We start from the raw sequence: 57,671 nt of genomic DNA, 5'->3' as shown, positions 1-57,671 counted from the left end.
AGCTCATCGTGGGCGCCTCCGCCGAAAACGACCTGCAAATCATCAGCCTCACCGACTCGCTCTACAAAGGCTACGGCCTGAAGCGCGTGTACTACTCCGGCTACATTCCCATCACCGACGACGCTCGCCTGCCCCAGGTGACGCAGCCGCCTCTGATTCGGGAGCACCGCCTCTACCAAACTGACTGGCTGATGCGCTTCTACGGTTTCCAGGCCGACGAAATTCTGGACCCGGCGCACCCGTTCCTCGACCTGGAAGTGGACCCCAAGCTGGCTTGGGCCCTGCGCAACCGCCACGTATTCCCGATTGACGTGAATACCGCTGACTTTGAAATGATTCTGCGCATTCCCGGTGTGGGCGCGCGTTCAGCCAAACGCATTGTGGCCGCCCGCCGGTTTGCCCCCATTACCCTCGACCACCTGCACAAGTTTGGGGTGGTACTGAAGCGCGCCAAGTTTTTCTTGACCTGCCGCGGCCAGGCCCTTTCCACCCGCGACTACGACGAGCAGACTATTCGCCGCCAGATTCTATTTGGGGCTGGTTCGGTACGCTCGGCACTGGTCACGCAGCAACTCGACCTGTTCGCGCAGGCTTCGTGAGGATGCTAGCGGTAGCGGTGGGTTTCGGAAGTGCTGACAAGAACAACAACTAGATTTTCCTTGCCTGAAATACCTGAAAACAAACCATCTGAAACCACTTCTACCATGACCATCTCTCATCGCGCTGCCGACGCGTCGGCCGCTAACCTCGAAGCCAATCAGCCCAACAAAGTAGCTCGCATTGCTTGCTGCTGTAAGTTATCGGACTTGCTACCGCTGGTGCAGGAGTTACACCGCGAGGCTGCTCGTACCAACGCCGCCCAGGCTTCGCAACGCTCCGAGGCCGCCTGAAAGTCGGTAGCTCCACCGCAACTTTGCGAGCTGCAAGCGGGTACGCGGTGGTATGGACTTCGAACTTGAGCACCACTACGTTGCTACCAACGGCATCACGCTGCACGTGGTTGAATGCGGTCCGGCTGACGGGCCGCTGGTAGTTCTGCTGCACGGTTTCCCGGAGTTTTGGTACGGCTGGCGCCAGCAGATTCCGGCGCTGGCCGCGGCGGGTTACCGCGTGTGGGTGCCCGACCAGCGCGGCTACAACCTCAGCGACAAGCCTAGGGGCGTGGCTGCTTACCGCATCAACCAGCTAGGCGCCGACATCCTCGGGCTGCTGGATGCGGCCGGCCATACTACGGCAGCTGTGGTGGGGCATGATTGGGGTGCGGCCGTGGCGTGGTGGCTGGCTGCTAACCATCCGGAGCGGTTGAAGCAGGTGGCCATCCTGAACGTGCCGCACCCGGCTGTGCTGGGCCGAGCCCTGCGTCGTGCGCCCCGGCAGCTACTAAAGAGTTGGTACATATTCTTCTTTCAGCTGCCTTGGTTGCCTGAGAAGATGATTCGGCGGCGGCAGTACCGGTTCGGGCGAGGGGCCTTGCGGGGTACCAGCCGGCCCGGCACGTTCTCCTCCGACGACCTGCGGGAGTACATCAATGCCTGGTCGCGCCCTGGAGCCCTAACCGGCATGATTAATTGGTACCGAGCCGCCTTTCGGAGCCCGCGCCGGGCGGGCAGTACGGGCCGGATAACGGTGCCGGTGCGGTTGTTGTGGGGCAAGCAGGATGGTTTTCTGGAGCCTGTTTTGGCTGAATTAAGCGCAAAGATGTGCGACAACGCCGAGCTTACGTATTTCGACAAGGCCACGCACTGGCTGCACCACGAAGAACCTGAAGCCGTAAACAAGCTGCTACTGGAGTTCCTGAACAGCTAACCTGTGGCTGCTTCAGCCTCGTTTCTGGTGCCAAGCAACCATCAACCTGACCCAATGAGCCGTTCCCTGACGCCCAATAACCGCCGTGCCACTACCGCCGTTGCAACCAATGCGTCCAGTTCGCGGCGGATAGCACCGGAGCTAAGTAATGCGGCGCTGGATTATGCTTACGACGGCTCGTTTGAAGGCTTGCTGACCGTGTTATTCACCGTCTACGACCGGAAATCGGCTCCGAATAGTATTCAGCCGTTGGGGGCAGTGCAAGGCGGCCTGTTTGCTATGCCAGTGCAGATTGATACTGACGATGCCACCGCTGCCCGCGTGTGGGAAGGCCTGCTGCGCTACATGGATAAAGAAGCGCGCACTCGGCTATTCCACACATTTCTGAGTGAGCAGTCCGACCGAGAACTACTGATTTTCCGGTACGCCGATTTAGCCATGCGCGCCGGCCGCGACATCTCCGACAATTATGCCGACGATAATGTGCGCCGCGTAGCCAGCATCGCGCAGCAGATGTACCGCGAGAAACACCGTATGGAGGCCTTCGTGCGCTTCGAGAAGACTTCAGACGGTCTGTTTCACGCCACCATCGACCCGGACTTCGATGTGCTGCCACTGATTGCGCCCCATTTCACCAAGCGCTATGCCGACCAGCGTTGGCTGATTTTCGATAAGCGCCGCCGCTATGGGCTGTACTATGACCTTCAGCGTACCGATATAGTGGAGTTTGAAAGCACCGGCCCACAGCGCAACACTGCTATTTCGGCCACGGTGCTGGATGAGCGGGAGCCGTTGTTCAAGCTACTCTGGCAGTCGTACTTCGACCATGTGAACATTCCGGAGCGCAAGAACATCAAGCTGCACCGCCGCCACATGCCGCTGCGCTACTGGCGTTACCTCAGCGAAAAGCAACCCCGCGAGCAACGCTTCGAGCCTATCAAAAACAAGCGGCCAATAGGATAGGGTTTTTGGCGGGGCGCCAAAAGCGGTAATTTGCACCGTCGATACGGCGCGCCGGTGGTGGCGGGCCGCAACCCAACCTATTGTTATGAGTAGCACACTCGTTTTCGGGGCCTCGGGCCAGCTTGGTCAGTGTTTGAAGCACGTTGCAACGGAGAGAAACAACGCTGGCCTGATTTTCCTGCCGGAAGAAGAAGCCAACATCCTGGATTTAGGGATGCTGCAAAAGGCCTTCGAGCAGTATAAACCCGCGTACTGCATTAACTGCGCCGCCTATACCGCTGTGGATAAAGCCGAAGACGATGTGGACATTGCTCGCAAAGTCAACAAGGATGGCGCCGAGAACTTAGCCAAAATGTGTGGCCAGTACGGCACCACGCTTATTCATATTTCCACTGACTTCGTGTTTGCCGGCACCGGCAACCAACCGCTAGTGGAAACCGACGAAGCCGCGCCCATCAGCGTGTACGGCCTCACCAAGCTGGAAGGCGAGCAAGTAATTCCACCGCACACCAACCAGCATTTCATTCTGCGGACCAGCTGGCTGTACTCGGAATACGCCAACAACTTCGTGAAAACCATGCTTCGCTTTGGACGGGAGCGGGAGGAAATGCGCGTTATCTGGGACCAAGCTGGCACGCCTACCTACGCCATTGACCTGGCCGGCTGCATCCTCACCATCATCGAAACCCAAAATCAGCAGTACGGCATCTACCACTACAGCAACGAAGGCGTTACGTCGTGGTATGATTTCGCGCATACCATCTTCGAGTTGGGCAACTTGACTGTGCGCACCGTGCCCATCCGCACCGCCGAGTACCCTACCAAGGCCACCCGCCCCGCTTACTCCGTGATGGACAAGACCAAGGCCAAAACTCAGCTCGGCGTGGCTATTCCACACTGGCGTGACAGTTTGAAGGTGTGTATCGGGCGGCTGTAGAACTGTTTTGACGTGAAAACGCCCGTGCTTTTTCAGAAGTACGGGCGTTTTCTATTTTCGAGTAGGATGTTGAAGCCACACTCCGGCTTACTGCGTTACTGCTACATCCTTGCTGCGCCCGTAAAACCGGTTCACTAAGTACGCCAAGCCAACAAATCCTAAGCCTACACCACATACGCCGGGCCACTGAAAATGGTCCCAGGCGAGGCCACCGAGGAAGGAGCCAAGCGAGGCCCCCATGAAGCTGGCAGTCATGTACACGGTGTTGAGGCGGCTGCGGGCTTCGGGTAGCAACGTGAAAATGCGGGTCTGGTTGGAAATGTGGGTTATTTGCTGGCCGACGTCCAGGATAATAACGCCTACCACTAAGCCTGCCAGGTAGTATCCGCCAAACCCGAGCAGCACATACGCCCCCAGAAACAACAGAATCCCGAGCGTAATGCCGTAGTCGGGGCCTTTGCGGTCAGCGGATTTGCCGGCGAAAGAGGCGGCAAACGCTCCACTGGCTCCAATTAGGCCGAAGAGGCCGGCTACATCAGCGTGGTAATGATAGGCGTCGCTTTCTAGGAAGAACACTAGCGTGGTCCAGAAGGCGCTGAAACCGCCAAACATGCACAACCCTACTAGGGCCGAGCGGCGCAACGTAGGCAGCGTGCTGGTAAGCGTGCCTAACGACCGTAGCAAGCTGCCGTAGCTACCCGCGAAGCTGGGTTGGTTGCGTGGCAGCATGCGGTACAGCGTAGCAGTAAGTAGCACCATGATACCAGCGCCCACCCAAAACATAGTACGCCACCCAAGGTGCAGGCCCACGTAGCCACTGATGGTGCGGGAAAGTAGAATCCCAATTAGCAAGCCACTCATCACCTTGCCCACCACGCGGCCCCGCTCTTCGTCACTGGCCAACGAAGCGGCCATCGGAATCAGGAGCTGCGGCACGGCCGAGAAGATACCGATAAGCAAGCTAGCTACTGCCAGCAGCGCAAAGCTAGGCGCCGCTGCCGCTCCCGCCATACAAACGGCCGCTGCCATGATAAGCGCCAGAATCAGGCTTTTCCGCTCCCGTTTGTCGCCGAGTGGTACCACAAACAGTAGCCCTATCGTGTAACCAACCTGCGTAATGGTGGCAATTAGGCTCACCCCGCTTTCAGAGAGCCCAAACGTGCGGCCGATTTCGGCGAGCAGCGGCTGGTTGTAGTAGATATTAGCGACTACCAGCCCGCAGGTAATAGCCATTAGCCACACCAGGGCCGGAGCGAGTGGTGCAGTTGGGGTAGTAGCAGTCTGGGTGGTTTGGGGGGGCTGCGGTGCAGCTAGTACTGGTTCTTGCATGAGGTACACGGCCGCCGGATACGTCAGCAGCTTTTTAGCCTCACATAACCCGCATCAGGGGTGGAAGGTTGCGGCGGAGCTACTAGAAGCTGGCCGCTCAGTGGTTACGCCCCGTTAGGCACCGCCCGTGGCGTGCTGCTTCCGGTACAGGCCCGGTGTCATGCCTTCGTATTGCTTGAACAGCTTCTGAAAGTATGCTGTGTTGTTGAAGCCAGCTCGGAAACACACATCAGCCACCGAGTTGAGCGGGTTGCGCAACAGGCGCTTGGCTTCGGCAATGCGCTCCTGAATGATGTACTCGATGGGAGTGAAGCCCAACTCGCGCTTGAACACCCGGAAGAATGTGGCCTTGCTCATGCACGCCAGCTCGCTGAGCTTTTCCACCGTAATCTGCTCGGTGAGGTGCTGCTTGATGTACTGCACCACGGCCGCAAATCGGTGGGAGGTGAGGTGTTGAGCGTAGTTATGAAATATCAATTGGCGGGCCTGGGTCTGCATCAGGCGCACCAGCATTTCCTGAATGGTGAAGGTGGCCAGCACGTCTTTGATGCGGCCACTGTCGCGGGAGAGCTGCACCAGGCGCTCCAAGGTGCCGGTTAGCTCGGGTGTGTTTTGGAAGTGGGCGTGGTCAAGGGTGTCGAGCTGCCAGGCCATGTGCTCCTCGGCGCGCGGGTGCTTCTCGTTGAGCAAATCCACGGTCTGCCGGATGGTATCTGTTGGGATGGCGACGGCCAGGCACTGGGTGGGATTGTTTTCGTCGGCTTCGGGGAAGTCGATAACCATTGTTTCGTCTTCGCCCACAATCACCGACTCGCCGGGCAGATACTCGAAGGCCGGCCGGCCCGCCAAGTGCATTACCTTCTTGCCTTGCAGCATGGTAGTCAGCACCACGTGGCCCATGCTCAGCGGGACCTGATGCGCCGTTTGGTGGGTTTCAAACACGTTCAGCTCGAAGGCATTTAGCGAATACACCGTACGATTCTCAACCAGCGTGGAAAGCTGGCTGGCTTTGCTTAAGGCAATAGGGGCAGGCAGGTGAGACTGGGGCATAAGAACAAATACACTAGCGTGAAACCGACAAAGCAGAACGAGCAGCAGTTGTAAGCCCAAGATAGTGAGTCATTACTTACATGCTACGAGGTCGTAACAACTCAACGGCAAAAATGAGTTGCAACTTGCGACAATAGGCGGCTTTTGTGAGAGAATATTACAGCTAAACTAGCAGGTTAGGTGGCTAGCTTGGGATAGTCAAACTAACCTCGTTCTACCTAATGGAAACCCTCGAAAAACCCACCACCCTCACGGCACGCCCGCAGTTCAAATCGCACTACGACAACTTCATTGGCGGCAAATGGGTGGCCCCAGTGAAAGGGCAGTACTTCGAAAATCCTTCGCCGATTGATGGCAAGGCGTTTTGCAAGGTAGCCCGCAGCACCAAAGAAGATATTGAGCTGGCCCTCGACGCCGCCCACGAGGCGTTCAAGAGCTATAGCAAAACGTCGGCTACGGAGCGCAGCAACATGCTCAACAAGATTGCCAACGTCATCGAGGAAAACTTGCAGCACTTAGCCGCCGTGGAAACCGTGGAAAACGGCAAAGCCATCCGCGAAACGCTGAACGCCGACTTGCCGCTGGTAGTGGACCACTTTCGTTACTTTGCCAGCGTCATTCGGGCCGAGGAAGGCAGCGCCACCGAGCTGAATTCCACCACCTTGTCGATGAACATTCAGGAGCCGCTAGGCGTGGTGGGCCAGATTATCCCTTGGAACTTCCCGCTGCTGATGGCCACCTGGAAGCTGGCTCCGGCGCTGGCCGCTGGTTGCTGCGTGGTGATGAAACCCGCCGAGCAGACGCCCGCTTCCATTATGGTGCTCATGGAGCTAATTCAGGATCTGCTACCCGCGGGCGTGGTGAACGTAGTGAACGGCTTTGGGCTGGAAGCTGGCAAGCCGCTGGCCTCGTCGCCGCGGGTGCAGAAAGTGTCGTTTACCGGCGAAACCACTACCGGCCGCCTGATTCTGCAATACGCTGCCGAAAACATCATTCCCGTAACGATGGAGCTAGGTGGCAAGTCGCCGAACATCTTCTTTAGCAGCGTAATGGCCGCCAATGACGACTTCCTCGACAAAGCCATTGAAGGCGCGGTAATGTTTGCGCTCAACCAGGGCGAAATCTGCACTTGCCCCTCCCGCATGCTGGTGCAGGAAGACATCTACGACGAGTTCATTGCCCGCGTGATTGAGCGCGTAAAAGCCATCAAGCTCGGCAACCCGCTCGACACCGATACTATGATGGGCGCCCAAGCCAGCAACGACCAGTTCGAGAAAATCCTGAGCTACCTGGAAATCGGGAAAGCCGAAGGAGCAGAGGTGCTGACCGGCGGCGACGCGTATCAGCAGGAAGACGGTGCGCTGGCTGAAGGCTACTACATCCAGCCTACGGTGTTCCGCGGCCACAACAAGATGCGCATCTTCCAGGAGGAAATCTTCGGCCCGGTACTGTCGGTAACCACCTTCAAAACGGTGGAAGAAGCCATTGAACTCGCCAACGACACGCTCTACGGCCTCGGGGCTGGCGTCTGGACCCGCGATGCGCACGAGCTGTACGAGGTGCCCCGCGCCATTCAGGCCGGCCGCGTGTGGGTGAACTGCTACCACGATTACCCAGCGGGTGCGCCGTTTGGTGGTTACAAGGCCTCCGGCTACGGCCGCGAGAATCACAAGATGATGCTCAGCCACTACCGCCAGACTAAGAACATGCTCATCAGCTACAGCCAGCAGAAGCTCGGCTTCTTTTAAGCAAAGGCGGTGAATAAGTGAAACCGTGAGTTGCTGTTCCGGCAAGGCTTTTAGTCGGAACAGCAACTCACGGTTTTGTTCTTCGCTACTATAGCTGAAGCCACGCAACGCAGGTAGAGTGTTGTGCGTCAATAAGAAAACGTACACCTAACCGACCGGACTTATGCCTGCTGTTGCGAAGTGCTCGATTGTAGCAGTGTTGATGCTGGCTGGCAGCATGCATGCGCAGGCGCAGCTCTTGCCAATTCCTGGTGCGAAAAATCCAAACTGGTCGTTGCTAAGAAAAAGGACCCTAGAACCAACACAAATCCGGAGCAACGACCGGATGCCTAATTCCACATTCTTGGGCCCGAGTGGTGCCGGGAATCATCGTTACTACTGGGATGCTCGTCGGCAATTGCGGTACGAGTGGGAAACCCGGTCCGGCAGCGAGGCACCGGATGATTCCGTAACGGTGCACGACGATGGTACGGGTACGGTGTATACCTATCGTCAACTTTCGCTGCCAGCTGCGCCTCGCCAATGGCGCCGTATTCCTGGCAAGTAAGCCGGACAATCTAATTTCACTGATTTGCTTCTTTTATGCCCACCCAACCCACCGCCCGCGTCCTCGTAACCCAAGCCGCCGAAGCTACTATTGACGTGTTGCGCGACGAGCACGGACCGCTGATGTTCCACCAAAGTGGCGGCTGCTGCGACGGTTCCTCGCCGATGTGCTTCACCAAAGGCGAGTTCCGGGTGGGAACCAACGACGTGTGGCTGGGCCAGATTCATGGCTGCGACTTTTTCATGAGTGCCAGCCAGTTCGAGTACTGGAAACACACCCAACTCACGGTAGACGTAGTGAAGGGCCGTGGCGCCAGCTTCTCGTTAGAAATTCCGCTCGGCGTCCGGTTCCTGATTCGCTCCCGCCTGTTCACCCAGGAGGAAGAGCAGAATATGGCCCTAGTGTATGACGGCGAAGAATACCTCACGCGGCCAACGGAAGCGTAGCAGACGTGACTATAAGCAACGCTAAAAAGCCCCCGACAACCTAGTTGCCAGGGGCTTTTTAGCGTATAGAGCACATGCCCGAAAACCTTTTAATGCAAGTAGATACAAGCGTTAGCCTAACTGGCCTAGGCGTATTACTGCTAGCAAAACATGGTTCGCCACTCCTGGAGAGCCTGGATATACATACGCGGTGGCAAGTACAACTCGTGCTTCCAGATGGGAGTAGTATCGAAACAACGGCCAGTATCGAAGGGATATCACGTCCAATCGAAAATGGAGAAGTTGCTGCTGTCGAAACGCGAGCTTTGCTGATAGCCGAAGCCAGTATAACAACGGTGCCGACCGGCACTAGTGTTATGCTGCGAGAGCTTAACAGCTAGTTTCTAACGCGTACCGGCAGGCCTTCGAGCTGCACGTAGCTGAGCTTCCAGGCGTTTTTGGCGTTTTTCTTCCAGAGCAGAATGAAGTTGCCTTCGCCCTCGCCACGCGGCATGTTCGGGCCTTCGGGTACTACTTCGGTGGAGAAGGTACCGGCCTCGTAGGCGGTTTGGGTGTCGGTACCGGAGCTGGTGGCGTAAGTTTTCAGGTCGGTGATGGTGCCCAGCGTGGCGCGCACCCACTTATCGGATACTTCCGACTTGCCTTTGAAGTGCGTTTCGCCCTGCGAATACTGAATATCGTCGGCGAGGAGCGTATCGAGTTGGGCGGTGTTGCGGCTGTTCCAAGCCCCGATAAACTGCTGGTTGAGGGTTTGCACGTTGACAGCTTCGGCGGGCTTTTTATCCGTGGAGCAAGACGCCAGAGATACTGCCGCGAGCAGCAAGCTGAAATAGGTTTTCATGGGTTCAGGGTTTGGTAGGTAAGAGGTAAGCGGGATGAAAAACCCCAAGCGCTAGGGCTCGGGGTTTTTGAAAGAACGGAACGGATAGACTACCAGCTCTTGCGACGTACTTCCGAGCTAGGATACGCCGAGGCACGGTCGCCATACGAAGCGTTAGACAGATAAGCACCGCTAGCAGCAGTAGGCGCGTAGGCAGCCTGGCTGTTGCTGTTCAAGGTGTACATCACGCCAGCGGCGGGAGCAGCGGCCAAAGCAGCAGCTGCAGCGGGCGAAACCGAGGGAGCAGCCGAAGTTCTGGCTACTGCGTTGCCTTTCGCAACACCGGCACGGTACGCAGCCACGCGGCGGGCTTCAGCGCGGTTGGCGGCGGCTACCCGGGCGGCTTCAGCTTTGCGCTTGTTGTCGGCATTCTTCCCAATCACATAGCCGAGGCCAGCCCCAGCAGCACCACCCACGGCACCACCTACTACCCGGTTGCGCTTGTTGATGATGGCACCAGCGGCAGCACCACCCAAACCACCAATTACGGCACCCTTAGCGTGGGAACTGATGCGCTTTTGAGCTTGGGCATTGATGCTGAAAACCGAGGCGAAAATCATTACCAGAGCGAGAAGCAAACTGACCTTTTTCATGACAAAGAAATTTAGAGTTTCAAGAAACATTCACTCACTTGAGAGGGAAGTTTACAAGCACCGTGCCATTACGCTTGATGAGCTTGCAGGGTTGAGAAAAACTATACAATTTCCGGAATCAATAAATATAGTTAGAAAGCTGGTTTCAGCCTCTAAACAACAGAGCCCCTGAGAGTTTGTCTCAAGGGCTCTATGGCATAATAAAATTTTAGGCGGGCCGCTTATTTCGCGAGCCAGCCGTTGGCGTCCATCCAGTTTTGCAGCCGGTCTGTCCAGTTGTCTTTGGTGGTTTTGTTGTTCATGCCGAAGCCGTGGCCGCCCTGCGGGTAGAGGTGCATTTCGGCGGGTACTTTGTGGTACAGGCAGGCTTCGTAGAACCGCAAGCTGTTCTGCACCTTCACCGTTTTGTCGTCGGCGGCGTGCACCAGGAAGGTTGGTGGGGTTTGGGTGGTTACCTGTAGCTCGTTGGAATACAGCTTGATCTGGTCGGCAGATGGAGTGCTGCCGATGAGGTTGTTGCGTGAGCCGCCGTGCATCAGGCTATCGGAGAAGCTGATAACCGGATAGAGCAGCATCAGAAAATCGGGCCGGACGGAGGTGTTGGTTTTGTCGTCGCCTACGGGTTTGACGAAGTGCGTACCCGCCGTGGAAGCCAGGTGCCCACCCGCCGAAAAGCCCATTAGGCCAATGCGGGCCGGGTTTATGTTGAACTCGGTGGCCCGCTGCCGCACTAGCCGGATGGCCTGTTGCGCATCAAGCAGCGGCGTAATGCTTTTGTCGGGCTGGCTTTGGTCGTTGGGCAGGCGGTACTTCAGCACAAAAGCCGTAACGCCCATTTCGTTGAAACGTTTGGCTACGTCGTACCCCTCGTGGCCCATCGCAAGCATGGCGTAGCCACCGCCAGGGCAGATAATGACGGCCGTGCCATTCGCTTTTTCCTTGGGCGCCCGAAACACGGTTAGGGTAGGCTGCACCACATTGGACGCCCGGACTCTGCCATTTGCCTCGGTTACTACTTTCTCTTGCACCTCACTCGGCTTGGAGTTCGGGATAGTGATAGAGTAGATGGAAATAACCTGTTGGGCGTGCAGCAAAACGGACGAACAGCTAAGTAAGGCAATAAGGAAAAACGCTTTCATGCAAAAGATAAATGGAGAACGGGGGTGAGTTACAGCTTGAAATTGCTGGTTTGCCGAATGTCGCGTGAGGAACTGCCTACAAGCACTTCAAACTGACCGGGTTCCAGCACAAATTGCTTGGTCGCCTCGTCGTAATACTGAAACGACTCGGCGGGCAACTGCAAGGTTACAGTTTTTGCTTCACCAGGCTTCAGAAATACTTTCTCGAAAGCTTTCAACTCTTTCTCAGGCCGTTTCACGCGGGCCTGTGGGTCTTTTACGTACGCCTGCACCACCTCGGCTCCGGCAGTCTTGCCGGTGTTGCGCACTGTGAGCGTAACGGTGGCGCTTTGCGTGCCCGGTTTCACACTGAGCTTGCCGTACTCGAAGGTGGTATAGCTTAGCCCATGCCCGAAGGCGAATTGCGGAGCTACTTTATAGGTATCGAAGTAGCGGTAGCCTACAAAAATATCATCCTTATAGGTTTGCTTGAGAGGGTCGCCGGGGGTGCTGGGGTATTCGCCGAGCTTGAGGGCCGGCGAGTCTTCCAGCTTCACAGGGAAGGTGAACGGTAACTTACCCGAAGGATTTACATCCCCAAACAACACGTGCGCAATGGCGTTGCCGCCTTCCATGCCAGGGTACCAGGCTTCCACCAGCGCCTTGGTTTGCCCCACCCACGCCGACACGTCAATCGGGCCGCCACCCAGCAACACGACCACCGTATTGGAGTTGGCTTTAACCACGGCTTGCACTAGCTCGTCTTGCCCGAAAGGCATGTTCATGTCGGGCTTGTCGACGCCTTCGGCATCGTAGGCATTGTCGCTCCACTTGCTGTAATCGTAGCCGTGGGTGGAGCCGCCTACATACACCACTACGTCGGCAGCCTTGGCAGTGGCTATGGCCTGAGCAATCAGCTGCGGATCAGCTTTCTGGTCGCGGGCAATTTTGTAGCCGGGCGAATAGGTGATGGTGGCAGTATTACCCAAGGCGTTTTTGAGGCCTTGCAACGGCGTTATTTCGTACTTGGCTTTTACTTGCGCACTGCCGCCACCCATGGCGTTTTCACGGTCGGCATTGGCCCCAATAACGGCAATGGTTTTCACCGTTTTTTTCAGCGGTAGAAAGCCTGCCTCGTTTTTAAGCAGCACGATGCCTTCCTCGGCCACTTTGAGCGCGGTGGCTTGGTGCTCTTTGGTGTTGTAGGTGCCAGGCTGGCGCTTGGCCCCGTCCAGCATGTTGGTGGCGTACATTACCCGCAAAATGCGCCGCACTTTGTCGTCGAGTAGTGGCACCAGCTTCGGGTCTTTCTTGATGGCTTCAAGGGCAGCATCAGCCAAAAAAAACTGGTCGTAGAGGCTGCGGACGGCGGTAGGAGCGGTGCTGGCCGTGGCGGCGCTCTGGTCAACGCTCTTATACATCAGGGCCAGGTCGGTACCCATTTCCAGGTCGGTGCCGTTGCGTAGCGCCTTCTGAGTGTCGTGCACCGAGCCCCAGTCGCTTATCACCAAGCCTTTGAACCCCCATTCCCCTTTGAGAATGTCGTTCATGAGGTAGGCGTTTTCGGTGGCCCAGGTGCCCCGAAACTTGTTGTAGGAGCCCATCAAGGTGTAAGCACCGCCCTGCTGCACGGCAGCCTTGAAGCCAGGCAGGTAGATTTCGCGCAGGGCCCGCTCGCTCATCGTTACATCGACATCGTTGCGGTGCGCTTCCTGGTTGTTGGCCGCAAAGTGCTTCACCGAAGCCGCCACTCCCTGATCCTGCACACCTTTGATGTAGCCCACCACCATCTTCGATATCAGGAAGGGGTCTTCGCTGAGGTACTCGAAATTGCGCCCGTTCAGGGGCGTCCGGATGATGTTGATACCAGGACCCAGGATGATGTCTTTGCCCCGAAAATTAGCCTCGCTGCCCAATACGGACCCGTAAGCGTAGCCCAACGCCGGGTTCCAGGTGGAAGCCAACGTGTTGTTGGTGGGCATATAGGTACCGGCGTCATTGGCGTTTTTCACGCCTTTCCAGTCGCGGCCCTGTTCAGGACGCACCCCGTGCGGACCGTCGGACGTCATAATCTCAGGGATGCCCAACCGCTTGATGCCCCCAGCTGCAAAAGCCGAGTTAGCATGAAGCATCGATACTTTTTCTTCCAGCGTCATTTTCTGGATGAGGGCATTGATTTTGGCATCGTTTACCAGCAGGGCCGCTTGTTTGTTGGACGCAGCAGTGGTGGCTTTGGGCGTAGCAGTGGGTTTATTTTGAGCTAGACCAGCCGTGGCAGTAGCGCACACCAGCGCTGTGCCCAGCAAGGCCGTGAAAGGAAAGGGGTGGGACATGGAAATAGAGAAAAGTGAGAACGTAGCAGGCTGTTGGGTTGAGTGCAACCAGCCCTATGTAAAAGCCGCGGCCGGATTACCCGAGCCGCGGCGGTGGAAAGCTATTTGCTGGCTTGCTGGTCTAAGAACAGGTAGCGCGAGCGGTTGGCATCAGGCTCCACGCGGGTATTTACGTCCACTCGTAGCACCTGTGCCCCGTCGCCGGCTTTAGCGGCTGGCCAACTAGGCAGGCCTGCCCCGTTGGGGTTGCCGGTTTTAATGAAGTTGACGAAGTAGCTCTGGAGCGTGGCCGACACCTTGTAGTCGTCAGGGGTCCAGGCGTACACTTTGTTGCTGCCCAGGTTGCCCAGCGCGTACTCGATTTCAGCGGAGTGCACGGCTCCTTTGGCTGGTGGAGCTTTGGGGGCCCCGGCTTCCTGTTTCACCACGCCGCCGGCCAGCCCAGCGGTGGCGTTGCCCATTTCTGGGGTCATGGCAGGGCGGGGGCGGGCGTAGAGGTAGCGGTACACCGGCTGCCCACCGGTTTGCAGGTGCGCGTCGGCCCACTTCCAGGTGCTGTAGGCAATGAATCGGTCACTGGCTAGGTCAGTGGCGGCTTGCTCCACTTGGGTGTCGGTGGTGGCGGGGTAAAGCTTCTGGATTTCCGTGGCCTGCTCGCCGTACTGCTTTTGCAGCGCTTTGGTGTAGTTTTCTACGGTTGGTTTTTCCGGACCCAGCATGGCTTGATAGCCCATTTCCTGCGAGTTCCACCCCACGAGTAGCGGCACATGTGCCTGCTCGCCCGCTGCAAACGTAGCCGCGGGTTTCTTCACTAAAAAGTAGTTGTCGAGGATGGGGCCGAAGCGCGGGGCACCGGGTTTACCGGTGGCTTCCAGAACCTGTTGAGCCGGTAGGGCGCGCAGTGTCGCCAAGGAGCTAGCCCCGAGGCTAGTGGCAAAGGCCACCCCGTTTTTCTCGGCTTCCGTCAACGACAATGGACCAAAGCCGGTGTTCAGCATCGAGCCGCTTTCCCCAATGGCCCGCGCAAATAGCGTCTTCGACAACGGCGAAGCCATCTGCGCACTGACCGACATCGAGCCCGCCGATTCGCCGGCAATGGTTACCTGCTTGGGGTCGCCACCGAAGGCGGCAATGTTCTGCTGCACCCAGCGCAACGCGGCGGTTTGGTCTAGGAAGCCGTAGTTGCCGGAAGCCTGGTTCGGCGACTCTTTCGTTAGCTCAGGATGCGCAAAAAAGCCGAACACGCCCAGCCGGTAGTTCACGGTTACGGCCACAATACCGCGGCGGGCCATGCTGGCTCCGTCGTAGCGCGGCTCCGAGCCGTCGCCGGCCTGGAAGCCTCCACCGTAGAAGTACACCATTACCGGCAAGCCCTTCTGGCCAGCTTTGGCAGGCGTCCACACGTTCAGGTACAGGCAGTCTTCGCTCACGCCGTTGGAGCGGAAACTCATGTCGCCAAATAAGGGCAACTGCATGGCCCGCGGCCCAAATTGCTTGGCTGGGCGCACGTTGGTCCAGGCCTGTACAGGCTGAGGTATCTGCCACCGGAGTGGGCCTACGGGCGGCGCGGCAAAGGGTACGCCTTTGAACACACGGAGGCCGTTGTCGGTGGTGCCTTCCAACGTGCCCTGCGCTACTTTTACTTGCGTAGCGGCCGGAGCAGTGGCAGTAGTTTTAGAAGATTGTGCAAACACCAGAGTGGGAGTTGGGGCGAGCAGCAGCGGCAAAAGCCAGATCAGTTTCATAGGGGTAGGAAGTAGGATGAGGGCTATTTAGTGGAAGCTTTCATTTCAGAAATAGCTGCTTGAGGTGCTAGTAATTTGCGACTTTTTTCTACGATTAATTGCTTAGGCAACGCAAACGTGGCCGTTTGCCGCACGTTCCTGGAAGACGCTCCCGCTTTCACCGTGTATGTGCCCGCATCGGTTATCCAGGCTTCGGCCGCAGTATCGAACGAGGCAAGGTCGGAGGCGGTCAGCGTGAAGGTGAGTGTTTGGGACTGGCCGGGCTGGAGCAGCTGGGTTTTGGCAAAGGCCTTCAACTCGCTTTCCGGCTTAGCCAGCTTGCCCGCCGGGGCACTCACGTATAGCTGCACCACTTCCTTGCCCGCTACTCGGCCGTTGTTGGTAACGGCTATGGTAGCTGTTACCTGGCCCGTGGCCGTGGGCGCACTGAGCTTGAGTGGGCCATACCCGAAGCTGGTGTAGCTCAGGCCGTAGCCGAACTCGTAGGCTGGCTGAACCCGGAAGGTGTTGTAGTAGCGGTAGCCCACGTAGATACCTTCCTCATACGTGTTTTCGGAGGGGACACCCATCATGGGGTTACCTGATTTTTGGTTACTGCTGGGCAGTTCCTTGCCCGGAAAATCCTGGGCGTAGGGCACGTCGGAATAGGCTACGGGGAAGGTGGTGGCCAGCTTGCCTGAGGGGTTGACTTTGCCGCTGAGCACGTCGGCTACGGCGTGGCCGCCTTCCTGGCCGGGCTGCCAAGCCAGCAGAACGGCATCGGCCTGGTCGCGCCAGCTAGCCACTTCGGTTACGCCGCCCACGTTGAGCACTACCACCACCTTCTTGCCCTGCGCATGAAAGGCCGTGGCCACTTGCTTCAGCATAGCCTGTTCGGTGGCCGTCAGCGCGAAGTCGTCGATTACTTTTCGGTCGCCACCCTCGCCGGCACTGCGCCCGATGGTAACCAGGGCCACGTCGGCGGCTTGGGCTTGCTGCTGCACCAGGGCTGCATCCAGGGGCATTTCGGCAATGATGGGGGCGGGGTCGAGCAGGCCTTTGGTCTTGGGTAGTTTGGCTTTCTCGACTTTCAGATACTGGTTATAGGCTTGGCTAAGCGGCGCGTTCATCACTAAGCCAGCGGCGGTTAGGCCCTGCGCCACGGACACGGTGTAGGCTCGGTTCACGTCGCCGCTGCCGGTGCCGCCCGCAATCAGGTTGTAGGAGGTGTTGCCGAAAGCCGCCACCTGCCGGCCCGCTGCCAGCGGCAGCGTCTTATTTTCGTTGCGCAGCAGCACCATGCCCTCGGCGGCGGCCTGGCGGGCCACGGCGGCGTTGGCTTTCAGCGGCGGCTGGCTGTCGTATTTCACTCCTTTGAACGTCGGCGACTGAAGCACCATGTTCAATACCTTGGTCACGTTGGCGTCGAGTTGGGCAGTGGTCAGCTGGCCGCTTTTCACGGCGGCTAGCAGGGCCGCCGTTTGGGCGCTACTACCGGGCATAAGCAGGTCGTTGCCGGCTTGGAGCTGCGCCACCGGGTTTTTGCCGCCGTACCAGTCGGTCATCACCAAGCCCTTGAAACCCCATTCCTGCCGCAGCAGGGTGGTCAGCAGGTCGTGGCTTTCCGAGGTGTAGGTGCCGTTAAGCAGGTTATAGGACGACATTACCGTCCAGGGCTGTGACTTGCGCACCGCCAGCTGGAAGCCGCGCAGGTAGATTTCGCGCAGGGCCCGCTCACTCACTTTGGAGTTCAGGTTCATGCGGTTGAATTCCTGGTTGTTGACGGCGAAGTGCTTGATGGACGTACCTACGCCGTTGGCCTCCACGCCGTTCACGAAAGCTGCCGCCACGTTGCCCGTTACCACGGGGTCCTCGGAGTAATACTCGAAATTGCGGCCACCCAGCGGATTTCGGTGGATGTTCATGCCCGGGGCCAGCAGCACGTCAATCCCGAAAGCGCGCACCTCACGGCCAAACGCGTTGCCCACCTGGCGCACCAGCGTAGTATCCCAGGTGGAGGCCAGCAGCGTAGCCACCGGAAACGCGGTGGCGTAGTAGGTTTTGGTGCTGTCGCCGTTGCGGATGGCTTCAATACGCACCCCGGCGGGGCCGTCGGAAAGGGTCAGGGACGGAATGCCCAGCCGGGCAATGGCGTGGGTACGGCCCGCCGCGCCGGGCACTTTCTCGGGTGTTTTCCGGTCTTCGGGGTCACTGGGAGGCAATATGCCTTCGGGGAAACCCGCGGGGTAGAAGCCCATGCCCACCACCAGTTTGACTTTCTCTTCGGGCGTGAGAGCCGCCAGAATTTCTTTGAGGGGCGCTTTGCCGAGCTGCGGCGGCCGTTTGGTTTGTGCCACGGCGGCGAAGCTGCCCAGCAGCCCCAGCGCAGCCAGTGGCCAGAAACGAACGAGACGAGAACAAGTGGTAGTGGGCATGTGGGGGATGGGGAATTGTATGCGGTGAGAGGGAGTGAAAAGCCCGGCGTGCCGGATGTAGTATCGAATTGTAGAGTCAGTGAGAATTATATCAGCCCGTCGTGCAGAGGCGGAGCCGAAGCATCTCGCGTACTGATGTTGAGTTAGTAATCCAGTGTCAGCAGGCGAGATGCTTCGGCTGCGCCTCTGCATGACGTTCCTTAAGTTTGCCTTGATGTGACATTAGCCAGAGCCTTATTCCCCTCTCTATTCGATTGAGAAGGAATAAATTCTATTGCGTATAATTTACGTGATAAAGATAGTGTTTTTTGTCAATGTGTATATTTGACACAATAAGAGTTTGCTCAATGGATTCAGCTCAACAAACTGCCGACTTTGCGGCCAACGGCCACCAATTTTTCTTGCCGCATTTGTCAATCGACTGCGTAGTTTTTGGCTACCATGACCACCAGCTCAAAATATTTTTGGTGCGCTACCACGGGCACGAGGCATGGAGCCTGCCGGGCGGCTTCATCAAGCGCGATGAAACGCTCACGGACGCCGCCAACCGGATTCTGGCTGAGAAAACGCAAATCACCAATGTCTTTCTGCGCCAGTTCCACACCTTCGGCGACAGCCCAACCCGGCTGAACCGGATAGAAACCCAGCAGATTCACAATAAGATTTACGCCAAGGTCAACGTGGCTATTGGGGAGGACCACTGGCTGTCGGAGCGCACGTTGTCCATCGGCTATTACGCGCTGGTTGATTACCACACTCTCATCATCACGCCCGAGCACCTGATTGAAGAGTACGGCTGGTGCGACATCGACAAGATTCTGCCGTTGCTCTTCGACCACCACGAAATCATAGAAACGGCCCTGCTGACGCTCCGTAGCCAGATTTACCAGCTGCCCATCGGGTACAACCTGCTGCCGGCCAAGTTCACGCTGCCGGAAATCCACGCCCTCTACGAAGCCGTGCTAGGCAAAACCTTCGACCGCCGAAACTTCCGCAAAAAGCTGCTGACTCTGGGCCTCGTGCGCCAGCTCGACGAGCAACGCAAGATTGGAGCGCACCGCTCCCCGTTCCTCTACGAGTTCGACTTGCAGAACTACCATAAAGCGCTGGAGCAAGGAGCCCCGCTGGCGTATTAGAGATTGTGCTTAAGGGGTAAGCCTGAGCCAAAACAGTAATCGTTCCCTAAACTGAAAAGCCCTGCGTCGTTGACACGACGCAGGGCTTTTCAGTTTAGGGAACGATTACTGGCTAAGCCGGGTGCGGAGCCGCCGAATGGTCGCCTTCGCCGGGGCCTTCCTCTTTCGGGCCGCCGTGCTCTTCGTCGGGCTTGTAATTGGCTTCTAGCTCGGCCAGCTTCTCTTTGCCGTAGGCGAAGCGCGTAATCAGCACGTAGAGCACCGGCACGATGAAGATAGCCAGCAACGTAGCCGAGAGCATCCCGCCGAACACCGTCCAGCCGATGGTCTGGCGGCTTTGGGCACCAGCACCGGAGGCGAATACCAGCGGCAATACGCCGAGGATGAACGCCAGCGAGGTCATGACGATGGGGCGCAGGCGGAGGCGCACGGCTTCCAGCGTAGCATCCACCAGCGGCATGCCTTTATCCACCCGCTCTTTGGCGAATTCGATAATCAGAATGGCGTTTTTGGCCGACAAACCAATCAGCGTAATCAGACCAATCTGAGCGTACACGTTGTTGGTGAGCTTGGGCAGGAAAATCAGCGCCAGGATAGCCCCGAAGGCACCCAGCGGCACGGCCAGCAGCACCGAAAACGGCACCGACCAGCTTTCGTACAGCGCGGCCAGGAACAGGAACACGAACGTGAGCGACAGTGCGAAGATGTACACCGTCTGGCCACCGGCCAGCAATTCTTCGCGGCTCAAACCCGAGAATTCAAACCCGTAACCAGCGGGCAACGACTGCGCCGCGGTTTCCTGCAAGGCCTTGATGGCGTCGCCGGACGAGTAGCCGGGGGCTGGGTTACCGTTGATTTCGGCGGAGCGGAACAGGTTGTAGTGCGAGATGAGCGGCGCGCTTTCGGTGCGCTGGTAGCTGGTGAGCGTGCTCAGCGGCACCATGCCGCCCTGGTTGTTGCGCACGTAGTACTGGCCCAGGTTGCTGATGTCGGTGCGATACATGGAGTCGGCCTGGGTCACGACGCGGAAGTTGCGGCCGTATACCGTGAAGTCGTTCACGTAGGCCGAGCCCAGGTAGGTGCGCAGCGCGGTACCGATGTCGGAAATCGAAACGCCGAGCTTCTTGGCTTTCTCCCGGTCGATGGTGAGCTGGTAACCGGGGGTGTTGGCGGTGAAAAACGAGAAGGCGCCAGCAATTTCAGGCCGCTTACGTAGGGCACCGAGGAAGTTCTGGAGCTGGGCATCGAAGTTCTTGATGTCGCCGCCCGCTTCGCGCTCCTGCAATACAAACGAGAAACCACCGGTGTTACCAAGGCCAGGAATAGCGGGCGGCGAAATAACCACCACGTTGGCTTCCTTGAGCCGGCTTAAGCGTTTCTGAATCGTGGCAATTATGCCTTGCAGCTGCACGGCCTCGTCTTTGCGGTCTTCCCAGGGCTCTAGCTGGCAGAATACCGTACCGCTGTTCGACTTCGACGAGAAGTTAACCGCGTTCAGGCCGCCCAGACCAGCATAGTGCCGGATACCCTTGATCTGGCCCAGCTCCTTCATAATCTCGTTCAGCGTGCTCACGGTCCGCTCGGTGGAGGCCGCTTCGGGCAAGTTGAACGTGACAATAACCCGGCCCTCATCCTCAGTGGGGATAAAGCCGCCGGGCTTCTTCATGAACAGCAGCACCGTGCCAGCCACAATGCACACCAGCAGAATGACTACGAAGCGGGAGTTCTTGATGCCACGCTGCACGCCGTTGCCATACTTGCTGGTCACCCTATCAAACCAGTTGTTGAACTTGAAGAACAGCTTGTCGATGCCACGCGAGTTTTCGTCGCGCTTGTGGGGCTTGAGTAGCAGCACGCACAAAGCCGGTGTGAGTGAAAGGGCCACGAAGGCCGAAATCAGCACCGAAATGGCGATGGTAATTGCGAACTGCTGATACAAGCGGCCGGTGATACCCGGAATGAAGCCTACCGGCACGAACACCGCCGCCAGAATCAGGGCAATGGCAATAACTGGGGCCGATATTTCGCGCATGGCTTCCAAGGTGGCTTCCAGTACCGGCAGCCCTCGTTGGTTCATGTTGTGTTCCACGGCTTCCACCACCACAATGGCGTCATCGACCACAATACCAATGGCCAGCACGAAACCGAACATGGTGAGCGTGTTAATCGTGAAGCCGAGCGGGATAAAGAACAAGAAGGTACCCACAATGGACACCGGAATAGCCAGCACCGGAATAAGCGTGGAGCGCCAGCTTTGCAGGAACAAGAACACCACCACTACTACCAGCAGCAGGGCTTCTACCAGCGTGTGCAGCACTTCCTCAATGGATACTTTTACCACCGAAGCTGCTTCAAACGGCACCACGTAGGCCAGGTCGGCGGGGAACTGCTTTTTCAAGCCTTCCATGGTGGTGTTCACGTTTTCGTAAGTTTCCAGAGCGTTGGCGCCGGGCGCCTGATACACCAGCAGATAGGCGGCGCGCTTGCCGTCCACAAACGAGTTGTTGGAGTAGTTGAACTTACCTAGTTCCAGCCGGGCCACGTCCTTGAGGTACACCACCGAGCCGTCGGCAGGCTGGGTTTTCACGATGATGTTGCCGAACTCCTCGGTGTCAACTAAACGGCCCTTCACGAACACAATGTACTCGAAGGTCTGGCCGGTTTTAGCGGGTGGCGCGCCAATGGAACCGGCCGCAATCTGAGCGTTTTGCTCCTGAATAGCGGCCGTTACGTCCTGGGCCGTTACGCCCAACTGCGAAAGTCTGTCGGGCTTCAGCCACACTCGCATTGAGAAGTCGTCGGCGCGGGATACAATGTCACCCACACCTTTGGTCCGCAGCAAGGCGTCCTTGATAAATACGTTGGCGTAGTTGTCGAGGAAGGTGGTATTGTGAGTGCCTTTGGGGGCGTACAGGGCCACTAGCATCAGGATGCTGGGGTTCCGCTTCCGTACAATAAGGCCCAGGCGCTGCACTTCCTGCGGCAGGGTAGGCTGGGCAATACCTACCCGGTTTTGTACGTCGAGGGCGGCAATGTTGATGTCGGTGCCGACTTCAAAGTTCACCGTCATGCTCATCTGCCCGTTGCTGGTGCTGTTGCTTTGCAGGTAGGTCATGCCGGGCGTGCCGTTCACCTGCACTTCCACGGGCGTGGCCACGGTTTGCTCCACGGTTTGGGCGTCGGCGCCGGTGTAGGTGCCGCTCACCGATACCGTGGGCGGCGTAATTTCCGGATACTGCCCTACGGGCAAGTTCAAGATGGCCAGCACCCCCACCAGCACTATCACCAGCGAGGTGACAATGGCCGTAACGGGGCGCCGAATAAAGGTTTCTGCAATCATGATGGGGCTGTTTAGCTGGCGCTTTCGATACTTCTAGAACGTCATGCAGAGCGTAGCGAAGCATCTCGCGTGCTTGTCATTGTAATAGTATTTCTCAGAGTCAGCAGGCGAGATGCTTCGCTGCGCTCTGCATGACGTTCTTTTGCTATCAGCTTTCTTATTTGGCGGCGCCGGCGGCTGGGGCACCTGCCTGGGCCTGGGCGGGCGTACCCACCTGAATCTGGCCGCCGTCGCGGAGCTTCTGCACGCCTTCGGTTACCACTTTGTCGCCATCGTTTAGGCCTTTGGTTACCACAATCTGGTCGCGGAGGCGTGGGCCGAGCTGCACTTTGCGCTGGTAGGCTTTGCTGCTGTCACCGGCTACGAACACAAAGTTTTCACCCATCTGCTCGACAATGGCCTTGTACGGCACCACAATCCGGCGGCCCGACTGGCGGTTGAGCACATTGAGCACGGTGGTCATGCCGTCTTTCAACTCGCGCTGGGGGTTGTTGAACTGCACCCGAATCTGGACAGTGCCGGTGCCTTGCGTCACGGCCCGGTCGATGGCCAGAATCTTGCCGGGCTGCTTGTAGGCCGTGCCGTCGGGCAGCACTAGCCGGAACGTAGAGTCAGTGCCGCCGCCGCCCTGGCGCTGCAAATCAGCAAAGCGGCTTAGGTCGGATTCCGTCACCACAAAGTCCACCCCCATAGGATTCTCGGCGCTGATGGTGTTGAGCAGCGTAGTACCAGGGCTCACCTGGGAACCCAAGCGCACCTGCGAAATGCCGATGCGGCCCGTGAAAGGCGCCTTAATCAGTGAGTAATCGAGGTCGGTGCGAGCCAGGGCCACGGCGGCTTGGGCTTCGGCTACCTGGGCCTGCGAGGTGGCGTAGGTGGTAGCGGCGTTGTCTACTACCTGCCGGGCAATGGCGTCTTGCTGAGCCAGCCGCTGGTAGCGCTCCAAGTTCACCTGGTTGTTCTGCACGGTGGCCTGGGTGCTGCGCAAGCCGGCTAACGCCTGCTGATACGCTGCTTGGTACTTGCGGCGGTCCACTTCGTAGAGCGGTTTGCCTTTCTGGACGACTTCGCCTTCTTTGAAATAAATCTGGGTGATGAAGCCTGCCACCTGGCTGCGGAGCTCCACATTGTTGAGGGCTACCACGGTGGCCGGGTATTCATCGTAATATACCGCGTCGGTGGTGCGGGCGTCAACCAGCGTAACAGGGGTAGCGGGTGGCGGACCGGCCGCTTTTTCTTCTTTCTTGCCGCAGGCCGCGAAGGTCAGAAGGCCAACGGTGTAGGCCAGGGCCAAGTATGGTTTGTTCATATGGGGTGGCGCTAAAGCTTTAGGCCGTCAGGCAGCGGCGGAGTGCAAGCAACGCGCGTACTGAGGTGGTGATACTGGTTGATTGAGGTGCGGCAGGGCCTAATGAAGCCATCAGCCGCGGTTACTATTAATATTCGGTCGGCAACTCGCCAATGGCCCGCAGCAAGTCCACCTTGCTGCCCAGCACCTGAAACAAGGCCGTGTAATAGTTGAGCTGCGAGGTGCGCAGAGTGGTTTGGGCCACAATCAGGTCGATGTACGCCCGGATACCTTCCCGGTATTGCAGGTTGATAACGTCGTACACTTCCTTGGACGCTTCCAGGTTGCGCTTGCCCAGCAGGTACTCAGTGTAGTAGCCCTTGTAGGTAGACAGCGCCGTCTGGTATTCGGTGTTGATTTGGTTGCGGGTGTTGCTGATGTCCTCGTCGAGGCGCGTGTTTTGCAGGCGCGCCCTCCGAATATTCTGCGTGCGCCGGAAACCCGTGAAAATGGGCAAGCCCATCTGAACGCCCAGATAAGAGTTAGGGAAGCGGGTGCGGTATTGGTCGCTCACCTCGTTGTTCTGAAACACCGAGTTGTAGTTGGCAAAGGCCGATACTGAAGGCAGGAAGCCTAAGCGGTAGTAATCCACGTTAATATCTTGCAAAGCCTTCTCGGTTTGCAGCTGCTGGATTTCGATACGGTTGCTGATGTTCAATGCTACCGTGGTGTCTATCACGGCGTCCTGCTCTAGCTTCAGGGTATCATATTGCAGCGCCAAGGCCCGCTCGGGCGGCATGCCCATGAGTTGCTTGAGGTAGGCTAAGCGGGCTTTCACAGCTTCCTGGGCCTGCTTCTTGCCAGCCAAGGAATTGTTGAGGGATACCTCCGCCTGTAAGTACTCGGTTTTGTCGGCAATACCGGTTTCGTAGCGCAGCCGGGCGTCGCGGTAGTTGCGCTGGAGGCGGGCAATGTCCTGGCTGAACACATCGAGTTGGCGCTGGGCCAGCAGCACATCGTAGAACGCCTTACTCACATCCGAGACGGTGGCAATTTTCACGTTCACGGTGTTCTGCTCGGCGGCGCGCAGATTAAAGCGCTTGCTCCGGGCGGCCAGATTTACGTCATTGTTGTAAATCACCTGGGTACCACTCAGCCCCACCGTCGTCACGTTGCTTACGCCCAGCTGACGAGGAGTTGGTACGCCGGTAGTGGGATCGGGGAAGATGGTGAACGGCAGCTGCAAATAATGCTGGGCCGTACCCGTAAAGCCCACCTGTGGCAGCCAGGCTGCCAGCGCAATCTGGTTGGAGGCCTTCGTAATTTCCTGGTCGATGCGAGCTTGTCGGACTAGGGGCTGGTTCACCAAGGCAGTATTCAGGCACTGTGCCAAGGTAAATTCGGTACCGTTAGCCGGCGCGAGGGTGCTGGTTTGGGCATGAGCCCATACGGGGGCCAGCCAAAGCAGGCCCAGCAGAAGCCGGAGCGTCTGGGTAGTTCTTTTCATACAGAATATAATACAGTTACTATGATACGTAACTGGGCAGTTTAGGGCTGGGTGACCCAATAGGCAGGCAGAGCGGCTTTCCCGGCACAGACACTACCCACTCGGCAGGGCTGCACAAAAGCTAGTATTTCTAGGATTGCTCTCTGTTAGAAACAGAGGGTGAAGCACCATAAAATACCGGCGACCGGAATACAAGGTGGGTAAACACAGATTACTGCAAAAGGTTATAGTGCCGCTGCAAATAGCTGGCGAAGAGTCCGCTATTTACATCTCAGCTACTGTCACCAATACATCGGTGTTGCGGCCATGGTCGTCGGCGCAGGAGATTTTGAGCGGGCCAGGCGGCGGCTTAAAAAATACCCGCTCGGTAGCCGCCGCCGCCCGTAGAAACTTATCATTGACGTACCAGTATACCTGCCGCACTTCGTTGTCGGTAGTGCAACTGAGTAGCAACTGTTGCTGCTCGTGGCGGTTGAGCACGTACTCGGTGTTAGCAGTGGGGGAGGTGATGGTAGGCGCCGACTCCGAACCGCCACGTACCAGTTGGCACCGCGAGTTGTGGGGTGGCAGCCGGCGGTACGGAATGCCCTGCGCCTCTTTATACGCCGCCACTTCGGGCAGCAGATTCGGGTACAACGCCCGCCGAAAACCCGCCGCCGGCGCACAGGCCCGGCAGTACACAAAGCTGCCATCCTCGGAGAGCAGCACCTCGCGCTGGTGTTGGCAGCGCCGCCCCTCGCTCACGCCCGGCAGGAAATAATCGATTATCTGGTTGGGGCAGGTTTCACTAGGCACCAAGCCGGTTTCGGCGCACACCAGCCGGAAGTCCAGTGCGGCCGGCGGTGCAAACCAGTCATTGGGGGAGTTATAAGCTAGGTCGTTGAAGATGTTGAACAACAGCGGCGTGGCTACGTCGGCGCCGGTGAGGGAAGGACTGCCGTGGCCGCTGAAGTTGCCAATCCACACGCCCACTGTGTACTGCTTGTTGTAGCCAATGCTCCAAGCATCACGCCGGCCGTAGCTAGTGCCGGTTTTCCAGGCAATTTTCGGTAGCCGCATGCTGCTAGCTGCCCCCAAGGGCAAGTCAGGTCGGGTGAGTTGGGCCAGGATGTCGGTGGTGAGGAAGGCAGCGGCGGGGGAGAACAGGGCAGTGCCGGCAGTCGGGTGCGTGGCCTTCGTGAGTTGTAGCTTGCTGTACTGCCCATTGTTAGCCAGCGTGACATAGAGGTTGGTTAGCTCCTCCAGATTGGCCCCGCAACCGCCCAAAATGCTGCTCAAACCCAATCGTGCCCGGTTACGACTGACGCTCTGGAAACCTGCCTGGCGGAGTTTGTCGGTGAAATTGGCCACACCCACTTCGTTGAGCACCCGCACGGCCGGAATGTTGAGCGAGTAGGCCAGCGCCCGTTCCAAAGTCACTTCGCCATTGCAATGCTTATCGAAGTTCTCGGGACGGTAGCCCTGGAAGTTGGTGGGCACGTCGGGTAGTACCAGCTTCGGCGTGACGAGGCCCCGGTCCATAGCCAGCGCATACAGAAAAGGCTTAAGCGTGCTACCCGGCGAGCGGACCGCCGTTACGCCGTCGTTCTGGCCTTGGCTACCAAAGTCTTGGAAATCAGCCGAGCCTACGTAGGCCTCCACCTGCCGGGTGCGGTTGTTCACGACCAGTACAGCCGCCTGCGTAATGCCCAGTTCGTGCAAACGGCGCACGTAGTTGCGGGTCAGGTCTTCGGCTTTGCTTTGCTTGTTGCGGCTGAGGCTGCTCTGAATGATGGCCCTGCCCGGAAACTGCTGTACCAGCCGCCGCGAAAGGTGCGGAGCCAGCGTGGGCGCGGCGTGGCGCTGCACCTCCAAGGGTTCCAATAGCGCATCGGCCACGTCCTGGGCGGTAAACAAGCCCGCTTCTTGGAACCGCCGCAGCCAGCGGTTTCGCTCTTGCAGCACCGCCGCGTTGTTCTTGCCCAGGACCAAGCCGCGCGGCCGGTTCGGGATGATGGCCAGCGTCACGGTTTGGGCCAGCGAGAGATAGTCAGGGGGCTGCTGGAAGTAGAGGAGTGCCGCCGACTTCACGCCTTCCACATTGCCGCCATAGGGCACCAGATTTAGGTATAGTTGCAGGATTTCCGGCTTGCTATAATGGATTTCCAGTTGCGTGGCGCGAGCCATTTCCAGCAGCTTGTTGCCGAAGGTGCGCTCTTTGGGTTCCAGCAGCCGGGCTACCTGCATGGTAATGGTGCTGGCCCCGGTAGTGCGGCCCGTGCCAAACAAGTTGCGCCCGGCTGCCTGTACCAAAGCCAGTGGGTTCACCCCGAAATGCCAGTAAAACCACCGGTCTTCCTTCTCGATGATGGCCTTGCGCAATACCGGCGTGATTTCGCGCAGCTCGGTTTTCATCCGCCACTTTTGGGTGGGATTGAGATAAGCATGCAGCACTGACCCATCAGCGGCCAGCACAAGCGGCGAGTACTGCGGCGCGGACGGCAGCGGAAACAGCCAGTCCAGCCCTAATAGCAGCAGCAACACCCCTGCGAGTGCCCCCCCGAAAAGCCGCAAGCCCGTCCGCCGATGCATAATCAAAGATACTGACCAGTGGAATTATAGCTACTCCTAGCAGGCTATGCATCAACAAAAAAGCCTACTCGTACGAGCAGGCTTTTTTGTTGATGCATTGTAGGTGCCGCTTATAAGCTGACCGCTGAAGGTGACGTTTCGGTTGTGCCAGTTGCCGCCCAATGAAGGGCGTGCTCTTTTTGCTCTAGTGGAAAATGCCGGACTTCGGCTGGGCTTACTAGCGTAGCCAGTGCAGCAGCAGCTTTCAGCAGATTAGAATCGTCACTGGTAACGGCCACCCGATTGAAATCGCGCCAGTGCCGCACATCTAGTTTTATGTCTTCCCAAAGGGCTGTGGCCGTAATGTAATCGAAGCTACGCACATCCAAATAAAGGTTGATTTTGCCCCAGCGGGCTATTTTCTCATCCAGTAGTGGGACGATGGTATCATAGTGTTCTTTGGTAAGAGCACCCGAAATAGTGAGGGCCAGCAGATTCTGCTCCGGATAATTAGTGGTGTCAAACATGTAAAGCAGATCAGGTAAAAGTGGAAAAGAAGCTCGGTTTTACGGCTGAAGTCCGTAACCAGTTGACTAGCGGCATTGGGCTAAGTACGCAACTAAGGTCGGAAAGCGCTTATGTAAAAAGCATGAAGATGGCCAACTCGCACCCAATTTGCTGGGGTTAGCTTCTGGCGCGTAAGTGCTGTGGTTTCGTAGCACGCATTCTGTAACCATCCTCATAATCAAAACCGAAAGCTGCCCCCTTCTTACACTTCCATCAGCGCTTCAAATGATTATCGGTAGATAATTTGCCCGCATATAGCATTAATGCCAACAAAAGGCAAAGCGCATTTATGCGCTACTAATTCTCTTGTATCGTGCTTACAAACGACTCCATAACCTTATCAATAGCCAGGTTTTGCTCTGCGTACGTGCGGGCGTTACTAGCTATGCTGCTGTTGCGTATGCTAAGAGCCTGCCGAATGCCAGCATTCAACGCTTGCTGATCCTCAGCGGGTACCAGTATCGCCATGTCGTGCTCCTTCACCAACGTGTGCAAGCTTGAACCCGCGTTGGCCGTGATAACTGCTAGACCCCCAACAGCTAAGATGGTTGTCACCTTTGAAGGCATCACCAAGTCACTGGCATTGGCTTTTTGTATCACCAAATGAACATCCGCAACATTGAGAAACTGGTTGAATTTGTTGAATGGCTGTAACGGCAAGAATACAATGTTCTGCAAGCTCATACCCTTCGCCATGGCTTGCAAGGTGTCCTTATAGGGTCCTGAACCACAAATAACAAATTTTACCTCGGGCTGCTGTCTGAAATCTTGCGCCGCCTGAATAATATATTCCAGTCCTTGCTTTTCCCCAATGGCTCCCGAGTATAGAACGATGCTTTCATGTTCTTGAAACCCAAATTCGCTCCGCAAATGTGCTTTATGCTCAATAGGATGAAATAAGGTAGTGTCAGTCCAGTTTGGTAGTAGTAGAATTGGCCGTTTTGCTTTCTGCTCTATCCGGCGTAGCATCCCACTTGATATGCTGCTAATTATATCGGCTTGAGAGAAAATATATTTCTCTACTGAGAATAAGATATCTATTACCGCTTTAGATTTTATCAATCCTAAATCTCTAGCAGCTTCTATCTGCATATCTTGGATATGATAGATAAATTTAGCTGCTTGAAGTTTTTTGCATATAATGCCTAATAAGCCGAAATGAAAAGAAGGCGCAACTACAAAAACTGTATTAAAACGCCTAACTGTTGATAACTGAACTAGTTTGAAAAAGGCCGAAAATAAAAATGTAAAATCGAGAAGAATGCGTTTCAGACCTGAAGGTTTTGCTGGCACATACATAGGGCATCGATGAATAGTCATGTTGCCACCAGATTGAAATTGCTCAACCTCAGTTGAATAACCAAGTCTTTTGCTGAAGTAAGGTTCTTGTACTTTCCAATAAGGGTAATAAGGATATGCGGTAATAACAGTGCAATCATAGCCAGCTTCAGCAAGCCACCGAATCATTTCACCGTTGTATTTACCAATGCCCGTTAATTCCGGATGAAAATTGTAGCTTATAAGTAGAAATTTATTATTCATATACTAATTGCTGTCGCCGCTTTCCCTGATTTTGCAATATATCTGCGTAAAGTAAGACATCTTTAGTATTGCAAATGCTAATCCTCTGGAACCGTCACGAAATCCCCCCAACAGCAAAAAACTTCCCAAAAAATAAGCTGGTCCAATCCAGATACTCTGCATTAGACGATATTTAAGGCGCTGTTTCCAAGTCCAATTAGCGTTAGTAGTGCTGGTTTTCAGAAACCGAGCTGCTTCCCACGTTGCATATTCGTTGTGCTTGAGTACGTAATGCGAAACGCCGCGAAAGTCTTGATGATCAATCTTACTATGTAAAACGCCAATCTCGCCATTTAAAATAGGGTGCTCATGCACTTCCATATCCAGTTGGCTCCATTGATTTTCATCAATACGCTCATATTCGCCAGCACCTACCCGGAAAAGAGCAAGTTTTCGTAGAGGGTAACCTCCTCTAAGTTGTCTGCCTAGAAAGTATACTGAGTAACTGAGCCAATAGCCCACATTCTGTGAAGATTCTTCCCGCAAGGCTGTACGTAATTCTTGCTTGAAATTATCAGTCAAATATTCATCAGCATCTAAAAATAGTACCCACTTAGTGGCTGGCTTATAGTTGCGTAAAAACCAATTGCGCTTTTTAGGAAATTGTCCATTCCAATTGAAATTTATGACATCAATACCGGCTTGTTGTGCAATGGATATCGTAGTATCAGTGCTACCTGAATCGATAATAACAATGTTGCTAGCTAAGTCAGAACCAATGGCTGCTAAACAACCCGGCAAATTAGAAGCTTCATTGCGGACTGGAATTGCAATAGTCAAATCAAGAGGAACATTCATTTAGTAATTCGGATGAAAAAGAAAATTTATTCTTGATAGGAAATTACGAATTAAGGAATTCTCTTGGTTTAATAGGCTTACAGGGAAACCCAGCACACACCATCCAGCTGGGCATATCTTTGGTTACCACTGAACGGGCCCCCACTACGCACCCATCATGAATAGTAACGCCTGGATGAATAAAGGCTTCGGCTGCAACCCATGACTGTTCGCCAATATAAATTGGCTTGGTGATAAGAGGAAAGCCGGCGTGTGAATAGTCGTGAGTGCCAGTTACTAAATGCGCACCTTGGGATATAACGGCACGCCGGCCAATAGTTATTTTTCCTTGCGAGTATAGAATAGCACCACTGGCAATACCACATTCGTCCGCAAGCTCTAAATTCCAGGGCGCCCAGATTTTCACCCCTGGATATACGTGTACACCGTGACCCACTTTGGCACCAAAGCATTGCAACAAAAAAGCCCGCCATTTATGGAAGGGCCTGGGTGAATACTGGAAAAGCAAAAAGGAGCATAGCTGCCACGCAACTCTTCCTAATCGGTTACCCAGAGAAAATGATGGACCTGTGTGCGTATTGGTGTTTACACTCATTTTATACTGATTAAAGTATTGTTATAAGCGCTTGCGAATGGTAGCTATGATAAACGATGGATATAGAATAGTAGCTGCTGTTATTTTCCATAAAAATGCAGTATATTCTTTAGAGTAAATGGCGAATCCGGCTTCTTTTTGTAATATCATGGCATAAAAAATTCTTCTTCTATTAATTTTTTTTAAATACGTCTTTTTTTTGTTTCTCTCTATGAACTCTTCATAAGATATTTCTTGCTTACCTGCTCTGCGGAGTAATATGCAATCTTTAGTATAATCAGTCTTTTCGACATAAACATGCCAAGCGCTTGCGATAGTAGTCGAGGAGTTATGAGCTCGGTACTTCATTAATATTTCTTGGTTTATGACTAATATATTGCCTTTTTCAACAAATCTATTAAAGAATTCTAGATCATCAGTAGGCCAAAAATTAGATCTAAGACCTCCGCTACTAATAAAATTTTGTTTGCGTACTATTAGACCCGTGAAAGCACACATAATAATTTTATTATTGATAACAGAAGATTTGCATTCTTCTACTGTTTTATTACCTGGAAATCTTTGTACTCCCATTGGTTTGCCATTCTCATTAATGTAATAACAGTGGCAGCTGGAGGCATCTACTTCAAGGTTGTTTGAATGAAAAATTATTTGTTTTTCCAGCCTGTCAGGTAGCATTATGTCATCATGATCTATAAACGCGAGATATTCTCCTCTTGCAACTATGGCAGCTCTATTTATTGATTCTGGTTTTCCAGCGTTATCTTGAAATATAGTTATTATTCGGTTATCTTTCCCGGAGTAATATTTGATTATATTAATTGAATTATCTTTTGAGCCATCGTCAATTATGATTAATTCAAAATCGTAAAACGTTTGCTCAAGAACACTGCTTATTGTTTCAGCTAAATACCTCTGTTGATTATATACAGGAATTATGACAGATATTTTAGGATTCATTTTGAAACATTTTTTATTTGCTTGTAAACAAATTATTTTATCGGTTAATTAATTTAATATTTCTCAACAAACTATTTTTTATTTTCCAAGACCTATATAATTTATTAAAACTCATCCTATGATAATTTTTCTTCCATTCCTGGCTTGTGTAAGATAGCCATACTTTGTGCCCTGCATGAATAATATTTCCAAAAATATCCCATGGTTTAGGAGATCCTACGAAATGAAGAATAGAATCATTTGAGTTAATTGGCTCTTCTTGTCTGGCATACCAAGGGTTGTTAAAGTATGCTGGAAGATGGGCAAATTCTCCTTTGCAAATAGCATTTAAAATTGTTTGATCAGCAGTAAGCATTCTGTCAGGATATTTACTAGCAAAAGCTTTCCAATCATAATTAATATTATTTTCTCTCCATTTTTTTAAATTGAAAAGTAAAACACCTGAATTAAAGTATTTCTGTTGCGGTGAGTAATTGAGTTCGTTAATAAAAAAAGTGCTTTCTAAGGATTGTGAGATATTAGAACCATAAACTGCAGCCAAAATATTATCTTGAAGTTCGAATTTTTTTAGGGTTAAAACATCTATCATGATAATTAAATCTGCATCTAGGTAGAGTGCTGTGTCGCTATCCACGTAATCTGCAATCAATAGCCTACCGTATGCCGTCCAGTCTCCGTGAAGAGACTTGAGATGACCAAATTCCTTTCTTGCATTGAAAAAAATAAATTCTGTATATCCATAAAAATTTTCTTGTGATAACAATTTTATTATATTATTTTGATCTTTATCTGTTAAGTCAGAGCATAAGAACCAAATCTTTAATTCATGTGGATTGGAACAGTTTCTAATAAGAGAAGTAAGAGTAGCTCCAAGACCTTCTAACCCTAAAGAATTTATATTGAAAACAATATTCAGCATGATGTTATTTAATTATCTAGACAGAAGATTTTGATGTAATCTAGTTATATTATGCGTATATATAGTAAATACTTTGTCAAAGAGCCTAAATAATTTGTTTTTCGACAAATGCTTCGATTAAAGTGGCTGTTGCTATGCTTGTGGAAAAATTGTAATTATAAGTTAGGCGAGCTTGCACAGCCATATGAAACTTTTCATTTTTTGTTAAAACAGACCATATTTCCAGTAACCGCTTCGTTCCTGCGAGAGTATCTTCTTCAACTAGCCCGCTCTTTGCTTCAGCTATTTCGCGCCAGATGTTTACTTGGTTGGAAATCAATACGGGCTTGCCACATGCTAGAGATTCCACAACCGCAATACCGAAATTTTCTTGGTGACTTGGTAAAATAAAAGCTTCGCATCCATAGAAAGCGCCCCATTTTGCTTCTCTTTCCAGCATACCCGGAAAGTAAACTGTAGATGGCGGCAACTGCGCGGCCAATTGTTGAATATGTTGACCATATTCGGTATCTAATCCCGGGCCGGCAATGACCAGCGCCGGTAGCTGAGTTGGAGTTGACAGAGAACGGCTTACTTCGCTGTAAGCCTGTAGCAATAAGTCAACTCCTTTTTTATCGTGAATGCGGCTAAGAAATAGCAAGTATGGGCGGTTGTCTAGGCCAGGGCATTTAGCTGTAAAGGCCTGCCGCATGGCAGGATGGTAAGGAGTCGGCTCCTCTACACCAAGGCCTACTACCAACTCGCGTTGCGGGTGATACGGACTGAAGGGCTGCCAGGCGAGCAAACGTTCGGTTTCGCAGGTGAATAATACCCCCGCGGCACTATTCACTATGTGGCTCTCTATCAGCTTCCAGTAAGCCCAATTGCGCCAAGCTTTCAATCGCCGACTAGATGCATGCTGGAAGTAAGGATCCAGCATACCATGTGGCATTACAAACAAGCGGGGTGCTTGCAGGTTTCCTGTCATAGTTAGCTGACGCAATGTGCGGAGCACGGCATAATTGGGGTACAGCCACAAACCATGCAGGATGATACAGTCAAAACGGCTTACATTGGCGGCTAGCCAGGCTGGAAGCCGTCTGCTGTAAGCCCACGGCCCCCGGCTTGGGCCGAGTGCATGAGTCTGAAAAGTATTTGCTGCCAGGAAGCCGGCAGCAGGTGCATCTAAACTCACCACTTCACTCACTACGTCTTTTGCTGTCAAGCCCGCAATCATTGTGCGCACAGCTTGGCATACGCCCCCCGCTTTAGGGTCCAGACTAGCAACGACGTGGAGAAGCTTCATTGGGGTGTAGTGAAAAGGAATAAAGTATCTCTATGTTATTTATGGTCTGATAATTTAATATACGAACCCTTCTGAGCGAGTGAAGTATTTAGCGGTTTTAGGAATGCTAATTATCTTCTTAGCTGGTGTGCCACCATAAAGAGTCCATTCTTCATCGTATGCTTTATTAAGTAATGATTTAGCTCCCAATACGGAATATGAGGGCAATGTTGCGCCCCCTAAGATGACTGAGTTGGTCCCTACAAATGTATAATCACCGATAAAGATAGGTGCGCTATTTTGGCGATTTTCAAATACATCAATTGAATGGGTGAGGAGTTGAGATTGATAGCCTGCTATGGTAGAAAAGCATCCAATTTCAATAGTATTGGTGCAATCGATATGATGGTTTTTGGTTACTGCTGCAGAGTTGCCAAGTATTAGTTTAGAGCGTCGTGCTGGTTGATGCCTGAAGTGAGGAGAAGAAGTGCCACTAGGAAAGCCAGTTATCCAATTACCCCGTCCAATTATTGACTGGACTTTCATATGGACTTCGTCTAAATGAATGATCATATTGAAATGACCGATTTCAGTATGGTCATCCATGATTAACTTAGATGGGAAAACCCACGATAAACCAATACGAGCAGTGGGGTGAATATCAAATTTGAACCATGAATTAAGCGCGCGCCTACGTAGATGCCATGGCAGAAAAAAGGTTATTATTTTTAAAAGCAATGTAGTAGAGATTATGACTGCGAAGCGGTAATTAAATTTAAATAAGCAGCCATCATACGTTGGTTTTCAAAGCGCTGACAATTAGCGAAGCCTTGCTGAATGAGTGCTTCTCTCATAAAGTTGTTTTCTAAGCTCAGAAAGGCATCAGCAAATTGTTGAGCATCATCTGGATCAGCATATAATGCGGCTCCCCCACTTACTTCTGGCATAGGTGCTAAGCTGCTGGCAATAACTAAGGCGCCACATGCTTGGGCTTCAATAACCGGCCACCCAAAACCTTCAGAGTAAGAAGGAAATATGAATGCTTTACAAGAGCTATATAGCGCTATAAGAGTGGTGTGATCGGGGCCAACTAGAGAGATTACCCTATTTGTCAGGCCAAGTGTAGCTACATAATGAACTAAACTGATGTCGAGCGCTTCTCCCGCGAAGCAAATATTCCCTTGCCACTTGTCGCCTAGCAAGAAGACCATATCCAGTAAAAGCCGACGATTCTTGCGAGGTAAACCAGAACCTACATGTAAGAGAAAGGGAACTGAAAAGTCGAATGCCGTCTGGCGAAGCGTAGCCGTAGCCTCCGTGGTCGGCATAGGGTAGAACTCACCATTAAATGAGTTATGAATAACTCGCCATTCATCCCGTTTCAGATTCGTCAACTCTTGTAGCTGGTCAAGCGTGAACTGAGAAACGGATGCTAGCTTTTGTGCTCTTTTTAAGCTTTTTAGTATAAAAGATTGTAGCTTTTTTCCTAACCACGAAGTAGTTATATACGAATCTCCATAGCCTAGACCCGCACGAATAGCTAATACATCGTGACAAGTAATACTAGTTTTATTTATAGGTAAATAATTTAGGTATGGAGCATTGGAATGGTCACAGATGTGAAAATAGGTATCTGTTCCATAACTATTATTAAAGTGTCGCCAATGTATTAATAAAGGAAAAACAATATATTTGTCAATATACCCTAGCCATTTTCCAATTCCTACATTTGTTTCTTTGTGCTTGCTGCCAAATAAAACACTTGGCCACCAGATTTCCGACTCAATACCCATCAAGCGAAACCCATCATTTAGCATAGTTGCAAAACGATGCATACTCTCTTGCCTATCGGAAAGATAATTGCCAATCAAAACTATTTTCATATTGTCTAATGACTGGTTAGATTTTTCTATGAGCCAGTTTAGGTATGTTTTATGAACTATGTCTTTTATTTTTTAATATGTAATATTCAAAATGAATAATCACATTGGTTAGATAATTAGTGAAGTACTCATAAAGATGTATTATTGCTATTTTCTGTACATGGACGGAGGGAGGCAATCATTAATCCTACAATGAGAGTACAGAATCCCAAAGAGGTGGGCTGAGCCCATTGAGCCTGTAAAAGTGTCAGTGAACCAAAACTCAACAGCATCCAAGGTAGTAAGTCTTTGCTTGCAAGCTTACGAAAGCTGGCCAATGCTATTGTAAGGTCAAGTCCTACACGAAGAAATACAACAGACAAACCTAATATTGGTCCAAGCTCATAAATAGTACGGCCCCACTCTTCATCAGGTGTGCCCATTACTTTGCTATTGGTGATTGGATCGGTTAAAACAGCAATAGCCACATTTGTCGCAATCCCTAAACCATTACCTAGCAGTGGAATATCTAATGCGCTGGATAAAGCACCTAGCATCCATCCTAAATATCGGTTACCTATAACTCCTTTTACTACGCCTCCTTCGTTTTCATTTGCATCAGTGAAGCGCGACATAAACACCTCGATTGCAGTTTGAAAAAAACTTAGGTTGCTTAGTAATACTAAGATAACTGCCACTGCTATGATTGCGCCAAGTATGCGTAACATAAACTTGGGGTTTCGCGTCATTGCAAAAACAAGAAATACAACACTTACAACTACCTGAAAAAATAAACCGCGACTGATTGATAATGGAATAGCTGCTAGTAAACCTACTGTGGCTGCTCCCAGAACTAATCGATTTATACGAGTGGGATGGATTAAGAAAAAGAGAATAAACGTTGCCGCAAGTTGGTAGAATAAAGTGGTGCCGTTGGTAAAAGAGAAAGTTCCTGGTGGACGGAAGTAACCCATAGCTCCTCCAAAGCCGGCTCCAGCCATATCACCACCTATCCCCCGATTAACAAAAGCTGACTGGGGACTATAGAATTGAACTGCAACGAGTACCGTCATTGGAAAGACGAGCCACAATAATATTCTGCCAATTTTTAATACGTCTTCTTGATTAAATATGCTTCCTATCACAAAAATTAAGGGGAAGTGAATAAGAAGAGGGCGTGCTCCGAAAAGCGCCACGTATATGTTGCCATGGCCAGCCAGTATAGCTGTATATATTCCCGTCACCCCAACCAAAACCATCCCGCTCAAAAAAAAATTTTGAGGAAGTAAGCCCCTACGCCAAGAAGTAAATACTAGCCATAGCGCAACAGGGTCACGGATAATGAGTAGGGGCGTTGACAAACCAGGAAGCATCCATTTCCGGAGAGCTCCTTCAAATATCAATAATATAAAATACAGCCATATACCCTGTTTAAGAGATTTATAAGGGTCGCCATTGTGCCACTCTGGTACACTGTGCTTGTTGCTCGCTGTGAAAGGAGAAAGTGTACTGGTGTTCACTGATGGGCAATAATTAGGATTAAAAACTTGCTTTAAATAGTTGAGAAAAAGCAATAAATATGATTAGGTACAAGATAGTAAGTGTGTGAGTTGGCTTACCGATTCAAGTGCCTTCTTACAGCACTCGCTAACTCTTCACTATACAACTTCCACGGCCGGTTGCGCGCCTTATCCCACGCTTCATCACCTGCTTTAGTAACTGAAGTAGGGTGAGTAAGAAGGTGCTCGATGGCCTGCTGAATAGCTGAGGGAGAGCCAGCCTCAATAAGCCAGCCATTCTGACCATTCGTAATAAGGTCAGGCCCAGCAGAGCGGTCGGTAGTGATAACAGGGGTGCCCTGAGACATAGCCTCTGTCATGACAAGACCAAACCCATCAAAAAGGGATGGAAAAAGTAATACATCATGGGCGCGCATAAGCTGTAGTACACTGTCATGAGGTAAGGTTGGATACCACCGATGCTTTGCTAACTCAGCATCAAGCGCTGAGCAATCGTTGCTGCCCTTATGTCCTACCAAGGTTAATTCAACCCAATTGCTAAGAGCATTAATAGCAGTGAAGAGGTCGGCGATACCTTTCTGCTGAGAAAGTTTTCCGACAAACAAAAGCTTAAGTTTTTGTCCCTCCCTTTTAGTGGAGTATTCGCGTTTTTCTCCAACCAGAGGAAATCCATAGGGAATGATATCAATAGGTGGCAATACTCCTGGATATTCTTTCAGCGTATTAGCAACAAAGGTACTAGCAACAAAAATTCGGCTTGCTAAGCTTAACTCCTCGTCTTTTGCGGCCAGCTTCTCATCTGAATCATTCAGGCCAGTCATAGTAGAAGCCCATGCTGGCCAACGCTCTTTCTCTCCCGTTAGCAGCCGCCGCGCGGCTCTCCAGTAACCGGTAGGCAAGTCATAAAAGCATTGTAAGCCAAGCTCCTTGGCTTGGCGAAACGATGAAACCGCACCATCTTCGTATGCATACACCGCTTGAGCGCCGCGCCGGGCAGCATATTGCATACTGTCTCCTACGCGTTTGTCTAAATTGCGGTAAACAGCATCAATACTGAAAATGCCTTGCTCATGCTTGGTCAGCTTGTTGAAACTTGTGCGGGAGGCTAGCAGCCTTCCAGCCTCAAACCAAGGCCAGGCGGTAGTATGCTGATGTAAACTGGAATTGAAGCGGCGGCGGCGGAACTCTGATAGAGGGGAGAATGCTCCTAAACGATCAAGCAAGCCACCTGGAAATACTGCAATAGTTGTATGAAATTTGTTTAACAGTGCAGCATCAGCCAGCCCTTGAGCAGCAGCCCTGACATTCGCATTGCCGGTTGGATGAGAAAATACGACGCTCATTCTAAAGGAAATGAATATTGTATAGTGAATGAGGTTATCCTAACAACCAAGCTCGGTTGGCAGCCAGAAATTCGCAAGGATTATAATCTAGTGTTTCGCATCTAGACTTGGAAATAGGTCTAGCTGGATTGCCGACCACAATTGCGCCAGCAGCAACGGACTTGCTTACAACCGCGCCTGCTCCAACAACCGCGCCTCTTCCTATATGAACACCCGGCAGAATAATAGCACTTGTTCCTATCCAAGCGTAATCCTCAATCCTGATTTCAGCACAGGCTAGGCTCCATTTAGGGTCTGAAATATCATGCGATGCTGATAATATCTGTACGCCATCGTTGATGCAAACACGCTCACCGATAGTTACAGCGCAGTGTAAAGCTATAGTAGCTTTGCCAATAAAGGATGAAGCACCAACTGACAGGTAGTTTCTAGGCCCATCAATTTTTGCTTCTCCTATCTCTGCTAACTCGTTAATGACAGCTCCACCTTTTAGCAACTTCCAGCGTCGATAGTTGCGACTATACAACTCCGAAAACAAGAAGAGACGCTTCCCCCAGGCTCTATAAAACTCTTTGGAGTAAATAGAAAACTTTGCTCTGTTCACCCAAAGAAAGTGCAAGCTTGCCATATATTAGTTGTTGCTTATTAGATGGCTCAGCAGGCGCTCAGCAATGAACGAAACGGTATTTTCGTTGGATACAGGTAGGATACCAGGTAATACACAATCCTTGAAATTACCAGGGGTATAGATGGCTATATTGGCTGGTTGCCTCAGAGTAAAATCAGTTCTGGGATGCCACGCCCGCCCAACACAAATTATTCGCAAGCCGTGCTCTTGCATAGCAGCGGCGGTGCCGCTTTTCTCTATCAATGCTGTCGGTGTGGTAGCCAAGCCAAACGTAGCCTTTTGAAGAGCTGCTGAAATAGCAGTAGGCGACTGTTCACCTAACATCTCAACATCTAATCCTGCTGCATTCCATGCAGATATCCAGTATTCTGATTCTGGCCCACAACGACCAATGAGCGTTAAGGACAAAGGAGTGCCAGTGTCACTTTTGTATGCAGCTGCTTCATCAGTGAATCGTTGCACAAAGTCACTATGATGTATGTTGCCGAATAGTAGAAAAGAAATAGGCTTTTGTACAGATATAGAGTTAAAGCTACGATTGGTAGTCGCGTTATCTATAAATGGAATGTTGCCAAATAATGGCAATTGATGAACTGTAGCTCCTAACTTGGCGAGTTGAACTTGATATAAATGAGTTTGGGTATGTATCGTCCTGGGACGTAACTGACGAATCAATGACTTAATTAGTAGTTGTTGAGCTTTACCCAATACTCTATACTTGAGAGGTGCCTCACGTTCCATACCAACCCATAGTTCATGAAACATGATGTGCCATTTTCTGCCCTGGCTGAGGCTAGACAGCTGTTTAGCTAGAGTATAAGGCAAACCCTTCTTATGAAAAGAAAAGGGGACAAATTGCAAACTCAGCCAATCAGGGTTGAATTCATTTATCCATTGCTCTACGCGAGCAAAACGTTGGTTTGCTTTCCAGATAGAAGGTAGACGAAGAATTGTTAAGCTTTCACCCTCGACAAATTGTCTGACAAAAGAAAACTTGGAAATATGATGATCATGAAAAGCTATAGCTGATACGTGTTGTCCTTCCTTGAGTAATTCATGGGATAAACGGTGTACATAGTCACCCACACCGTCGCAACCAGGTTCTAGAGAACCACATATGAAAAGTATTTTCACGGTTTTAATGCGGTAGAGTAAAATTTAAATTCATTATAGGAATAGATAAATAGCTTTGTTGAATACCTGTTCTTAGATAAATCTATTGCAATTTGTAATATTGTCTTGAGCTTGTTGAAAAATAATGGATTATGAAAGAAAGAAAACATTAACATTGAAAAAACTTTAGCTCCATTTACAACTTCAGCAGAGGGTGCAGATGTGTCGTATGAATTGTGTATAATATAAGTTGTATCTAAAAAATTTATTCGATAACCCGAATTATATAAACGAGCTCCGTATTCTAGATATAAAATCCCAAATTTGTAATTTTCAAGATTTAATATTTCATTAGTTATTACCGATTTGGGGTAAATAGATGCTCCACAAGAAATTCCAAAGTATCTATTCATGTCTTTCGGCTTATAAGAAAAGCCTCTAGGATGAAGTTGACCTGGAACGGGGGGGGGTAAAGGCCTTTGTTCGTCTAGGTGAGTGTATTCTCCAATTACCCACACCGCATCGTAGTCTGTTCTAATTGCATCAAGACATAATTGCAAATGGTTCTCAGGGAATTCATGGTCATCATCCATTGTGCGAATATGAGTTCCAGTACAATGCTTTGCTCCAAAATTGCGATTTGCATAGAGCCCTTTTCTAGGACCTGTTATGTATTTGCAAGAGTAAATATCAGACAACTCTTTGTTTAGCGCTATTGATTGTTCAGAGTCTGAGTCATCTGAAATAATTACCTCGAATGGTAAAATACGTTGATTAAATAAACTTTTTAGAACGCTCTTCAGCCTTTCAGGCCTATTGCGAGTAACTAATGCTACAGACAAAAGTATTTCCATGATTTGCGGGGCGTTTTTTGAAATAAAATAGAGATGATTTAACGTCAAATAGTAAATTGCTGTATTATAATATAATTATATTTCTCTATTATCTAGAGTAAAAACGTCCAATAAACGATGATATTTTAATAGATAATAATTTAGCTTGTGTATGCATGGGAGTAAAAACAGCTATTGGACTGTTCACATGTTTCCAATAGTTGCGGGATGCAATTGAAGGAGTAATTCCTTTTAATGCATTCACTATAAAATTACTCTTCCATGGCTTTGTTGAGCCAGTAGCGTGAGACATGATCCATCCACCATTAGTGAAATCCATGCCATCCGGTCCTACTTCACTTATTTTTGTAGTGGTACACATTGCAGCAATATTCATTGCATCTTGATCATTTGCTTCAAAAAGATATAATCTATCAGATTTCTTATTAAACACACTTGGATTGAATTCAAAATATTTTATAGCTGTATCTATTACCTTATACCAAGTTTCAAGAAATTCAATATCATTCCTTTTAACTCCACAAAAACCAGCATTAAAGTAATGGTCAAGTTTGTTAAGTGATTTTCTATTCATTTTATCTAATACTTCTAACCACGCTAACCTTATTGGGTGGGTAGCAGGCATAGGGTCGTTTGCAACTTCATGTACTAAAGCAACACCGCTGTTTATCCATAATTCAAAAAAACTCCAATTGCATTTAATTACAATATCTGGGTCAAAATAAGCTATGCCCTTTGCTTGAGTAATATAACTATTCATAAGATGAAACATGAAATATGGTTTGTAGTTTGTTAGATGGTAATCTGTATCAATAGGAAGAAAATGAATTAGTAATTCTTCTGCCACTTTGAAAGTAGTACTTCCGGGCCATGATGATTGATGACCACTTACAACTTCAGTTGCCCATCTTGGGATTTCCCCTCTATAGCCTGCATATATAGAACCTCGATAACCATTCGCGTAAAGGGAATTTGCTAATGCTGCTACACCGTAATGATAGTGCCCCTCAAAAAGTGTGCATATTACATGATTCATAAGTCTTTAGTGATTTAAACTCATATATAATGAGTTGTGTTTTTGCGCTATCAAGTCCCAATCCAGATTTTTTATTGCATAGTCTCTCATTTTAAGGGATAGCTCGTCTCTGTAAGTAGGATTGTTATAATAATATTTAAAAAGCGTTATCATTTCTGCATGCGAATCATTAGGCACGATAGGAAATATATCGCCTCCCCCGTATGATCTTATTCCTCCAACATCAGTAGTAATAACCGGTAGGCCACTAGCAATAGCTTGAACAATTGCAGTGTTTGCGCCGCTGTCTTCCATAGGCATTAGTAACAGATAGCTAGTTTGGTATTCTCTTAACAATTCCTCATCCGATAATTTTTCATGAAACACTGTATTATTTTTTTTTAGTAAATTACTGACGACAGGTATTTTTTCTCGGAAAAAGCTAGGAATGATTATATGGAATTCCAAATCATCTGGAATGTCATTCGACAATGATTCATACACTTTCATGAACATATCGAAATTTCTCAGGTAGTGTCCGACAAAAAGTATCTTATTCTTTATGATATCAGTTTTAGGGCCAGGCTTAAAAAAATTTGTATCAACACCATGTTGAATAAAGTGTATCCTGTCTTTGTCAATATATTTACTGAACTTGTGTACTTCTTCCTTGTAAAGAATAATAATATTTCCTGCTTTACTTATTAACTCTAATTTTTCTTCGTTCCATTGAGAGATTGGTAAATGGATAGTACCAATTAATTTTTTTTCCGGTGATATTATTCTATCTAATAAATGTATATGGCTTTCTAGGTATAAAATATGTGCTATTTTATTTTTTTTAATATTATTCATAAATTCAATACCCGCTTGTATTTCAATGGGCTGTACATTATTCCATTTATTTGTTATTTGATAATATTTACCTACTATTTTTTTGATTAAAGTAGATTTCGATCTGTATATTGAATGATTTTTTTTGTCGACAAAATAATCATTTAAACACTCATAACCTGAGTATTTTCCAAACCAAGATATTTTGTTGCTCAAAAAAATAACTTTCATAAATTTTTAAATTATGTTGAAAAATAAATTAGTTTTTTGTGTGTAGTATTTGAATTAGTCCATACACTATGTTTACAAAAAAACCATACGCTGCTGAAAATAAGCTATAATATAGTGCTCCACGAAGGGTTGATACGTCAACTATTAACAGACCTACTATCAACCCTAATATACCAATTCCAATTCCAATATCTGCTCTCATAACCACTCCTCTATGTGAGTATAGTGAAAAGCTTGAAGAAGCAATAAGATTTAAACAGCTAGAGGTTATAATAATTAGTATCTCATTTGTTAAATTTTTGTAATCTTTTCCTAATATCCACAGTAATTGTTCTGGAAATAGCCATGCAATTGATATTATGATTAAACTAAATATGATTAGAATAATATTTAAAGTTGCATACCATTTGAGTAGTAATTTCTTGGAATTTGGTAGACGCGCATAACGAGGAACTGCGATAACGCCAAATATTGCACTTGCAATACTCATTGCTACTGAAAAACGGCCTAATGCGCCTATTTGAGCGATAGACGTAGTTGAGCCGAACATTGACAATAACCATACAGTAATCTGTCCAGAAAAGCAGAAGTATATTGCTAGAGGTAACATTCTCTTTACTTTTTGCAATATTTCTGCTCGAATAGTCACATCCGGACGTTGATTCCAATCAGCATAGTGTTCAGCGATTCTACGTGTTTTCCAATTAGACCAAATTTGAGGTAGGCCTGATGAGATAATTGCTGTACATGCAACTGGAAATGCAAATATTGTGGCGCTTAGGAGTATTAAACGCCCAAAGTTGGATAATATATAGTTTTTTTGCAATGGTAATATATCCTGCTTTAATTTCGGTGCAACTTCAAGGATGGTACTAGATAATACAGAGATGAAAGAAATAATTATTGAGAAAATAATTAAAATAGACATTAGCCAACTTGCTCCATGAGATCTTAATAATATTAATAATAATGGCAGCGCAATGGTTAACGTTATTGCAGCAAACTTTTTTCTTAAGTCGAGTCCTGTTGCTAGTACTATACCTAATTTTTTTTTGTCAGCCCATACCTTTCCTCCTTCTGCCATTACTCCTGTGGAGATACCTCCATCTGCTAGGATAGTCATAGTTCCAAGCATCGTATTTGCAAGTGTGTATAAGGCATATTCATGTGTGGATAATAATCTAATAATCATGATACCACTGATAAAGCCTACTGCTTGAACTAAGACTTGTGTGGCGCCAGTTATAGACAAGGCTTTACTCCACTCAATAGCTTTAGTATAATTAGAATTGTCAGAAAAGCGGCGGACAATAATTTTGTTGAGCATATATTTTATAAAATGGAATGGTAAATGTATTCCATTTTGTTATTAAAATCGTTTTGCTTTAATATTTTCTTTCTTTCCATATCCATATCCATACCCATACCCATAATTGCTGCCGTTAACTTCTTTTGCATCATTCAGCACAAGCATAAGTTGGGCAAGCATTTTGTCTCTGTAAATATTCTTGACTATTGTAAGCCACGCTTTCTGGGTATAGTTGTAGCGGACTAGATAGATTGAATAATCAATAAGGGAACTTATGGTGAAGGCATCAGCTACCTGGCCTACTGGTGGAGTGTCGATGATGATGTAGTCGAAGCTTGCTTTGAGTTCGGTGAGTAGGTGAGAGAACTTGGCGCTCATCATCAGCTCGGCTGGGTTGGGAGGTAGGGAGCCAGCCGAAATAACGGATAGTTCTGGTGCTTCCTGGGGAAATCGGATTATATCCTCAATGGTAACCATGTCAGACACGAGGTAGTCGGTAATACCGGGGCCTTCACCGAAGTGGAGTTTCTTGGCAATTGTTGGGTTGCGTAAGTCCAGGTCTAATAGCACCACGCGCTTCCCTGTGATGGCTAGGCTGGCCGCCAGGTTGATGCTGAAGAATGTTTTGCCTTCGCCGCTTCTGCCTGAAGTAACCAGCATCGTCAGGTTGTTCTTACCCATTGTCACGAAGTTCAGGTTGGCTCGAACCAAGCGGAACATCTCCGCAATAGGACTGCGGTTGCCTTGCGTCACAACTACTGTGTCCTGGGAGTTATTATGGGCAATTTCTCCAATGATGGGAGCATCTGTAATAGCAGTAACGTCTTGTTGAAACTGTACTTTGTTATTGAGCAAGCTGGCCAGATATAGACCCGCAAATGGAATACCCAAGCCTAACAAAATAGCCATTAAGTAGATCGACTGTCCGTTGGGACTAATTGGGTAGTCGCCGCCCATAGCTGGGTCGAGTACCCGGGCTACAGAGGCAGTGGCGGCCAGCGAAATAGCCGTTTCTTCACGCTTCTGTAGCAGGTAGGAATAGATGGTTTGCTTGATGGACTGCTGCCGGTTGATTTGCAACAGTTCGCGCTCCATGCCGGGTACTTTTCTGATCTTGGATTGGAACTGCCCGACGTTGGATTTAAGATTATTGCTAGTAATCAACAGGCCCCGTTTGATATTGCGCAAGTTCTCTAGAATCTTGACGCGTAGCTCAACTAGCTGCTCGGCTATATTTTGCACGAGCGGATTGCCCGGTTGGGTGGTGCGCAACATCCGTTCTCGCTCCAGTTGCAGCTGATTGAACTGGCCTATCAAACCCAGCAGGGTCTCGTCTTTAATGCCCAGCGTGCTGGGTACCGTAGAGCTTTGGTCGCCGGCTTTTTGCAGATACTTTTCTATCGATTCCAGCACTTCTATCTGAATGGCCCACTCAGATAGCTGCGTATTATAGGTGCTGGCCTGCTCGGTGTACATTGAAGCCTGGGTGCTGACGTCCGTCAGGTTGTTGGAGCTTTTATACTTTTCTACCGTTTTTTCTACGTCCGACAAGTCGGAGGTAATGTATTGCAGACGCTCATCCAGGAACTTTAGGGTGTTTGTGGCCATCAGGTTTTTGTCTTCAACCGCTTCGCGGTTGTAGACATCCATCAGCTTGTTCACTACATCCTTGGCTTTCTCGGGTATAGGGTCGGTAAGGCTCAGATAAAGGATACTGGCGTTCTTGTTGATTGGCTGAATGCCGATGGCCCGGCTGTAGTAGTCTGCTATCTGCTGGGTATTCTGAAAGCGAACAATGATTTTAGCTCCCTCAGCAACTGTAGGCGTGGTTGCTACAATGGTGAACGAGCCGTACGGTTTATTGATGATTTGGCCGAATTTGAATGTAGCCCGACCATCTGAGTCTTCCAGTTCGAAGGTGTTATCTGCTTTTGTATAGATCGTTAGGGCATTACCAGCGGAATTATCTTTCAGCAACGTAGGAATCAATTTAAATGGTACCGCGGTGCCGTATACCTCCCGGTCGGTTACCCGTCCTTCTGTGTAGTAGCTGGTAGCAAGACCTAATTCGCTAACCACGCGCCGCATCAGGCTTTTCGACTTTATGACCTCGGTTTCATTATCGATATTTCTCGTCGATTTGAAAGAGCTTAAATCATTCAGTGCATCAGCATTTGTTAGGCTCTGGCCGCTCTTGTCATCCTTAATTAATAAAGTGCTATAGACATTATATTGAGGTACTGCATAATAGCGTAGATATAAAAAAGCAATTGCTATACTAATTATCGCTCCTAATAGGAATAGATACCAGTAGCGAGTGTACTGGGAAATAATACGCTTTATATCTTTGGTCTCTGGCTGTTCAGAGCGTAGAGGAAATAATTCGTTGGTAGCCATGATTTTTTCAGCTAATTATTATCTAGTAAGAAATATCAGGGCAGTTATTACAGAAATTCCTAGCGAGACCAGTGGAATATAAAAGCTGCTGTCGCCGCTTTGGAGTGACTTGATTTTCGCTGGCTCTACATATACCACATCGTTCTGCTGCAAATAAAAGGAAGGTGAATTCAGCGCTTCTTTACTGGTTAGGTTAATTCTGAAAGTGCTCCTGATGCTGTTAGTTTCTCGAATAATTAGCACATTCTCCCGTTTGCCGTAAGCCGTTAAATCGCCGGCCAGCCCTATAGCTTCCAATAGGTTCACTCTTTCACTGGGAACAATAAACGTGGACGGCCTATTGACTTCACCGAGTACTGTGATTCTAAAATTGATTAATTTAATATTAACTATTGGGTTTTTAACGCTCTTGCTTATTTCAGCAACCATTTTGCTGGTAGCTTCTTCTTTGGTCAGACCACCAAGCTTGACGTTGCCCAAAACCGGGAAATTAATACTGCCATCTTTGTCAACTAGATAGCCTTCGTTGGTACGACCAGTGGCTACTCCACTACTAGTACCTCCTATTGTTTGTAGAACGCCATTGTTGAACAATACATTAGATTCCGGATTCAGGCTGCTTACCGTAATAGTTAATAGGTCGTCGGGCTGAATTTTAGGATTGACTTTATTTTTAACTTCCTCTGTATAATTTGGAGATTTTTCTAAATCTTTAAAATAAACTAAGCTTCTGGAAGAACCACAAGAGCTTGCTACTAAAAGGAAAAAAAGATAAAAAAATGTGCTGCGCATCAGTGCGGTAGGTGAAGTCAGGAAATAAGAGCTGTATAGTAAATTTAGTCGGTGAATTGCTGCCTAATAAGCCGTTGTTTCAGGGTAAAGGCTGCATGTTGGTGACCTGGCATTGGTCTAAGTTTAAGAGAGAAGAATTTTCTGTAGAAAATCACCTTTAAACCAGCTTTACCAGTTGCGAATATAATAGATGAACTTATATAAATGCTTATTACAAGTCTAATAGGTAACCTAAACAGTAGGTCTGTCTGATTCAGGGCGCATAGTAAGCTACCAAATGGCGTGAAGCAAAGTAAATCCATGCTACAGATCGAACATGCAGTCACGTAAGTAACAAGCATAATAAGGGCAGAAGCCCACGCGTCACGCAGGTGGCACGAGCGGTGCGCCTGATGTGGAGTGGGCTTCCAGGTGCGTCTGTTCGCCTTACTTGCTCTGCTAAGGACGGTGTAATGCTATGCTGACCGGGCAAAATCTTGCCCGGTCAGCATAGCTTGGCAAACGGCTTCACAGAACTTCCTGACTACCAGGATTGCTAATGTAAAAAGCTGCTAGTCAGGTTCTAACAAGTGTGAAGGGGCATGCCATAGATAATAGCTCAATTGCGAGCCTACCGTACCCGCACTGTGCCAGCGCCGTTGTAGCTGTGGTACTCGGCGTTGTACATGGCGTCGGCGCTGACGGGGCCGAGCTTGAAGGTGCCTTTACTGACGGCGCGGCAGAGGTAGTAGAACGACTTGGGCGTGGGGCTGGCGGTGGTGAAGAGGTTGAGCCGGTCGTCGCGCACGTCGAGGTAGTCGGGTTGGGCGGCGTCGGTGGCCCAGGTCAGGTCCTGTACCGCTCCGATGCGCGGATTCTCGATTTCCAGGCCGGCCGGTAGCAAGTCGGTGATGGCCACGTTTTGCACTTCCCCGGCGCTTTGGGCAGATTGCAGCGTGATTTTGACTACCACTAAATCGTTCTGGCGGAAGCTGGTGCTGCCTACGGGCTGGCCGGCGCGGTTCAGGAATTGGCGGCGTACTTGCAGGTAGGCGTCTTCCTCGATAACCTGCCCGCTGCGGCTGATGCCCTCCATTTCCCAGAAGTAATAGAGGCTACCTTTGCCGCTGGTGCGCAAGGCCAGCGGGCGGTTGGCCACGTTGTTCACCGTGAGGTCTTTGCCGGTGAAGTTGCCCATGGCTTTGTCATCGGCCAGTATGCTGGCCGTGACGGTACTGGCAGCATTTTTCTTGGCCAGCTTGCCGAGGGCCAGCAGCGAGAAGGCCCGCTCCTGGGTGTTCAACCACTGCGCCGATTTTACTTGGCGGCTGAGCTGGCGGGCCAGCGTATTTATCTGGGGGTTGGACGGGTCGGCGGCTATCAAGGCGTTGAGTACCAGCGCCTCGTCGCGGATGGGGGAGGAGAACGAGCCGTCCAGCTCGCGGCCGGCCATGGTTTGGGTGCCAAACTTGGTAGGCAGGGCTTCGCGGTAGCTGCGTTGGTTGCCGCCCACGGCAAAGGCGCAGGCCAGCACCCAGCGCGAATCTTCGGCCAGCAGTTTGCGGTTGGCTTTGTAATAGTTGAGGGCCACCGGGTCGGGGCGGCCGGCGAGGGCCAGCACGTAGAGCGAATACGGAATTTCCTTTTTCGCCAGCGTGAGCTGCTGAATTACGCCACCGGTCTGGATGACGTTGTAGGTGTTGGTTTCGCGCTTTTTGGTGCGGGCTTGCAGGTAGCTGAGGACCCGGTCGAGCACGCTCTTGTTCACGGTGAAACCGGCTTGTTGGGCTTCGAGCAGGAAATGCGCGGCGTAGGCCGTGGCCCACCAGTTGTCGTAGTCGCCGCCGGGCCAGTAGCTGAGGCTGCCGTTATACATCTGCTGCGACTCCACCTTGCGGATGGCTTCCTGCACGTGGTAGTTGGGGTTGAAGAGGCCCGCTTTGCCGGGCTTGCCGGTTTTCTGACCCAAAGACGCCGCCAAGTCTCCGTAATACAGTTGCGGGAAGGCCGCCGACACGGTTTGCTCCAAGCAGCCGTAGGGGTATTGCAGCAGGTAGCGCAGGTCCTTGGCAAACTCGGTCATCGGCGAGCGGCTCACCACCAACTGGCTCCGCATCGACGACGGCAGGAAGTCACTCGTCAGTTTCAGCTGCTGCGTCGCGCCGCCCGCCACCACGCCCGCCCCCGTGCGCTTCTGAAGCGGCGAAGCAGGACGGATTGGTAGTTCAATGGTTTCGGTGAACACTTCTTTCGAATTACTAGACTTCACTGAAACCGTGACTGAACTAGCGCCGATACCATTGGCTACGATGTGAAATACTGCTCGACCTTCAGAATTAGGTTTTAAAGTCTGAGGTATGTCATTCGGAATAGGAGTCCATTTGATAACCTCTCCACTTCCACCTTTATCAGCTACATAGCTGTTCTTTAATTTCGGAATTTCGAGTAGCGAACTGTGTTTAAGTGTAGCAATGACATTCATTGCCTGCTTCGTCGTGTTCGTCAGCGTTACGGGCACGTCAATCGTGTCGCCGGGGCTGAGGAAGCGGGGGAGGGCCGTTGAAATGACTACTGGGTCGGCGACGCGCATGGTTTGTTCAGCAGAGCCGAAAGCGTCGTTCTTGTAGGCCACGGCCATGATGCGGACGGCGCCGCTGAACTGTGGTACGCGCAGCTTGTAGCGCACGAGGCCGCTGGCGTCGGCGGTGAGCACGCCGCTCCATTTGGCGAGTAATTTCACGCGGCGCGAGGGTACGGGTGTGGTCCGGCGCGAGAGGTCGGAAGCGTCGCCGCCGGAGGAGCTGGTGCCGAGTTCGGGCAGCAGGAAGGGGTATACGTCGTAGGCACTCACTTCGAGGGCGCGCTTCTGGTAGAAATAGCCGTAGGGGTCGGGTGTGCGGTAATCCTTCATTTGCAGGATGCCCTCATCCACCACCGCCAGCGTCACGTTGGCGTTGGGCGCGGTGCGCACTTCAACCGTCTGCCACACCTGCGAGCGGCTTAGCTCGGGCGCTTTGATGGCCACGGCTAGCTTGTTTTCCGGCTTTTCCACCACCAGCGGCACGAAGCCGCGGGCCACTGTGAGGGGCAGGCGGTTGTCAGTGATTTCGCGGATGGCGGTGGCCGTTACGTAGATGTTGGGCACGTGGCCACCCTGAATCGGGATGCTCACCTGGGCCGATTTCTCGTCGGTGTTCACGTAGAAATGGTCGAGCACCCGGTCCCGCTCCACGGTCACGAGGATGCGGCCGGGAAAGGGCGTTTTCAGCAGCAAATGGGCGGTTTCGCCGGGCTGGTATTTGTCTTTGTCGGCGGCAATAGTCACCTCGCCCTCGTTGTTCACCTCGAAGGCGTTGCTTTGCGTGTCGCCGTAGCCGTAGGCGTACACCTGCTGGGCCACGTAGGTATCGGCGCCGGGCCGCGAAACGCGCACTTCGTACTCGCCGGAATAGCTGGCCGGGAAGCCCAGGTTGCCAGCGTTGCCCTGCTTGCCCACCGATACGCGCTGGTCCATCACGGTTTCCTCGCGCCGTTGCGAGTTGTACACGTAGCGGCCGCCCTGGCGCTCAATCACCGTTTCCCACAGCAGGCGCACCACCTGCACGCGGGCCTCGGCGCTGGTGGGCTGCCCGGCCGGTGTGAGGGCCACCAGCTTAATCGGAATAACCTCGCGGGTTTCAAACATCTCGGGCAGCGTTTTCAGCCCGAACATCACCGCCTGGGTCTGCACTTCGAAGGTGGCGAGGCGGTTGACGGGCCGGCCGGTTTCGTCGAACACGGTGGTGAAGGCGGTGCCTTGCAGCGTGCCGAGGTCGGTGTAGTTGGGCACGTCATAAGTGGCGGTGCCGCGGCCGGCGGCGTCGGTGGTGCCTTCGCGAGTGGTGTTCTCGAAGCGGCTCGCCAACGACGACGTGCCCGACTCGTTGCCGTAGCGCGTGCGGCGCTGCTCGCCGGTGCTCAAGCTGAAGGTGTAATCCTCGAAATTCTTGGGGTTGAAGGGTTTTTCCTTGAGCGAGAAATCCACCTCAAACTTGCGGTCGGCGGCGGGCGGACCAAATAGGTTCAGGGCCGTAATCTGAGCGGAAACGCTCTGGCCGGGCTTCACTACGGCGGGCGCGGCTTTCACCGTCACCTTCATGCGGTCCGGAATAAACTCTTCTACGCTCACCTGCCGCGAGGTCAGCAGCACGTCGTTGCCGGTCAGCACTTCCATGGTGTAGGTGCCGGTCATGATGCTCGGCGGCAGGATGAAGTCGGCCTCGAAGCTGCCGGCCGCGGTCAGTTCCTTGCGCAGGCTGGCGTACTCCTTACCAGTGGGCAGCAGCAACCGAATCTTGACGGGCAGCTTAGCCACTGGGTTTTTCCAGTCGTCGGTCCGGATGATGGTGTTGCTGCGGATGGTGTCGCCGGGGCGGTACAGGTCCCGGTCGCCGTAGAGGAAGGCCTGGTAGCGGGCGGCATTGGATTGCAGCCCGCCCACCTCGAACCGCGACGTTTCCACGCCGCTCCGGCTCAAGTCCAGAAACGTGAAATCCGACTCGCGCTGGGCCACCAGCATGCTGAGCTTGAAGCGCGAGTTGGCGGTGGTGGTGTCGAACTTGGCCACGCCTTCCCGGTTGGTAACGCTGGTGCTAATCACCTGGTTGTTGGAACTCACGAAGCGCACTTCCACCCCCGACAGCGGCTTGGCCGTGCGGATGGAATTGGCGAATACCAGCGTGCTGCCGTTCTTGCCTTGCTTCACAATCATGCCGATATCCGACACCGATACCAGCTTGCTGACTTGCAGCCACTGCCGCTCGGTGTCCTGCACTTTCACCACGTACAGGCCCTTCAGCCCACCCGAAAACTCCAGGTCTTTCAAGTTCAGATTCAGCAGCCGTACGCCCTGCGCCTTCGGCAGCCCGGCCACAGTGTAGGTGCGCTCGTTGAGCACGTTGCCCAGGTTCTCGATATCGTAGTAACGGTAAGAGCGGTCCACGTACCCGCCGTCTTCACTTTCGCCTTCGCTCTCCCCGTCTTCGTCGTATCCCTCGTAGCCGTATTGCTGCTCGCCGCGCAACAGTTGCTGGATGTTGTTGGCGTACACTTTGGCAATAGTCACCTGCACTTTATCCACCTCGTTGATGCGCACGCCCAGGTTGCGGGAGCCCAGCGCATCGAGATACATGGCCTTTTCGGCGCTGGCAAAGCTGATGGTCGGCTGCTCGGTCACGAAGCTCACCGTTTCGGTTACGCTGCTGGCCAATTGCCCGCCCAGCGCCCCGCGTATGCCCTGCACCAAACTGATTTGGTAGGTTTTGCCGGCCTCGAAACCGCCTTTCAGCACGAAGCCGCTCTCCAGCTGCTCCACCGAGTACGCCACCGTCGGCGACACCGTGAGGCCGTTTTGCAGGTCCGCTTCGTTGACTGGCTGGTTGGTTTGAATGGTTACAATGGGGTCGGCGCTTTGCAGACTGCCCGTGATGGAGCGAACTTCCAACTCCTGCTGGTCGGGTACGGCTACTTGGGTGGTGTACTCGGTGGTGGAAGCCCGGTCGCTGCCCACGGCCTGCAAGCCCTGCGCCAGTGCCACCGTGAGCGGGCTGCCGGGCCGCACGTCCTGAGTTAAGCCCACGCTCACCGATTGGCCTGGCTCCACGTTGCGTACCTCAAACGCCACCGGCTGCCCGTCCTGCGTCACGCGCAGTAGCGGCTTCACGTCGGAGGGCCGTACGCTGTAGTTGAAAGGTAACTCCAGGCGCATTTCGGCGGTGCCAGCGGCCCGCGTCGAGCGTCCCCAAAACGCCTGTGGCTCGTTCAGCGCCAGAAACGGCGTGTGAAACTTGGTGCGGTTCTCCGGTAGCGCCAGTTTCTGCTTGTTGCTGGGCAGCGCGGCCGTTTGGAGCTCCGCCTGAAACGTGGTGCTCGGCCGAAACGGTGCTAATGGCGAAAACACCAATTCCCGGTCGGAAGTCCACTTGAACTTGCCGCGCATAGCCGGTTGAAACTTCACGTACTGCACCGTGTCCCAGCGGTCCTGCTGCGCCTTGTCCATCACGGCCTCATCGAAGAGGAATACCAGGTTCTGCTGCGGGTCAATTTCCTCGCCATCGGGGCTAGCGGCGGTGTCGGTGCCAGGCTTCGAGCAGGCACATAGAAAAGCCAGCAGCACCAGCAGCGGCAGGCGAGAAAGGGTACGAAACTGCATGAGAGGGAGGAGCTTGAAAGGACGCCGGAAGGTATAGAAAAACGGGCTTCCTGCTATATTTTATATAGGTTTAGAGAAGAATAATTAATCGGTAGCTTCTATTCTTTGCCCACAGATATGAACGGTTTAGTAGCTCTTCAAAACCTAGTCTATAATACGCACTGCAAAGTCAGACTTAAAGTCTGCCGTGAAGGAGATATAACTGACTGGGGTAATATGTTCGGCCTACCAGTTGAGGGCTATATCGAGGTTTCGGGGCCGGAAAGGATTAGTGATGTAGAGTGGATAGAACTAGACCCTATTGTGGTAACTCTGATAGGCAGGCTAGTGCCACCTAAAGTGGAGGTGGTTACTGATGAGATTATTCAAACGTTGAATAATACAGGTATTAAACATGATGTCGTAGAAGGAATGATCAGAATAGATGGGAGGCAATTAGGATAGTTCTTAGCCGCACCAGTATTACGGTATACTCCTTCAAACACTTCCGTCCATTTGGGAAGCCACTACTCCCAACGACCTTCATTGTATGCCCCTGACCATTCTCATCTTGCCCGGCTTGGGTAGCTCCGGCCCGGCGCACTGGCAAACGCATTGGGAACGGCACTACGGCTACCGCCGCGTAGAGCAGCGCAACTGGAACCAGCCTGTCTGTGCTGATTGGGTGCAGGCTCTTGAAGCCGCAGTGGCAGCGGCCGGCCCCGGTGTAGTTCTAGTAGCACATAGTTTGGCCTGCGCTACCGTTGCGCATTGGGCAGCCACCACTCAACACCGCATAGCTGGCGCCCTACTAGTAGCCCCCGCCGACGTAGATCGATCCGATTTTCCGCCCGAAGTCACCGGGTTTCGGCCTATGCCGCTGGCGCAACTGCCGTTCCCGAGTATCGTGGTGGCCAGCACCAACGACAAATACGTGACGCTGGCGCGGGCACAGCAGTTTGCTCAGGCCTGGGGCAGTCGGTTAGTGAATGTCGGGGCGTTGGGGCACATCAATTCTGAAATGAATCTGGGCCTATGGCCGGAAGGGCACGCTCAATTGCAGGCACTAGTGGTAATAAGTAAATGAGATGATGAGGTCCTAACGGGGAGTGGCCAGCTTTTTCTCCAATAGTTTTATAAAGTAAGCGCCTACTACCGAGCGGGCTTGGAAGCCGACCTGCCGGGCGTCGGTGGTTTCGTGCCAGTCGTTGAGGGGGACGCGGGAGGGCGTGTCGTTGGCGAATTGCCACACGGGTGCTACCAGTGCCTGAAAGTCGGCGTCGCGCTCCGCCAGCGTAGCTGTCCATAGTATCCAGTCCGACTTGGTGTAGGTCTTGCGGCTATCCAGGGGCAGGCCGTAGCGCTGCTGGTGCTGGAGGTAGAAAGCCAACTCCTGCTGGGCTACTTCCTTAGGGAAAATGTTTAGCCCTAGGAGTTTATCCCACACCAAGTTGTATTTCTGGCTCCACGAGCCGGTGGGTTTGTCGAATGTGAGGGCATAATGGTCGCCGTCTTGGGCCATGGTTTGCCAGCGTTTGGCTAAGTCGCGGGCCAGAGTGAGGTATTCGGTGGCGGTTTGCTGGTCGCCGAGCTGCTGGGCAAGCTGGCCGTAGCTGGCAATACCCATGATAGCCTTGATGGAGAGGTTGGTGTTGCGGGCGAGGTGGCCGGCAAAGTCGTCGGTGCTGAGCTGGCTGGTCGGGTCGAATCCGTCGCGCTTCAGGAAGCCTACCCATTTGGTAAGCGTGGCCCAATGCTGCCGCGCGAAGTCAGGCTTGCCATCTATTTTCACCACGGCAGCCGTCAGAATCAGCATGTTGCCGGCTTCTTCTACGGGCATATCTTCGCCGTAGGTCTGGCCGTTGGCTAGTGGGTAGGTGCCGATGTCGTGCGCTGGAAAGTCCTTCTTCCACCGCCCCGATTCGCTGTAATCGAAGATGAAGCGCAGCAGGCCTTTGGCTAGCTCGTTATTATAAAGCAAAAACAGTGGCGCCGACGGATATGTGATGTCCACGGTGCCGATGGAGCCGTTGCTGAAGTTCTCCTTGGATAGGAAAAACACTTCGCCCTTGGGCCCAGCCACAATCTTGTGTGCGGCAATGGCCTGCCGATACGCCAGCTGGCACAAGTCGGCGTACTGCTGGCCGCCGGCTGCCTGGGCATCAGCGTACAGTTGCTTATCAAAGGCGGTACATTTCTTCCGGAGACGGGCATACTCGGCTTCGGCGGTTTGCAGCACGTTGGGCATGGTGGTAGCCGGGTTGCGGCGCCACCAACCCCGCAGATTCTGCCCAAAATACTGCACCGAATACAGGTCGTCGTAGCCTAACAGTACGTGTTGCTCGGTAGCCCGCGGCCCTACCCGGCCCAAATCCAGCACGGCTGCTATGGCCGTGCGTTGGGCTGGGCCGGTGGTAGCCATGCCGGCAGCCGCCAACTTGCCTGACTGCACAAACGCAGTTTTGAGGGCGCCCGGTGCGCCCGTGCCGGTTTGGGCAGCCAACGGCGCGGCTAAATACGCATAGCCCCAGTCGATGCGCACATTGTCGCCAGCCTGGCCCAATACGCGCTGGTCTTTGGTACCGATGTTTTGCCAGGCTAGAACAGTGCTACGGCCGGCTTGGGTTGTGACCTGCTGATAGGGCGTGTTGGCGGCGGCTGTGCCGGCTTCCGTTAGCAGCACCTGCACGGCGTGGGGTTGGTTGTTGGTGGAAGCCGCGCCAAACGTAACATAGCTAACCGGCCGGGCCACGGTTTCCAGCTCATCTAGCAGCAGCGGCGAGAGGAAGTTGACGGTCAGGCGGACGGCACCGGCCGTGAAGGAGTACGTGGTTTGAGTGGCCGTAACCGTCACGGACGTTTGCGTGGCGGTGGCTAGTGCCTGTTGCGGCAGCTCCTCATACAGTCCGGCATCTAGATGCTCGCCACCCTGGGGGCTGGTGCAGTGCATGGCCAGCAGGTTCTCGCCTTGCCGCAGCGCCTGCCGGGCCGACTCCGGCACTGTGAAGTATTCGTAACGGCCGTTGTAGTTGGTTTGCTTGAGTAGCAGCACGCCGTTCAGGTACACTTCCACATCGTCGTCGTGCCAGAGCATGAGTGAGAGTTTGCCTTTGGGCAGCGGCCCGGCAACGGTTACGGCGCGCCGCACCCACACGTCGCCGCCGGTCCAGGTGGTGCCACGCAGGGTGGTATTGTCGGTGAAGGGAGCCGG

44 protein-coding genes (2 of these 44 running past the window's edge) are annotated in these 57,671 nt (G+C 52.0%); 11 read left to right on the top strand and 33 right to left on the bottom strand.

What is annotated here, in order from left to right; translation table 11 throughout:
* The 5 genes from G536_RS0113640 to rfbD form a co-directional block, all read left to right on the top strand.
* A protein-coding gene (locus tag G536_RS0113640; protein ID WP_022824159.1) for a putative DNA modification/repair radical SAM protein crosses the window boundary here: on the top strand, nucleotides 1–599 show its 3' portion. The gene continues 670 nt to the left of window position 1, outside the view; the window shows 599 of its 1,269 coding nt (coding positions 671–1,269); its start codon lies beyond the left edge, outside the window; it ends in the stop codon at nucleotides 597–599.
* A 105-nt stretch (nucleotides 600–704) separates the two neighbouring features.
* Complete coding sequence (locus G536_RS0113635) at nucleotides 705–890, top strand: hypothetical protein (protein WP_022824158.1); 186 nt, start codon at nucleotides 705–707, stop codon at nucleotides 888–890.
* 52 nt (nucleotides 891–942) lie between these two features.
* Nucleotides 943–1,806, top strand: a complete 864-nt coding sequence (locus G536_RS0113630) for an alpha/beta fold hydrolase (protein ID WP_022824157.1) — start codon at nucleotides 943–945, stop codon at nucleotides 1,804–1,806.
* Nucleotides 1,807–1,860: 54 nt separating this feature from the next.
* Nucleotides 1,861–2,769, top strand: a complete 909-nt coding sequence (locus G536_RS27810; protein ID WP_022824156.1) for a TIGR03915 family putative DNA repair protein — start codon at nucleotides 1,861–1,863, stop codon at nucleotides 2,767–2,769.
* An 85-nt stretch (nucleotides 2,770–2,854) separates the two neighbouring features.
* Entirely contained in the window at nucleotides 2,855–3,706 is an 852-nt protein-coding gene (gene rfbD / locus G536_RS0113620; RefSeq protein ID WP_022824155.1) for a dTDP-4-dehydrorhamnose reductase, read from the top strand.
* 87 nt (nucleotides 3,707–3,793) lie between these two features.
* On the opposite strand, the gene G536_RS27805 is transcribed toward rfbD, so the two are convergent.
* On the bottom strand, nucleotides 3,794–5,035 hold the full coding sequence (locus G536_RS27805; protein WP_022824154.1) for an MFS transporter: 1,242 nt from the start codon (nucleotides 5,033–5,035) through the stop codon (nucleotides 3,794–3,796).
* Between the two features lie 114 nt (nucleotides 5,036–5,149).
* Nucleotides 5,150–6,085 carry an AraC family transcriptional regulator gene (locus tag G536_RS0113610; RefSeq protein ID WP_022824153.1) on the bottom strand — a complete coding sequence of 312 codons (936 nt, stop codon included), beginning with the start codon at nucleotides 6,083–6,085 and terminating at the stop codon, nucleotides 5,150–5,152.
* Between the two features lie 221 nt (nucleotides 6,086–6,306).
* On the opposite strand from G536_RS0113610, the gene G536_RS0113605 reads away from it, so the two are divergent.
* From G536_RS0113605 to G536_RS0113595, 3 genes are all read left to right on the top strand, one after another.
* Entirely contained in the window at nucleotides 6,307–7,833 is a 1,527-nt protein-coding gene (locus tag G536_RS0113605; protein ID WP_022824152.1) for an aldehyde dehydrogenase family protein, read from the top strand.
* A 325-nt stretch (nucleotides 7,834–8,158) separates the two neighbouring features.
* Entirely contained in the window at nucleotides 8,159–8,380 is a 222-nt protein-coding gene (locus tag G536_RS32205; RefSeq protein WP_157530619.1) for a hypothetical protein, read from the top strand.
* Between the two features lie 35 nt (nucleotides 8,381–8,415).
* A complete protein-coding gene (locus G536_RS0113595) occupies nucleotides 8,416–8,826 on the top strand; it encodes a DUF779 domain-containing protein (protein ID WP_022824150.1) in 411 nt (136 codons plus the stop codon).
* A gap of 376 nt (nucleotides 8,827–9,202) precedes the next feature.
* On the opposite strand, the gene G536_RS0113585 is transcribed toward G536_RS0113595, so the two are convergent.
* From G536_RS0113585 to G536_RS27800, 6 genes are all read right to left on the bottom strand, one after another.
* A complete protein-coding gene (locus G536_RS0113585) occupies nucleotides 9,203–9,667 on the bottom strand; it encodes a DUF4440 domain-containing protein (RefSeq protein WP_022824148.1) in 465 nt (154 codons plus the stop codon).
* Nucleotides 9,668–9,756: 89 nt separating this feature from the next.
* The gene (locus G536_RS0113580) at nucleotides 9,757–10,299 is read right to left on the bottom strand and encodes a YMGG-like glycine zipper-containing protein (RefSeq protein ID WP_026880160.1); all 543 of its coding nucleotides are present in this window, start codon (nucleotides 10,297–10,299) and stop codon (nucleotides 9,757–9,759) included.
* A gap of 221 nt (nucleotides 10,300–10,520) precedes the next feature.
* Nucleotides 10,521–11,438, bottom strand: coding sequence for an alpha/beta hydrolase (locus G536_RS0113575; protein WP_022824146.1), 918 nt, complete (start codon nucleotides 11,436–11,438; stop codon nucleotides 10,521–10,523).
* Between the two features lie 29 nt (nucleotides 11,439–11,467).
* On the bottom strand, nucleotides 11,468–13,750 hold the full coding sequence (locus tag G536_RS0113570) for a glycoside hydrolase family 3 C-terminal domain-containing protein (RefSeq protein WP_022824145.1): 2,283 nt from the start codon (nucleotides 13,748–13,750) through the stop codon (nucleotides 11,468–11,470).
* A gap of 101 nt (nucleotides 13,751–13,851) precedes the next feature.
* Nucleotides 13,852–15,495, bottom strand: a complete 1,644-nt coding sequence (locus tag G536_RS0113565) for a carboxylesterase/lipase family protein (RefSeq protein WP_022824144.1) — start codon at nucleotides 15,493–15,495, stop codon at nucleotides 13,852–13,854.
* A gap of 23 nt (nucleotides 15,496–15,518) precedes the next feature.
* Nucleotides 15,519–17,909, bottom strand: coding sequence for a glycoside hydrolase family 3 C-terminal domain-containing protein (locus G536_RS27800; RefSeq protein WP_022824143.1), 2,391 nt, complete (start codon nucleotides 17,907–17,909; stop codon nucleotides 15,519–15,521).
* A gap of 347 nt (nucleotides 17,910–18,256) precedes the next feature.
* On the opposite strand from G536_RS27800, the gene G536_RS0113555 reads away from it, so the two are divergent.
* The gene (locus G536_RS0113555; protein ID WP_022824142.1) at nucleotides 18,257–19,045 is read left to right on the top strand and encodes an NUDIX hydrolase; all 789 of its coding nucleotides are present in this window, start codon (nucleotides 18,257–18,259) and stop codon (nucleotides 19,043–19,045) included.
* 112 nt (nucleotides 19,046–19,157) lie between these two features.
* Here G536_RS0113555 and G536_RS27795 read toward each other — a convergent pair whose 3' ends face one another.
* The 24 genes from G536_RS27795 to G536_RS0113465 all read right to left on the bottom strand — a co-directional run bounded on the left by G536_RS27795 (nucleotide 19,158) and on the right by G536_RS0113465 (nucleotide 54,481).
* Nucleotides 19,158–22,385, bottom strand: coding sequence for an efflux RND transporter permease subunit (locus tag G536_RS27795; protein WP_022824141.1), 3,228 nt, complete (start codon nucleotides 22,383–22,385; stop codon nucleotides 19,158–19,160).
* 157 nt (nucleotides 22,386–22,542) lie between these two features.
* Nucleotides 22,543–23,694: an efflux RND transporter periplasmic adaptor subunit gene (locus tag G536_RS0113545; RefSeq protein ID WP_022824140.1), complete on the bottom strand. Its 1,152-nt coding sequence runs from the start codon at nucleotides 23,692–23,694 to the stop codon at nucleotides 22,543–22,545.
* A gap of 127 nt (nucleotides 23,695–23,821) precedes the next feature.
* Nucleotides 23,822–25,180 carry a TolC family protein gene (locus tag G536_RS0113540; RefSeq protein WP_022824139.1) on the bottom strand — a complete coding sequence of 453 codons (1,359 nt, stop codon included), beginning with the start codon at nucleotides 25,178–25,180 and terminating at the stop codon, nucleotides 23,822–23,824.
* 264 nt (nucleotides 25,181–25,444) lie between these two features.
* A complete protein-coding gene (gene pbpC / locus G536_RS0113535) occupies nucleotides 25,445–27,751 on the bottom strand; it encodes a penicillin-binding protein 1C (RefSeq protein WP_033370121.1) in 2,307 nt (768 codons plus the stop codon).
* Nucleotides 27,752–27,861: 110 nt separating this feature from the next.
* Nucleotides 27,862–28,257 carry a SpoIIAA family protein gene (locus G536_RS30685; RefSeq protein ID WP_022824137.1) on the bottom strand — a complete coding sequence of 132 codons (396 nt, stop codon included), beginning with the start codon at nucleotides 28,255–28,257 and terminating at the stop codon, nucleotides 27,862–27,864.
* A gap of 337 nt (nucleotides 28,258–28,594) precedes the next feature.
* A complete protein-coding gene (locus G536_RS0113525; protein WP_022824136.1) occupies nucleotides 28,595–29,839 on the bottom strand; it encodes a WcaI family glycosyltransferase in 1,245 nt (414 codons plus the stop codon).
* A gap of 3 nt (nucleotides 29,840–29,842) precedes the next feature.
* Complete coding sequence (locus G536_RS0113520; RefSeq protein WP_022824135.1) at nucleotides 29,843–30,676, bottom strand: glycosyltransferase family 2 protein; 834 nt, start codon at nucleotides 30,674–30,676, stop codon at nucleotides 29,843–29,845.
* 43 nt (nucleotides 30,677–30,719) lie between these two features.
* Entirely contained in the window at nucleotides 30,720–31,271 is a 552-nt protein-coding gene (locus G536_RS31495; RefSeq protein WP_071837720.1) for an LbetaH domain-containing protein, read from the bottom strand.
* Between the two features lie 21 nt (nucleotides 31,272–31,292).
* Nucleotides 31,293–32,231 (bottom strand): glycosyltransferase family 2 protein, encoded by a 939-nt coding sequence (locus G536_RS30680; protein ID WP_022824134.1) that lies wholly within the window; start codon nucleotides 32,229–32,231, stop codon nucleotides 31,293–31,295.
* A gap of 37 nt (nucleotides 32,232–32,268) precedes the next feature.
* Nucleotides 32,269–33,150 (bottom strand): glycosyltransferase family 8 protein, encoded by an 882-nt coding sequence (locus tag G536_RS0113510; RefSeq protein WP_022824133.1) that lies wholly within the window; start codon nucleotides 33,148–33,150, stop codon nucleotides 32,269–32,271.
* Between the two features lie 85 nt (nucleotides 33,151–33,235).
* A complete protein-coding gene (locus G536_RS0113505; protein ID WP_022824132.1) occupies nucleotides 33,236–34,435 on the bottom strand; it encodes a glycosyltransferase in 1,200 nt (399 codons plus the stop codon).
* Between the two features lie 54 nt (nucleotides 34,436–34,489).
* On the bottom strand, nucleotides 34,490–35,020 hold the full coding sequence (locus tag G536_RS31490; RefSeq protein WP_245575823.1) for an acyltransferase: 531 nt from the start codon (nucleotides 35,018–35,020) through the stop codon (nucleotides 34,490–34,492).
* 143 nt (nucleotides 35,021–35,163) lie between these two features.
* The gene (locus G536_RS0113500; RefSeq protein ID WP_022824131.1) at nucleotides 35,164–36,297 is read right to left on the bottom strand and encodes a glycosyltransferase family 4 protein; all 1,134 of its coding nucleotides are present in this window, start codon (nucleotides 36,295–36,297) and stop codon (nucleotides 35,164–35,166) included.
* Between the two features lie 128 nt (nucleotides 36,298–36,425).
* Nucleotides 36,426–37,850 carry a hypothetical protein gene (locus G536_RS27780; protein WP_022824130.1) on the bottom strand — a complete coding sequence of 475 codons (1,425 nt, stop codon included), beginning with the start codon at nucleotides 37,848–37,850 and terminating at the stop codon, nucleotides 36,426–36,428.
* A 41-nt stretch (nucleotides 37,851–37,891) separates the two neighbouring features.
* Entirely contained in the window at nucleotides 37,892–39,139 is a 1,248-nt protein-coding gene (locus G536_RS0113490; protein ID WP_022824129.1) for a glycosyltransferase family 4 protein, read from the bottom strand.
* A gap of 34 nt (nucleotides 39,140–39,173) precedes the next feature.
* The gene (locus tag G536_RS32895) at nucleotides 39,174–39,767 is read right to left on the bottom strand and encodes an acyltransferase (RefSeq protein ID WP_071837718.1); all 594 of its coding nucleotides are present in this window, start codon (nucleotides 39,765–39,767) and stop codon (nucleotides 39,174–39,176) included.
* Between the two features lie 3 nt (nucleotides 39,768–39,770).
* Entirely contained in the window at nucleotides 39,771–40,901 is a 1,131-nt protein-coding gene (locus G536_RS32200) for a glycosyltransferase family protein (RefSeq protein WP_157530615.1), read from the bottom strand.
* A complete protein-coding gene (locus tag G536_RS31480; protein WP_071837727.1) occupies nucleotides 40,898–41,734 on the bottom strand; it encodes a glycosyltransferase family 2 protein in 837 nt (278 codons plus the stop codon). The genes G536_RS32200 and G536_RS31480 overlap by 4 nt, the downstream gene beginning before the upstream one ends.
* 88 nt (nucleotides 41,735–41,822) lie before the next feature.
* Nucleotides 41,823–42,770 (bottom strand): hypothetical protein, encoded by a 948-nt coding sequence (locus G536_RS32195; RefSeq protein WP_071837717.1) that lies wholly within the window; start codon nucleotides 42,768–42,770, stop codon nucleotides 41,823–41,825.
* Nucleotides 42,771–42,776: 6 nt separating this feature from the next.
* A complete protein-coding gene (locus tag G536_RS0113480; protein WP_022824127.1) occupies nucleotides 42,777–43,814 on the bottom strand; it encodes a glycosyltransferase family 4 protein in 1,038 nt (345 codons plus the stop codon).
* A 28-nt stretch (nucleotides 43,815–43,842) separates the two neighbouring features.
* Entirely contained in the window at nucleotides 43,843–45,141 is a 1,299-nt protein-coding gene (locus tag G536_RS31470) for an MATE family efflux transporter (protein WP_071837716.1), read from the bottom strand.
* A 42-nt stretch (nucleotides 45,142–45,183) separates the two neighbouring features.
* On the bottom strand, nucleotides 45,184–47,520 hold the full coding sequence (locus G536_RS0113475; protein WP_026880156.1) for a GumC family protein: 2,337 nt from the start codon (nucleotides 47,518–47,520) through the stop codon (nucleotides 45,184–45,186).
* Nucleotides 47,521–47,538: 18 nt separating this feature from the next.
* The gene (locus G536_RS0113470; protein ID WP_022824125.1) at nucleotides 47,539–48,312 is read right to left on the bottom strand and encodes a polysaccharide biosynthesis/export family protein; all 774 of its coding nucleotides are present in this window, start codon (nucleotides 48,310–48,312) and stop codon (nucleotides 47,539–47,541) included.
* 610 nt (nucleotides 48,313–48,922) lie between these two features.
* Nucleotides 48,923–54,481, bottom strand: a complete 5,559-nt coding sequence (locus G536_RS0113465; protein WP_022824124.1) for an alpha-2-macroglobulin family protein — start codon at nucleotides 54,479–54,481, stop codon at nucleotides 48,923–48,925.
* 117 nt (nucleotides 54,482–54,598) lie between these two features.
* Here G536_RS0113465 and G536_RS0113460 point away from each other — a divergent pair, with 117 nt between their 5' ends.
* Entirely contained in the window at nucleotides 54,599–54,925 is a 327-nt protein-coding gene (locus G536_RS0113460; protein WP_022824123.1) for a DUF6678 family protein, read from the top strand.
* Between the two features lie 85 nt (nucleotides 54,926–55,010).
* The gene (locus G536_RS0113455; protein ID WP_022824122.1) at nucleotides 55,011–55,547 is read left to right on the top strand and encodes an RBBP9/YdeN family alpha/beta hydrolase; all 537 of its coding nucleotides are present in this window, start codon (nucleotides 55,011–55,013) and stop codon (nucleotides 55,545–55,547) included.
* Nucleotides 55,548–55,559: 12 nt separating this feature from the next.
* Here the strand turns inward: G536_RS0113455 and G536_RS0113450 are convergent, their stop codons facing one another.
* Nucleotides 55,560–57,671, bottom strand: partial view of a glutaminase family protein gene (locus G536_RS0113450; protein ID WP_026880155.1) — the 3' portion only. Its footprint extends 387 nt past the window's final position; only the last 2,112 of its 2,499 coding nucleotides appear in the window; its start codon lies off the right edge, out of view; it ends in the stop codon at nucleotides 55,560–55,562.

It is taken from the genome of Hymenobacter norwichensis DSM 15439 (assembly GCF_000420705.1).
Classification (GTDB): Bacteria; Bacteroidota; Bacteroidia; order Cytophagales; family Hymenobacteraceae; genus Hymenobacter; species Hymenobacter norwichensis.
Note: the sequence above shows the minus strand (reverse complement) of the source record. Positions and strands in the feature narration are given on the sequence as shown.

Coding starts and splice junctions, on each gene's coding strand:
- G536_RS0113635 (WP_022824158.1), top strand. CDS start 705: ATGACCATCTCTCATCGCGCTGCCGACGCGTCGGCCGCTAACCTCGAA.
- G536_RS0113565 (WP_022824144.1), bottom strand. CDS start 15,495: ATGAAACTGATCTGGCTTTTGCCGCTGCTGCTCGCCCCAACTCCCACT.
- G536_RS0113500 (WP_022824131.1), bottom strand. CDS start 36,297: ATGAAAATAGTTTTGATTGGCAATTATCTTTCCGATAGGCAAGAGAGT.
- pbpC (WP_033370121.1), bottom strand. CDS start 27,751: ATGCATCGGCGGACGGGCTTGCGGCTTTTCGGGGGGGCACTCGCAGGG.
- G536_RS31480 (WP_071837727.1), bottom strand. CDS start 41,734: ATGGAAATACTTTTGTCTGTAGCATTAGTTACTCGCAATAGGCCTGAA.
- G536_RS0113510 (WP_022824133.1), bottom strand. CDS start 33,150: ATGCTGAATATTGTTTTCAATATAAATTCTTTAGGGTTAGAAGGTCTT.
- G536_RS27795 (WP_022824141.1), bottom strand. CDS start 22,385: ATGATTGCAGAAACCTTTATTCGGCGCCCCGTTACGGCCATTGTCACC.
- G536_RS27800 (WP_022824143.1), bottom strand. CDS start 17,909: ATGCCCACTACCACTTGTTCTCGTCTCGTTCGTTTCTGGCCACTGGCT.
- G536_RS0113525 (WP_022824136.1), bottom strand. CDS start 29,839: ATGAATAATAAATTTCTACTTATAAGCTACAATTTTCATCCGGAATTA.
- G536_RS0113605 (WP_022824152.1), top strand. CDS start 6,307: ATGGAAACCCTCGAAAAACCCACCACCCTCACGGCACGCCCGCAGTTC.
- G536_RS0113455 (WP_022824122.1), top strand. CDS start 55,011: ATGCCCCTGACCATTCTCATCTTGCCCGGCTTGGGTAGCTCCGGCCCG.
- G536_RS27805 (WP_022824154.1), bottom strand. CDS start 5,035: ATGCAAGAACCAGTACTAGCTGCACCGCAGCCCCCCCAAACCACCCAG.
- G536_RS30685 (WP_022824137.1), bottom strand. CDS start 28,257: ATGTTTGACACCACTAATTATCCGGAGCAGAATCTGCTGGCCCTCACT.
- G536_RS0113545 (WP_022824140.1), bottom strand. CDS start 23,694: ATGAACAAACCATACTTGGCCCTGGCCTACACCGTTGGCCTTCTGACC.
- G536_RS27810 (WP_022824156.1), top strand. CDS start 1,861: ATGAGCCGTTCCCTGACGCCCAATAACCGCCGTGCCACTACCGCCGTT.
- G536_RS0113610 (WP_022824153.1), bottom strand. CDS start 6,085: ATGCCCCAGTCTCACCTGCCTGCCCCTATTGCCTTAAGCAAAGCCAGC.
- G536_RS32895 (WP_071837718.1), bottom strand. CDS start 39,767: ATGGCAAGCTTGCACTTTCTTTGGGTGAACAGAGCAAAGTTTTCTATT.
- G536_RS0113630 (WP_022824157.1), top strand. CDS start 943: ATGGACTTCGAACTTGAGCACCACTACGTTGCTACCAACGGCATCACG.
- G536_RS0113575 (WP_022824146.1), bottom strand. CDS start 11,438: ATGAAAGCGTTTTTCCTTATTGCCTTACTTAGCTGTTCGTCCGTTTTG.
- G536_RS0113505 (WP_022824132.1), bottom strand. CDS start 34,435: ATGAAGCTTCTCCACGTCGTTGCTAGTCTGGACCCTAAAGCGGGGGGC.
- G536_RS31470 (WP_071837716.1), bottom strand. CDS start 45,141: ATGCTCAACAAAATTATTGTCCGCCGCTTTTCTGACAATTCTAATTAT.
- G536_RS32205 (WP_157530619.1), top strand. CDS start 8,159: ATGCCTAATTCCACATTCTTGGGCCCGAGTGGTGCCGGGAATCATCGT.
- G536_RS31495 (WP_071837720.1), bottom strand. CDS start 31,271: ATGAGTGTAAACACCAATACGCACACAGGTCCATCATTTTCTCTGGGT.
- G536_RS0113475 (WP_026880156.1), bottom strand. CDS start 47,520: ATGGCTACCAACGAATTATTTCCTCTACGCTCTGAACAGCCAGAGACC.
- G536_RS0113580 (WP_026880160.1), bottom strand. CDS start 10,299: ATGAAAAAGGTCAGTTTGCTTCTCGCTCTGGTAATGATTTTCGCCTCG.
- G536_RS30680 (WP_022824134.1), bottom strand. CDS start 32,231: ATGAATCCTAAAATATCTGTCATAATTCCTGTATATAATCAACAGAGG.
- G536_RS0113540 (WP_022824139.1), bottom strand. CDS start 25,180: ATGAAAAGAACTACCCAGACGCTCCGGCTTCTGCTGGGCCTGCTTTGG.
- G536_RS0113470 (WP_022824125.1), bottom strand. CDS start 48,312: ATGCGCAGCACATTTTTTTATCTTTTTTTCCTTTTAGTAGCAAGCTCT.
- G536_RS0113595 (WP_022824150.1), top strand. CDS start 8,416: ATGCCCACCCAACCCACCGCCCGCGTCCTCGTAACCCAAGCCGCCGAA.
- G536_RS0113490 (WP_022824129.1), bottom strand. CDS start 39,139: ATGAGCGTCGTATTTTCTCATCCAACCGGCAATGCGAATGTCAGGGCT.
- G536_RS0113555 (WP_022824142.1), top strand. CDS start 18,257: ATGGATTCAGCTCAACAAACTGCCGACTTTGCGGCCAACGGCCACCAA.
- G536_RS0113460 (WP_022824123.1), top strand. CDS start 54,599: ATGAACGGTTTAGTAGCTCTTCAAAACCTAGTCTATAATACGCACTGC.
- rfbD (WP_022824155.1), top strand. CDS start 2,855: ATGAGTAGCACACTCGTTTTCGGGGCCTCGGGCCAGCTTGGTCAGTGT.
- G536_RS0113585 (WP_022824148.1), bottom strand. CDS start 9,667: ATGAAAACCTATTTCAGCTTGCTGCTCGCGGCAGTATCTCTGGCGTCT.
- G536_RS31490 (WP_245575823.1), bottom strand. CDS start 35,020: ATGGATGACCATACTGAAATCGGTCATTTCAATATGATCATTCATTTA.
- G536_RS0113480 (WP_022824127.1), bottom strand. CDS start 43,814: ATGAAAGTTATTTTTTTGAGCAACAAAATATCTTGGTTTGGAAAATAC.
- G536_RS32195 (WP_071837717.1), bottom strand. CDS start 42,770: ATGAATCATGTAATATGCACACTTTTTGAGGGGCACTATCATTACGGT.
- G536_RS0113520 (WP_022824135.1), bottom strand. CDS start 30,676: ATGAATGTTCCTCTTGATTTGACTATTGCAATTCCAGTCCGCAATGAA.
- G536_RS0113570 (WP_022824145.1), bottom strand. CDS start 13,750: ATGTCCCACCCCTTTCCTTTCACGGCCTTGCTGGGCACAGCGCTGGTG.
- G536_RS0113465 (WP_022824124.1), bottom strand. CDS start 54,481: ATGCAGTTTCGTACCCTTTCTCGCCTGCCGCTGCTGGTGCTGCTGGCT.